Origin of the sequence: Pandoraea iniqua (assembly GCF_902459685.1) — a bacterium.
GTDB lineage: Bacteria > Pseudomonadota > Gammaproteobacteria > Burkholderiales > Burkholderiaceae > Pandoraea > Pandoraea iniqua.
This window is the reverse complement of the sequence record NZ_CABPSF010000010.1, coordinates 111,801-169,471: the sequence shown is the minus strand read 5'-3', so window position 1 is coordinate 169,471 and position 57,671 is coordinate 111,801. Positions and strand designations below refer to the sequence as shown.

Annotated in this window: 46 protein-coding genes and 2 tRNA genes (1 of these 48 only partly in view); 17 read left to right on the top strand and 31 right to left on the bottom strand. The window is 63.8% G+C overall.

All coding sequences use genetic code 11. From position 1 onward, the window contains the following. Positions 1–109 precede the first annotated feature (109 nt). From PIN31009_RS25740 to PIN31009_RS25720, 5 genes are all read right to left on the bottom strand, one after another. The gene (locus PIN31009_RS25740) at positions 110–775 is read right to left on the bottom strand and encodes an HD domain-containing protein (protein WP_150791964.1); all 666 of its coding nucleotides are present in this window, start codon (positions 773–775) and stop codon (positions 110–112) included. Between the two features lie 35 nt (positions 776–810). Next, the gene (locus PIN31009_RS25735) at positions 811–1,992 is read right to left on the bottom strand and encodes a patatin-like phospholipase family protein (protein WP_150791963.1); all 1,182 of its coding nucleotides are present in this window, start codon (positions 1,990–1,992) and stop codon (positions 811–813) included. 106 nt (positions 1,993–2,098) lie between these two features. Then, positions 2,099–2,896 (bottom strand): 3-hydroxybutyrate dehydrogenase, encoded by a 798-nt coding sequence (locus tag PIN31009_RS25730; protein WP_150791962.1) that lies wholly within the window; start codon positions 2,894–2,896, stop codon positions 2,099–2,101. Positions 2,897–3,034: 138 nt separating this feature from the next. After that, positions 3,035–4,702 carry an energy-dependent translational throttle protein EttA gene (gene ettA / locus PIN31009_RS25725; protein WP_150686601.1) on the bottom strand — a complete coding sequence of 556 codons (1,668 nt, stop codon included), beginning with the start codon at positions 4,700–4,702 and terminating at the stop codon, positions 3,035–3,037. 61 nt (positions 4,703–4,763) lie between these two features. Next, entirely contained in the window at positions 4,764–5,087 is a 324-nt protein-coding gene (locus PIN31009_RS25720) for a 2Fe-2S iron-sulfur cluster-binding protein (protein ID WP_150792001.1), read from the bottom strand. 427 nt (positions 5,088–5,514) lie between these two features. Between PIN31009_RS25720 and PIN31009_RS25715 the strand changes: the two genes are divergently transcribed. The 3 genes from PIN31009_RS25715 to PIN31009_RS25705 all read left to right on the top strand — a co-directional run bounded on the left by PIN31009_RS25715 (position 5,515) and on the right by PIN31009_RS25705 (position 7,663). Then, entirely contained in the window at positions 5,515–5,907 is a 393-nt protein-coding gene (locus PIN31009_RS25715) for a nucleotide pyrophosphohydrolase (protein WP_150791961.1), read from the top strand. A 142-nt stretch (positions 5,908–6,049) separates the two neighbouring features. Beyond that, positions 6,050–7,162 (top strand): metallophosphoesterase, encoded by a 1,113-nt coding sequence (locus PIN31009_RS25710; RefSeq protein ID WP_150792000.1) that lies wholly within the window; start codon positions 6,050–6,052, stop codon positions 7,160–7,162. A 204-nt stretch (positions 7,163–7,366) separates the two neighbouring features. Then, positions 7,367–7,663 (top strand): acylphosphatase, encoded by a 297-nt coding sequence (locus tag PIN31009_RS25705; RefSeq protein ID WP_058376258.1) that lies wholly within the window; start codon positions 7,367–7,369, stop codon positions 7,661–7,663. 286 nt (positions 7,664–7,949) lie between these two features. On the opposite strand, the gene infA is transcribed toward PIN31009_RS25705, so the two are convergent. Further along, a complete protein-coding gene (gene infA / locus PIN31009_RS25700; protein WP_058376259.1) occupies positions 7,950–8,171 on the bottom strand; it encodes a translation initiation factor IF-1 in 222 nt (73 codons plus the stop codon). Positions 8,172–8,758: 587 nt separating this feature from the next. Between infA and PIN31009_RS25695 the strand changes: the two genes are divergently transcribed. Both PIN31009_RS25695 and PIN31009_RS25690 read left to right on the top strand, forming a co-directional pair. Beyond that, on the top strand, positions 8,759–9,232 hold the full coding sequence (locus PIN31009_RS25695; RefSeq protein ID WP_150686604.1) for a CBS domain-containing protein: 474 nt from the start codon (positions 8,759–8,761) through the stop codon (positions 9,230–9,232). Positions 9,233–9,506: 274 nt separating this feature from the next. Then, positions 9,507–10,238: a hypothetical protein gene (locus tag PIN31009_RS25690; RefSeq protein WP_150791960.1), complete on the top strand. Its 732-nt coding sequence runs from the start codon at positions 9,507–9,509 to the stop codon at positions 10,236–10,238. A gap of 85 nt (positions 10,239–10,323) precedes the next feature. On the opposite strand, the gene PIN31009_RS25685 is transcribed toward PIN31009_RS25690, so the two are convergent. Then, positions 10,324–11,802, bottom strand: coding sequence for an MFS transporter (locus PIN31009_RS25685; protein WP_150686606.1), 1,479 nt, complete (start codon positions 11,800–11,802; stop codon positions 10,324–10,326). Between the two features lie 441 nt (positions 11,803–12,243). Here PIN31009_RS25685 and PIN31009_RS25680 point away from each other — a divergent pair, with 441 nt between their 5' ends. Both PIN31009_RS25680 and PIN31009_RS25675 read left to right on the top strand, forming a co-directional pair. Next, entirely contained in the window at positions 12,244–12,750 is a 507-nt protein-coding gene (locus PIN31009_RS25680) for an outer membrane lipoprotein (protein ID WP_150791959.1), read from the top strand. Positions 12,751–13,010: 260 nt separating this feature from the next. After that, positions 13,011–14,426 carry an undecaprenyl-phosphate glucose phosphotransferase gene (locus PIN31009_RS25675; RefSeq protein ID WP_246185858.1) on the top strand — a complete coding sequence of 472 codons (1,416 nt, stop codon included), beginning with the start codon at positions 13,011–13,013 and terminating at the stop codon, positions 14,424–14,426. A gap of 47 nt (positions 14,427–14,473) precedes the next feature. On the opposite strand, the gene PIN31009_RS25670 is transcribed toward PIN31009_RS25675, so the two are convergent. Continuing rightward, positions 14,474–15,283, bottom strand: a complete 810-nt coding sequence (locus PIN31009_RS25670) for a WecB/TagA/CpsF family glycosyltransferase (protein WP_150791958.1) — start codon at positions 15,281–15,283, stop codon at positions 14,474–14,476. 221 nt (positions 15,284–15,504) lie between these two features. Between PIN31009_RS25670 and PIN31009_RS25665 the strand changes: the two genes are divergently transcribed. Both PIN31009_RS25665 and PIN31009_RS25660 read left to right on the top strand, forming a co-directional pair. Further along, a complete protein-coding gene (locus PIN31009_RS25665) occupies positions 15,505–17,208 on the top strand; it encodes an FAD-dependent oxidoreductase (protein WP_150791957.1) in 1,704 nt (567 codons plus the stop codon). Between the two features lie 13 nt (positions 17,209–17,221). After that, complete coding sequence (locus PIN31009_RS25660; RefSeq protein WP_150791956.1) at positions 17,222–18,151, top strand: NAD-dependent epimerase/dehydratase family protein; 930 nt, start codon at positions 17,222–17,224, stop codon at positions 18,149–18,151. Here the strand turns inward: PIN31009_RS25660 and PIN31009_RS25655 are convergent, their stop codons facing one another. The 4 genes from PIN31009_RS25655 to PIN31009_RS25640 all read right to left on the bottom strand — a co-directional run bounded on the left by PIN31009_RS25655 (position 18,152) and on the right by PIN31009_RS25640 (position 23,326). Beyond that, a complete protein-coding gene (locus tag PIN31009_RS25655) occupies positions 18,152–19,528 on the bottom strand; it encodes a lipopolysaccharide biosynthesis protein (protein WP_246185857.1) in 1,377 nt (458 codons plus the stop codon). It lies immediately after the preceding gene. A 1-nt stretch (position 19,529) separates the two neighbouring features. Beyond that, the gene (locus tag PIN31009_RS25650) at positions 19,530–21,236 is read right to left on the bottom strand and encodes a glycoside hydrolase family 44 protein (RefSeq protein WP_150791955.1); all 1,707 of its coding nucleotides are present in this window, start codon (positions 21,234–21,236) and stop codon (positions 19,530–19,532) included. After that, positions 21,214–22,506 (bottom strand): hypothetical protein, encoded by a 1,293-nt coding sequence (locus PIN31009_RS25645; RefSeq protein WP_150686612.1) that lies wholly within the window; start codon positions 22,504–22,506, stop codon positions 21,214–21,216. Before PIN31009_RS25645 ends, PIN31009_RS25650 begins: the two co-directional genes overlap by 23 nt. Positions 22,507–22,609: 103 nt before the next feature. Then, positions 22,610–23,326 (bottom strand): polysaccharide biosynthesis/export family protein, encoded by a 717-nt coding sequence (locus PIN31009_RS25640; protein ID WP_150686613.1) that lies wholly within the window; start codon positions 23,324–23,326, stop codon positions 22,610–22,612. 205 nt (positions 23,327–23,531) lie between these two features. On the opposite strand from PIN31009_RS25640, the gene PIN31009_RS25635 reads away from it, so the two are divergent. The 3 genes from PIN31009_RS25635 to PIN31009_RS25625 are packed head-to-tail and all read left to right on the top strand — an operon-like array spanning position 23,532 to position 27,913. Then, positions 23,532–25,742, top strand: a complete 2,211-nt coding sequence (locus tag PIN31009_RS25635; protein WP_150791954.1) for an exopolysaccharide transport family protein — start codon at positions 23,532–23,534, stop codon at positions 25,740–25,742. A gap of 54 nt (positions 25,743–25,796) precedes the next feature. Further along, a complete protein-coding gene (locus tag PIN31009_RS25630; protein WP_150686615.1) occupies positions 25,797–26,768 on the top strand; it encodes a DUF6492 family protein in 972 nt (323 codons plus the stop codon). A gap of 5 nt (positions 26,769–26,773) precedes the next feature. Continuing rightward, positions 26,774–27,913 carry an acyltransferase family protein gene (locus PIN31009_RS25625; RefSeq protein WP_150791953.1) on the top strand — a complete coding sequence of 380 codons (1,140 nt, stop codon included), beginning with the start codon at positions 26,774–26,776 and terminating at the stop codon, positions 27,911–27,913. 90 nt (positions 27,914–28,003) lie between these two features. On the opposite strand, the gene PIN31009_RS25620 is transcribed toward PIN31009_RS25625, so the two are convergent. Then, positions 28,004–28,222 (bottom strand): hypothetical protein, encoded by a 219-nt coding sequence (locus tag PIN31009_RS25620; protein ID WP_058376273.1) that lies wholly within the window; start codon positions 28,220–28,222, stop codon positions 28,004–28,006. A 46-nt stretch (positions 28,223–28,268) separates the two neighbouring features. On the opposite strand from PIN31009_RS25620, the gene PIN31009_RS25615 reads away from it, so the two are divergent. Next, positions 28,269–29,288: a DUF4434 domain-containing protein gene (locus tag PIN31009_RS25615; protein WP_246185856.1), complete on the top strand. Its 1,020-nt coding sequence runs from the start codon at positions 28,269–28,271 to the stop codon at positions 29,286–29,288. A 30-nt stretch (positions 29,289–29,318) separates the two neighbouring features. Here the strand turns inward: PIN31009_RS25615 and PIN31009_RS25610 are convergent, their stop codons facing one another. From PIN31009_RS25610 to PIN31009_RS25540, 15 genes are all read right to left on the bottom strand, one after another. Beyond that, positions 29,319–29,726, bottom strand: coding sequence for a VOC family protein (locus PIN31009_RS25610; protein WP_150686617.1), 408 nt, complete (start codon positions 29,724–29,726; stop codon positions 29,319–29,321). 28 nt (positions 29,727–29,754) lie between these two features. Continuing rightward, on the bottom strand, positions 29,755–31,347 hold the full coding sequence (locus PIN31009_RS25605; RefSeq protein ID WP_150686618.1) for an MBOAT family O-acyltransferase: 1,593 nt from the start codon (positions 31,345–31,347) through the stop codon (positions 29,755–29,757). Between the two features lie 50 nt (positions 31,348–31,397). After that, a complete protein-coding gene (locus PIN31009_RS25600) occupies positions 31,398–31,649 on the bottom strand; it encodes an acyl carrier protein (protein ID WP_150686619.1) in 252 nt (83 codons plus the stop codon). Beyond that, a complete protein-coding gene (locus PIN31009_RS25595) occupies positions 31,646–33,547 on the bottom strand; it encodes an HAD-IIIC family phosphatase (RefSeq protein WP_150791952.1) in 1,902 nt (633 codons plus the stop codon). The genes PIN31009_RS25600 and PIN31009_RS25595 overlap by 4 nt, the downstream gene beginning before the upstream one ends. 86 nt (positions 33,548–33,633) lie before the next feature. Beyond that, positions 33,634–34,764: an alginate O-acetyltransferase AlgX-related protein gene (locus PIN31009_RS25590; RefSeq protein ID WP_150791951.1), complete on the bottom strand. Its 1,131-nt coding sequence runs from the start codon at positions 34,762–34,764 to the stop codon at positions 33,634–33,636. Positions 34,765–34,783: 19 nt separating this feature from the next. Further along, positions 34,784–35,770 (bottom strand): alginate O-acetyltransferase AlgX-related protein, encoded by a 987-nt coding sequence (locus PIN31009_RS25585; RefSeq protein ID WP_174997396.1) that lies wholly within the window; start codon positions 35,768–35,770, stop codon positions 34,784–34,786. A 75-nt stretch (positions 35,771–35,845) separates the two neighbouring features. After that, on the bottom strand, positions 35,846–36,589 hold the full coding sequence (locus tag PIN31009_RS25580; RefSeq protein WP_174997394.1) for an alginate O-acetyltransferase AlgF: 744 nt from the start codon (positions 36,587–36,589) through the stop codon (positions 35,846–35,848). A 16-nt stretch (positions 36,590–36,605) separates the two neighbouring features. Then, positions 36,606–38,849 (bottom strand): NfrA family protein, encoded by a 2,244-nt coding sequence (locus PIN31009_RS25575; protein ID WP_150791948.1) that lies wholly within the window; start codon positions 38,847–38,849, stop codon positions 36,606–36,608. Next, entirely contained in the window at positions 38,846–40,549 is a 1,704-nt protein-coding gene (locus PIN31009_RS25570; RefSeq protein WP_150791947.1) for a glycosyl transferase family protein, read from the bottom strand. The genes PIN31009_RS25575 and PIN31009_RS25570 overlap by 4 nt, the downstream gene beginning before the upstream one ends. A 19-nt stretch (positions 40,550–40,568) precedes the next feature. Continuing rightward, on the bottom strand, positions 40,569–42,770 hold the full coding sequence (locus tag PIN31009_RS25565; RefSeq protein ID WP_150791997.1) for a cellulose biosynthesis cyclic di-GMP-binding regulatory protein BcsB: 2,202 nt from the start codon (positions 42,768–42,770) through the stop codon (positions 40,569–40,571). 181 nt (positions 42,771–42,951) lie between these two features. Then, positions 42,952–44,112, bottom strand: a complete 1,161-nt coding sequence (wecB, locus tag PIN31009_RS25560; RefSeq protein ID WP_150686626.1) for a non-hydrolyzing UDP-N-acetylglucosamine 2-epimerase — start codon at positions 44,110–44,112, stop codon at positions 42,952–42,954. Positions 44,113–44,660: 548 nt separating this feature from the next. Then, a complete protein-coding gene (locus PIN31009_RS25555) occupies positions 44,661–45,290 on the bottom strand; it encodes a MotA/TolQ/ExbB proton channel family protein (RefSeq protein WP_150686627.1) in 630 nt (209 codons plus the stop codon). 48 nt (positions 45,291–45,338) lie between these two features. Then, positions 45,339–47,747 carry a TonB-dependent receptor gene (locus tag PIN31009_RS25550; RefSeq protein ID WP_150791946.1) on the bottom strand — a complete coding sequence of 803 codons (2,409 nt, stop codon included), beginning with the start codon at positions 47,745–47,747 and terminating at the stop codon, positions 45,339–45,341. A 132-nt stretch (positions 47,748–47,879) separates the two neighbouring features. Next, positions 47,880–48,692, bottom strand: a complete 813-nt coding sequence (locus PIN31009_RS25545; RefSeq protein WP_150791945.1) for a TonB family protein — start codon at positions 48,690–48,692, stop codon at positions 47,880–47,882. Continuing rightward, entirely contained in the window at positions 48,692–49,102 is a 411-nt protein-coding gene (locus PIN31009_RS25540) for an ExbD/TolR family protein (RefSeq protein ID WP_058376287.1), read from the bottom strand. Before PIN31009_RS25540 ends, PIN31009_RS25545 begins: the two co-directional genes overlap by 1 nt. 371 nt (positions 49,103–49,473) lie before the next feature. Here PIN31009_RS25540 and PIN31009_RS25535 point away from each other — a divergent pair, with 371 nt between their 5' ends. Further along, positions 49,474–50,697 (top strand): phospholipase D-like domain-containing protein, encoded by a 1,224-nt coding sequence (locus tag PIN31009_RS25535; protein WP_150791944.1) that lies wholly within the window; start codon positions 49,474–49,476, stop codon positions 50,695–50,697. A 10-nt stretch (positions 50,698–50,707) separates the two neighbouring features. Beyond that, the gene (locus tag PIN31009_RS25530) at positions 50,708–52,315 is read left to right on the top strand and encodes an alkaline phosphatase D family protein (protein ID WP_217426841.1); all 1,608 of its coding nucleotides are present in this window, start codon (positions 50,708–50,710) and stop codon (positions 52,313–52,315) included. Between the two features lie 145 nt (positions 52,316–52,460). Here PIN31009_RS25530 and PIN31009_RS25525 read toward each other — a convergent pair. The 3 genes from PIN31009_RS25525 to PIN31009_RS25515 form a co-directional block, all read right to left on the bottom strand. Next, positions 52,461–52,536: transfer RNA gene (locus PIN31009_RS25525), tRNA-Glu, on the bottom strand. Between the two features lie 18 nt (positions 52,537–52,554). Then, positions 52,555–52,630, bottom strand: a tRNA-Ala gene (locus PIN31009_RS25520). 16 nt (positions 52,631–52,646) lie between these two features. After that, positions 52,647–54,596 (bottom strand): sigma-54-dependent Fis family transcriptional regulator, encoded by a 1,950-nt coding sequence (locus PIN31009_RS25515; RefSeq protein ID WP_150791943.1) that lies wholly within the window; start codon positions 54,594–54,596, stop codon positions 52,647–52,649. A 273-nt stretch (positions 54,597–54,869) separates the two neighbouring features. On the opposite strand from PIN31009_RS25515, the gene exaC reads away from it, so the two are divergent. Further along, entirely contained in the window at positions 54,870–56,390 is a 1,521-nt protein-coding gene (gene exaC, locus PIN31009_RS25510) for an acetaldehyde dehydrogenase ExaC (RefSeq protein WP_150791942.1), read from the top strand. Positions 56,391–56,609: 219 nt separating this feature from the next. Then, positions 56,610–57,671 carry the 5' portion of an L-threonine dehydrogenase gene (gene yiaY, locus PIN31009_RS25505; protein WP_150791941.1) on the top strand. 87 nt of this gene lie beyond the right edge of the window, so the window shows 1,062 of its 1,149 coding nt (coding positions 1–1,062); it begins with the start codon at positions 56,610–56,612; its stop codon lies off the right edge, out of view.

Here is a 57,671-nt window from a genome sequence, read left to right as displayed (position 1 = left end):
GCAGGGCCCTGCGGCGTGTCGGGGGGCGCGCCGCAGGGGTAGTTCGCGAGACGGTAGGCGCTCGCCGGACTGACTTCGCGTTTGGCGTTCGATGCTTGTTGCTTGATGCTCAGGCGAGACCCAACTCTCGCCGCACCTGCGCCAGAAACGCGCGCATGACATCGGTCCGCTCGCGGCCGATGCGCTGCCCTGCCGCGGTGCTCAGCCCGTCCGTCAGATGCAGCAATTTCCGCTCGAAATGGTCGATGGCGTACGTCGCGTCGTCCAGTTCGCGATGCTGCGCAAACGGGTCGACCGGGTCATACAGGCGGCTGCCGAGACGCCCCGCCACATAAAACACGCGGGCGATACCGACGGCACCCAACGCGTCGAGCCGGTCGGCGTCGCGCAGAATCCGCGCTTCATCGGTCGTCGGCGTAATACCTGCCGAGAAGCTGTGGGCCGCGATGGCATGCGCCACACGTTCGACGCGCGCCGCCGGCCATTCCATCCGCACCAGCAGCTTGCGAGCGACGTCAGCCGCCAGCGTCGAGGCGCGCGCACGATCCGGTGAATTTTTCTCGACACTCACGCAATCGTGCAACAACGTCGCGACGGCCAACGCTTCCAGATCGACACCGGGGACATCAGCGGCGATTTCTTTCGCAAGGCACCAGACACGCGCGAGATGCGACACGTCGTGCGCGCCGTCGTCGGTCGCATGGCCGCCATCGTAGTGATGCAAGACCTCGGCAACGGTGGCCGAGCAGGGTGCAAACAGGTCGGGCAGAGACAAATTCGATTCCGTTGAAAATTTCGTCGCCGGCAGCGTCAGATGACTTCGTGGCGATGCACGTCGTGCGTGACGAAGCCGGAGGTGTCGCTCGGCATGGCCAGCCACTCGGGATGCGCAAGGGTGCGGCGCATGTCGTCGAGCCCGCTGGTCCAGTGATCGAGCATGGTGGAGAGGCCGAACTGATAGTCCTTGTAATGGCCCTCGTATTCCTTGTTGCGATAGATGAGCTGGACGACGTTGTACCGCTTGCTGCACGCGATCTCCTGCGCCGCGTGGCACCACGGGTCGCGCGCGCGCACGTCGGCGGGCACACGCTCCAGCACTTCGCGCAACACGCGGCGATAGTGCTGCGCGCGTTGCAGGTTATCGGTGACGAAGCGCGTACGGCTGGAAAACTGGATGTCTTTCTGCCGGTCGGCCACGTCGTTCAGATTGTCGGGCAACGGCCCGCGCGCACTCCACAAGTCCACCTGAAAGGCGAGCGTGTCGCGGCGCGGCGACGTGCCGAGCACTTCCGAGAGCGGGGTGTTCGACACCAGACCGCCATCCCAGAAATATTGGCCGTCGATCTCGACCGCAGGAAAGCCCGGCGGCAACGCGCCCGACGCCATGAAATGCTCGGGCCGCAGCACTTCGCGCGTGTTGTCGAAGTAGACGAAATTGCCCGTGTGCACATTCACCGCGCCGACCGAGACGCGCGTCTCGCGCGAGTTGATGCGATCGAAGTCGACAAAGCGCTCGAGCGTGCCGCGCAGCGCGGTCGTGTCGTAGTAACTCGCATGCGCCGGGTCGCCCATCGCCGTCGGCAAGGGCTGCGGCCAGCGCGGCGTGAAGAAGCCTTTCTGACCTTCGACCAGTGCGCGCCACGCCTGCCACGCGCTGTAGGCCACCCGCCCCGACTCCGGACCGTTGAGGATGGCCGCTTCGAAGGGGGCCGGCAGCGGCGGAAACACGGCAGGCTCGCAGATCGCGCGCCAGAACGCTTCGAGCTGCGCGACGCGCGTCTCTGGCGGGTTCCCGGCGATGACGGCAGTATTCAGGGCACCGATGGAGATACCGGCAATCCAGTTCGGGTGGATACCGGCCTCGTACAACCCGGCATACACGCCCGCCTGATAAGCGCCGAGCGCGCCGCCGCCCTGCAAGACAAGCGCCACCGTCTCGTACGGCGGCAGATCGATGGCGCGTTTGGGGACCTTCGGCGGGTTGGCCGTCATGACCGTTCTCCTGAAGCAATGGCGTGATGCCACGCGGTACTGCAAAGGTAAGACACTGGCCATCCGACATAAGCGACAGGCGGACGGCCAGCAGGCTGGCTGCCGGTTATTGCATGAACCAGCCGTGGCTTACCACGAACGACTGACCGGTGAAGGCCGCCGTCGGGAAGGTCGCGAGGAACAGCGCCGTTTGCGCGACGTCATCCACCGTGGTGAAAACGCCGTCGACGGTGCCGCCGAGCATGACCTTCTTAATGACCTCGTCTTCCGAGATACCCAACTCCTTCGCCTGCTCGGGAATCTGTTTGTCGACGAGCGGCGTGCGCACGAAGCCCGGGCAGATCACGTGCGAGCGCACGTTGTGCTTGGCGCCTTCCTTGGCGAGCACGCGCGCCAACCCCAGCAATGCGTGTTTGGCGGCGACGTAGGCCGACTTCAGCGGCGAGGCCTCGTGCGAGTGCACCGAGCCCATGTAGATCACGATGCCGCCGCGATCGTCCTTATACATGTGCTTGAGCGCCGCCTTGGTCGTGAGAAACGCGCCGTCGACGTGAATCGCCTGCATCTTCTTCCAGTCGGAGAACGCGTAGTTCTCGATCGGGTTCACGATCTGAATGCCGGCGTTGGAGATCAGGATGTCGATGGACCCGAACGTCTGCGCCACCTTGTCGATACCGCTGTTGACGGCTTCCTCATTGGTCACGTCCATCGCCACACCAAGGGCCTTTCCGCCCGCCGCCTTGATTTCCTCGGCGACCGCGTCGGCGCCCTGCTGGTTCAGATCGGCGATGGCCACCGCTGCGCCCGCTTTGGCGAGCGTCAACGCAATTTCCTTGCCGATACCGCTGGCGGCGCCCGTCACCACGGCGACTTTTCCATTCAACTGATTCACTGACTGGCTCATTTGCACACTCCTGATTCGTCAAAATGGCGCGCCGTGCGGCGCATCGCGCACACACGGCACGTCGGGGGTCTTGCGTTACGACTTCAACAATTACGGCAGATGAAACAGAAAAGGCGCCTTGCGGCGCCTTTTCCTGCGTTACCGCGCGATCGGCTTGTAGCGGATTCGCTTCGGTTTCGCGCCCTCCTCGCCGAGGCGTTTCTTCTTGTCCGCCTCATACTCCTGATAGTTGCCCGGGAAGAACTCGACGTGCGAGTCGCCTTCGAAAGCCAGAATATGGGTGGCGATACGATCGAGGAACCAGCGATCGTGCGAAATCACCATCACGCAGCCGGCGAACTCGAGCAGCGCGTCCTCGAGGGCACGCAGGGTTTCGACGTCCAGATCGTTCGACGGTTCATCGAGCAGCAACACATTGCCGCCCGAAATCAGCGTCTTGGCCATGTGCAGACGGCCACGCTCACCGCCCGAGAGCGAACCCACCTGCTTCTGCTGGTCGGAGCCCTTGAAGTTGAAGCGGCCGATATAGGCGCGCGACGGCGTTTCGTAGCGGCCCACGGTCAGCACGTCGGCACCGCCCGAAATTTCTTCGAACACGGTCTTCGAGCCATCGAGCGCATCGCGGCTCTGGTCGACATAAGCCATCTTGACCGTCTGACCGATCTTGATCTCGCCGCTGTCCGGTTGTTCACGGCCGGTGAGCATCTTGAAGAACGTCGATTTACCGGCACCGTTCGGGCCGATGATGCCGACGATCGCGCCCGGCGGCACGTTGAAGCTCAGGTCGTCGATCAGCAGGCGGTCGCCGAAGGCCTTCGACACATTCTTGAATTCGACGACTTCGTTACCCAGACGCTCACCCACGGGGATGAAGATTTCCTGAGTTTCGTTGCGCTTCTGATATTCCTGGCTGTTCAGTTCGTCGAAGCGGGCGAGACGCGCCTTCGACTTGGCCTGACGGCCCTTCGGGTTCTGGCGCACCCACTCCAGTTCCTTCTTCAGTGCCTTCTGACGGGCCGACTCGCTCGATTCTTCCTGCTCAAGGCGCTGTTCCTTCTGGTCGAGCCACGAGCTGTAGTTGCCCTTCCACGGAATGCCATGACCCCGGTCGAGTTCGAGAATCCACTCGGCCGCGTTGTCGAGGAAGTAGCGATCGTGGGTGACGGCCACCACGGTGCCCGGGAAGCGCGTGAGGAACTGTTCCAGCCAGTCGACGGATTCGGCGTCCAAGTGGTTGGTCGGTTCGTCGAGCAGCAGCATGTCCGGCTTCGAGAGCAGCAGACGCGCGAGTGCGACGCGGCGCTTTTCACCGCCCGAGAGCACGCCGATCTTGGCGTCCCACGGCGGCAGACGCAGCGCGTCGGCGGCGACTTCGAGTGCCTGTTCGATGTTGTTGCCGTCGCTCGCGGCGAGAATCCCTTCGTACTTGGCTTGCTCGGCGGCGAGCGCGTCGAAGTCGGCGTCCGGCTCGGCGTAGGCGGCGTAGATCTCTTCGAGCTTGGTACGTGCCTCGAAGATTTCGCCCATGCCGCTTTCGACGGATTCGCGCACGGTCTGCTCGGGATCGAGCTGCGGCTCTTGCGGCAGATAACCGATGTTCAGGTTCGCCATCGGGATGGCTTCACCCTCGATCTCCTTGTCCACCCCGGCCATGATTCTGAGCACGGTCGACTTGCCTGAACCGTTCAGACCCAGCACGCCGATTTTGGCGCCCGGAAAGAACGACAGGGAGATGTCCTTGAGGATGTGACGCTTGGGCGGCACGATCTTGCCCACGCGGTTCATGCTGAATACGTACTGTGCCATTCGGCTTTCCTGATCCTGAAACGGTTATGCCGCTCTCGTCGAGCGACAGACATCGGCAAGTTTAACAAAGCGCGGCGTCGGGCGCGTCGATGGTGAGGTCGGCACGCGCGTAACTACAGCACGGCAGCAGCCAGCCCTCGGCCTTTTCATCGCGCGACAGGCCCGGCCATTCGATGCGGTAGGCTACCGACGCCGGGGCCGGGTCGCCAGCGCTCTGCGCGCGGCACAGGCAGGCGCGGCAAGTGCCGTTGCGGCACAGGCTCGGCAGCTTGATGCCGGCGGCCTGCGCGGCCAACAGCAGCGGCACATCGGCCGGGGCGTCGAACTGCCAGCCCGAGGGCAGCAGTGTGACGCGGTAGCGGTGCGGTTCGGGCGCGGCAGGCACGGCGGAATCGGCGCTGGGCGGCGGGTCGGGGGTAAAGCTGTCCACGGTGTAAAGGTTGGAAATCCAAGGTAAGGATGTCGGGAGACGATTCGTGGCTCGCGGTCCGCGATTCAAGGTTCACGACACGTGGCGGCAACTGACGATGAACGCCGATGGCCCATGTGCAGGCCCTTCCCGGGGTGCAGCGCGCGTCCGGCATCAACGCGCTACCATAACCCGTTCCTGCGGCTTTTTGTCGCGAGTACGATGCCGATGGCATCCCGGACGATGACGATCGCCATCATCATGGCCCCCGTCAGTCATTCGACTCGCACCATTGCGCTTTGTGCTGCCGCCCCAATATCGAAGTTTCGCAGACCCTCTGCGATGGCGGCGATGCGATCGCCCGCCACCTTATTCAACTTTTTTCACGTTTATTCCGTCGTCCATGAGCCAAGCGCCCTCATCCCCGGATTCGCCTGCCGATGTTGCATCGTCCGATATCAACGGACATGCCCGTCTGATCGACACCCGGGGTCTGGAAAGCGCGCTGCACGCCTTTGCCGACGCGCGTGACTGGCATCGGCATCACACGCCGAAGAACCTTGCGATGGCGTTGTCCGTCGAAGTGGCAGAGCTGGTCGAAATTTTCCAGTGGCATACCGAGGCGGAAGCCGGCGCGGTCATGGCGAGCAGCGAAGCACGCCATGTGGAGCAGGAACTCGCCGACATCGCCATGTATCTCGTGCGCCTGTCGTCGGTACTGGGTGTGGATCTGAACCGCGCCGTGACCGAAAAGCTCGTCATGAATGCCCAGAAGTACCCGGCGCCGCCGGCGTAGTCTCTCCCCCAATTTCGTTACAGACACCGATATGTCGCAAACTTCACAAGCGTCTCGTGCCCCGTCAGGGGCGACCGACGGCCCGGCTCACCGCCAGGGCAAGTCGTCGCGCCGCACGCTGCCTGCGCGTCCGCGCTGGCTGATGCTCGCCATCATCGCGCTGCTGCATGCCTATATCGGCTGGCGGCTGCTCACGCCGCTACCCGTCGGCATGGGCTGGAAGGTGGTCGGCGCGTTGTGGCTCATCGCCTCCACCGTCTTGATTCCGCTCGGCTTGATGAGCCGTGCGCTCCAGCGCGAGCCGCTCGCCACCTTGCTGAATTGGTCCGGCATGATGGCGGTCGGCATTTTCTCGTCGCTGTTCGTGCTCACGCTGCTGCGCGATGTGGTGCTCGGCGTGGCGATGGCGTTCTCGGTGCTCGACGCGCAGCTCGTGACGCGCTCCGCCGTCATCGTGTTGCTGCTGACTGCTGCCTCGACGGTGCTGGGTTTCTACAACGCGCGGCGGCTCGCACGCGTGGTCGACGTGGATATCCCGATCGCCAATCTGCCGCCGGAACTCAAAGGGTTCACCATCGTGCAGTTGAGCGACATTCATGTGAGCTCGACGATTCGCCGCCGCTACATCGACGCCATCGTCGACGCGACCAACGAATTGAAGCCCGATCTCGTGGCCATCACCGGCGATCTGGTCGATGGCAGCGTGCCCGCGTTGCGCGACCACATCGCGCCGCTAGGTCGACTTGAGTCACGCCACGGCACCTACGTGTGCACAGGCAATCACGAGTACTACTCGGGGGCGCCGGCGTGGGTGGAAGAGCTCCGCCGTATCGGCCTCACCGTGCTGGAGAATCAGCATGTCGTGCTCGATCACGAAGGCGCCGCGCTGACGGTGGCGGGTGTCACCGATTTCGGTGCGCATCATTTCGATCCGGAGAAGCGCAGCGACCCGCAAGCGGCTGTCGCAGGGTCGCCGGAAGACGTGCCGCGTGTGTTGCTCGCGCATCAGCCGCGCAGCGCACCGGCAGCGGCCGAAGCGGGCATCGATCTTCAATTGTCGGGCCACACGCACGGCGGTCAGTTCTGGCCGTGGATGTACTTCGTGCCGCTCCAGCAGCCGTTCGTGCATGGGCTGCACCGGCTGGGACGTCTGGCGATCTACGTGAGCCGGGGCACCGGCTACTGGGGCCCGCCCAAGCGTTTCGGGGCGCCGTCCGAAATTACGCGTATCCGGCTGGTGCCGGGGAACGCCTGAGCGGCGTTCAGTGATGATTGGGCGCCGTTTGCGCAGCGTTTGGCAGGCACGGACACGCGATGAGGCTACAATCGCCCTCCGCCACCGCATTCCGCTACGTTCCGCGCATTCCACGTATTCCGCGCATTCCGTGCATTCCGTCTCTGCGCCTGCGTTCGCCGCGCTCGTTTGCGCGATTCAATCTCCGTACTCGTCTCTGCTGCCATGAAGTCATTGCCTCCTGCCTCCGCGCTTGAAACCGTTGCTGTGCGCCTGCGCGGCAAGATCCAAGGCGTCGGGTACCGCCATGCCGCGGTACGCGAGGGGCATCTGATCGGCGTTCGCGGCTGGGTGCAGGCGCTGCCGGAGGGCGACATCATTGCTGTGGTGCAGGGCACGCCCGAACAGGTCGACAAGATGCTGGAATGGATGCGACGCGGCCCGCCCGCTGCACGCGTGATCGACTTCGAGAGCGAAGTGGAATACACCGGCCGTCGCTTTGACCGCTTCGAACAGCTCTGAAAAAGCTGCGAGGGCTGGAAATGCTGGAAATGCTGGAAAGGCTGGAAATGCTGGAAAGGCTGGGGAAGCAAGCACCGGCAGAACGCAGATACGAGACGTGAGCGTCGGTCGCGCGAAATTGGCGGCCGCACACGTGGGATTCACGCAGGGTTCAACGAGTGGGGATTTAAGACATTCGAAGTGACGAGCAGCGACCATCGAGTCGCTGCGCATCGCTTCTATGCGCGCCGTGGCGATGCCCGGGACGGGCTGCGGTTGGCGCGCCGGTCAGACTTGAGCGCTGACCTTAATTCTTGTGACGGTAATTGATGCGGCCCTTCGTCAAATCGTAGGGCGACATTTCCAGCGTCACGCGGTCACCCGCGAGAATGCGGATGCGGTTCTTCTGCATACGGCCACTCGCGTAAGCAATCACGCCCACGCCATTTTCAAGCGTGACGCGAAAGCGATTGTCCGGCAATACCTCTTCGACTTTTCCGCCGAATTCGATCAATTCTTCCTTGGCCAATATCGTATCCTCTTGTAAGTGCCGCTCGCGATGAGCGCAGCACCGGTGTTACTGAAGGTTCGTTCGCCAATACCGTCGCCACGCCCTGTGGGTTGCAGGGCATCCATCGAAGCCAAACGAGCCTACCCGGCGGACCTGCCATGACTGTCATGGCGGCGCACCGAAACGCGGCGAGAGTTCGAAGGAGCAAGGCACATTGCGGCAGTGCCACAATGACGAGCAGTGCGTGTCGGGAGGGCGGAGACCGGTCGGTCTGCGCCATCGGCACAGCGAGTGATTCGGCTCGCAGGACAAGGCTGTCAGCGGCGCCGATAAAGCATTTCGCGATCGTCAGGCGATGATCGGCGAATTTTCGCCGATCCCGCTAGGATACGCCTATCTGTGTTGCTCGTGGGGAAAAGTTGTCCGGAATGTGCCATTTTGGAGGCTTTTGTCATCAATTTGTGGCGCAATGCATCATTCGGGACGTTCAGCGGCCCCTACTTCCCGTCCACTGCCCGCCCTCCCCCCTCCGGGACAACGCGGGCGTGACGCGCAACGTGGCCTCAACTATCCTGTAAGTACCCGTACCCCGCAGGAGGATGACCATGAAAACAGTCGCTCAGATCCTGAAGTCCAAGTCGGCCGACACGGTGTATAAAGTGCGCCCGTCCGATTCGGTACTCGATGCGTTGACCTTGATGGCAGAAGCGCGCATCGGCGCGGTGCTGGTCAGCGAGGATGATCGCTCGATCATCGGCATCTTCACCGAGCGCGATTACGCGCGAAAGGTGGCGCTCATGGGCCGGACGTCGGTCAACACCCCCGTGCGTGACGTGATGACCTCCGCCGTGCGCTACGTGAGCCCGGAACAGACCAACGAAGAGTGCATGTCGCTGATGACGGAGCACCGCATTCGCCACCTGCCGGTCATGAAAGACGGCGAACTGGTCGGCCTGCTGTCGATCGGCGACTTGGTCAAGGCGATCATTTCCGAACAGCAGTTCACCATCGATCAGCTCGAGAACTACATCATGGGTGGCGGCGCCGCGCTCGCCAGCCGCACGCCACGCCCCAACTAACGACGGGTCATGGGCCGCCTCCCCCGCCCGTTCGAGGACGGGGCTGACGCCCCCTCACATCCCGCCTAAACATCCCGGCGCTTCAGCAGAAGCGCCGTTTTCATTTCACCTCACACACCCTGCGCTGCGGCGCGGCACTGGGCTGTGCCAGAATGCAATTCCCTGACGGCCTCCGCTCGCGTCGCGACGCCTGACTTTGCCGCCCCTCTCTTCATTCGCGCCTGCCATCGCCCCCTCCCTCGCAGCATCGACATTCGCAAGCTTTGCGCCCCGTGTGGGTGACATCGATCGTGTGCGCATCCGTCGCCGTATCGGCTGGATCGCCGTCGCTGTGCTCGTCGCCCATGGGCTCGCGGGCGTGGCACTGCGTGAATGGCTACCTGAATTACCGGACCTGCGCGACGACACGCAACGCCCTGCGATGCAGGTGACTTGGATAACAACGCCGGCACCGGTGACACCGCCTGCCAGCGCAAAAGCCGTCCAGCCGGCAGAACCCACGACGACGCCCGCCACCCGCTTACCCAGAGCACAGCCGGTGCCCGCGACACCCGGCGCTCCGCCTAAACCGATCACCCCCGAACTCCCCTCGCCTCGCGCCATCACGCCGCCTGCGCAGACCGCGCCGATAGCGCCGGCCACCCCGCCGCCCGACTGGCGCGCCGATATTGCGCGTGGCGTCGGCCAGTTGCCGCCCTCGCGGGCCTCGGCACCGGCGGCGTCAGCCGAGCGTGTGATTACCGACCAGTCGCAACGCCCTGCCGCTGGCGGAGACGACACCAATGCCTCGGGATCGGCCACGCAGCGCGCGTTCGACAATGCATTGGGGAGCGGACGCTCGTCCGTCAGCGGCCCATCGGCGACGCGCGAAGGCGGCAACCCACTGGGCACCCGGGAATGCATCGAGATGAATGGCAAGAAGCGCTGTGCGCGCTATCGCAACCAGGCCGCAGACATCGACCCGTTCATGAAGCGAGAACGATTGTTCTCGCCGGATATGCGTTGAGGCATCAAAAAACGTCGCAGAAAATTCCACCGTGGGCGAGCGGCAAGACCACCGCTGCACCCACTCGACTGACGCGAAAGACCAATCAGAAATCTTCAGCGTCGACGTCGTAGTTCGACGGCTCCCAGCGAATCGCCAGCAGCGCGAGCAGCCCGATAGCCGGGGCGATCGCGATCACCCAGAACACCTTGGTCGCCAGCGCCGCCGCGAGCACCGGAAACAGGAACAGCGACACGGTGGAGCTCGAACGCATCAGCGTCTGATTGAAGCCCACGCCCACGCCGCGCAGCGACGTCGGGTAGCTCAGCGACGCAAACGTCATCGAGTGCGCACCCGGGCCAAAGCCTTGCCCCAGCAGGAACAGCGCGAGAAAGCCCAACGCCCATGCCACCTGCACCCCGCTCGCGGGCTTGCCCACCAGCGCCAGCCCGACGAGAGCGGTCAACTGGAAGGCGTAACCGATGACGGTCAACTTCCACGCACCGACCTTCGGCACGAGCCGCACACCCAGCAAGCCACCCGTGAACGCGAACAGCAGGTTGAGCGCCAGCGACATCAGAATCGTCGTGAGCATCGATTGTGCGAGGAAGCTCGCGATGATCACCGGCAAGCCGAACGCCACCGCGTTATACGCGAACGACGAGGCCACCGCGATGATGGTCGCGAGCGTCGTGCGGCGCAGATACACGCCGCGCAGCAACGCCCCATAGTTGCTCCACGCCGCAGGCCGTTTGGCCGTCACACGTTCGGCGTCGGCAGCCACCACCGCATCGATGCCATACGACCGCTTGAGAATCTTCGCTGCCCCTTCCAGATCGCCCTGATTCGCGGCCCACACCGGCGACTCGCTCATGTAGCGGCTGCGCACGGCGATGATGGCCAGCGCCGGAATCGCGCCGAAGCCGAGAATGATCCGCCACAGCAGTGCGCTATGCGACGACGGCAGCACCGAGTAGCACAGCAGCACGAGCAGATACGACGCACAAATCGCGGCGTACCACGTTGGACACCACATCGCCACGCGCGCCGCCTTATTGCCACGTCCCTTCAACTTGGAGAACTCGGCGAGGAACGCCATCGCCACCGGCAAGTCGATACCGACGCCCAGCCCCATCACGAAGCGCGCACCGGCGAGCACGTACTCGTTCGGTGCGAACGCGCAGGCAATTGCCGCGATGACGAAGCACAGCATGTCGGCCATGAACACGCGATAGCGGCCGATGCGGTCGGTGAAGTAGCCACCGAGAAACGCGCCGACGATGGCTCCGAACGTGATTGCCGACGCGACCATGCCGGTGCCGGCAGGCGTGAGGTTGAACTCGCGGGCTACGTCTTTCAGACCGAAGGCGAGTGCGCCCAGATCGTAGGCGTCGAGGAACACGCCGCCGAGGGCGATGGCCACGATCCAGCGGGCATTCGAGACACGTGCACCGCCTTCGTTGACGAGCTGCGCAACGTCGCCCGCCGAGCGGATGACGGCGGGGCCGGACGGGCGGGCAGCCGTAGATGCGGCAGTGGCTGCGGGTGCAGATGCGGCGGGAGACAGGGAAACGTCGACAGACATGATGCGGAACCGGAAAAGCAGGGACGAAAGGTCGCGATGTTACCGCTTGGTACCGTGTCAACCAAGTGCTTTCTGGTTATATGCTTAGACGATTCCCGCGCCAATCGGCACGTTTTCCGAATTTACCGGCAACATCGACCAAATTTCACGACTATATATAGTGGCTTCCCCTCACCCCGCTCGCATTGACAGGGCATGACCCCAAGTCCCACCGCATGGGAATATGATCGAGGCAGGCTTCAAAAACAGGGAGGCTCGCGCAAACCCGCGCCACATCGGGCTTGGCGCCATTACAAATGCTTACCGTTTCTTACAGCACGAATGTCTGCGGAACCCTACATTCCGCGTCGTGGTCGCAAGATATGTGGCACATAGTGCGCGAAGTTACCGACCTCCATGGTGACGGCGCATTTACCTCACGCTCACGAGGAACGACTGAAAATGAAGATCAAAGCACTTACGGGAATCAGCGCGGCACTGGCCGCAGTCCTGCTCGCCGGTTGCGTCGCACCGGGTCAGCAATACGGTGGCGGTTACCAACAGGGTTATCAGCAACCGGGTTACCAACAGCCGGGCTATCAGCAACCGCCGCAGCAGCAGGCACCGCAGGGCGCGCTGTATGGCCGGGTCGAATCGATCGAGCAGATGAACGGCGCGAATAACAGCCCGAACATTCTCGGTACGGTGCTGGGTGGTGCGGCCGGCGGTCTGCTCGGCAACACGATCGGCGGCGGGCGCGGACGCACGGCCACCACCATCGGTGGCGCCGTGGTCGGTGCTATCGCGGGTAACCGCATCGAAAACGGCATGGGTCAGCCGAATGTGCTGTACCGCATTACCGTGCGTCTGGACGATGGCCGCGTCGCCACCGTGACGCAGGCGCCGCCGCTGCGCGTGCAGCAAGGCCAACGTGCTGCCGTCGCCAACGATACGGTGTATCCGTACTAAGCTAAGCACGGAATATCAGAAGACGCCGCACGTAGCAAAGTACGATTCGCTACAGTGAAACGCCCGCCGGTTTTGCCCGGCGGGCGTTTTATTTTTGGGGCGTGTCAAACGCGACACAGTCGCGTCGATCGAGGGGTCTGGCGCCATACGCAAAGACTATTTGGCCTGATAAGATACGCGCGACCATCGGAGGGCTAGGGCTGTGCGCCGTTCCGGAACTTTGTCGAATCCGTCAGTTACCGCAACCCTTCGCATCCGTCATGTCGACCCAGACGACTTATCACCATCGGCTCTTCATGGCGATGGTCGGCGGCATTAGTGCAGCACTCAATGCCGGCGCCTTCTTTGCTGTCCTGCTATTCAACGGACAGAATCCTTATACCCCGTACGGCCTGACGCTCGTCAGCGCGTTGGGTGTGGCGGCCTTCATTGTCTTTGCCCGATTTCATCTGCTGGCCAGCGCCCGTGACGCCCGATGGATGCTCGGACGCGGTGCTATGCGCTGGTGCCGGGTGCTGCTCACGATGATCGTGCTGCTGTTCCTGACGTACGACCGCCCGGAAGACGTGCGCGTCATGCTCGCCGAATGGGCGCTGCTCGCGCTGCCCTTGCAGATGCTGGGGCTGGCCGCGTTGCGCGGTGCCGCCCACAGCATCAACAATGCGCCGGGTAACCAGCGCCGCGCCGCGTTCTTCGGCTTCGGTCCCGAGGCACGCAAGCTGAATCTGCGCCTGCGCCGCTCGCCGATTCTCGGCATTCAGGTCGCCGGTTATTACAACGACGCTCCGGTCGAGCCGGAAGCCGGTGAAGTGCTGCCGTCCTACCTTGGCCGTTATGCCGACGCTGCGGCGCATATTCAAGCCAGCCACTACGAAATTGTCTTCATCGCCATCGGGCAACAGGACAACAAGGAACTCACCGCCGACATCGTCAACCGCCTGTACGACTCGACGGCGGCCATCTATCTGCTGCCCGAATTCCGCTTCCCGGGCGACCTGCCGCTGACCGGCACCGATCTGGCCGGTGTGCCGCTGCTCGCGCTGCACGACATCACCGTGCAGGGCTTCCTGCGCATGATCAAACGCGGCATGGACATCGCCGGTGCCTCGTTACTGTTGTTCTTCCTGTGGCCGGTGATGATCGGCATCGCGGTTGCCGTGCGGCTCGATTCGCCGGGCCCGGTCCTGTTCCGGCAGCGACGCTATGGCGAACGCGGCCAGCCGATCATCGTGCGTAAATTCCGCTCGATGCGTGTCGTTCAGCCGGAGGATGCTGCGGCGGCCGCGACCGGCGGATTGCGTCAGGCGCACGCGGGCGACAGCCGTATCACGACACTTGGTCGGCATCTGCGCCGGACGTCGCTCGACGAGTTGCCGCAACTGCTGGATGTGCTGGGGGGCGCGATGAGTCTCGTCGGCCCGCGTCCGCATGCGGAGGAGCACAACGAGATGTACCGGCGTCTGATTCCGGGTTACATGCTGCGTCACAGTGTGAAGCCCGGCATTACCGGATGGGCGCAGATCAACGGCCTGCGTGGCGAGACCGAGACGCCCGACAAGATGCAGCGCCGCGTCGAGTACGACCGCTACTACATCACCCACTGGTCGCTGTGGCTCGACATCAAGATTTTGCTCAAGACCATTCCGGTCATGATCACCGGGCACAACGCGCTGTAAGGCCTGCGTGCAGGCCAGTACGCTGACGTACGCCGACTAGCGGCTGACTAGCGGCCGTTACGCCACTGCCGCCAGCAGATGCCGACAAAGCGCCGGTCGTCGACCAGATAACGCCGCCACATGCGGCCCGGGTCCTGCAAGATGCGCCAGATCCACTCGGAGCCCGTGCGCTGCATCCACTTCGGTGCACGCCGCTGCATCCCGGCAGCGAACTCGATCGCAGCGCCCACACACAGCATCAATCCGCCCGGCATATTGGCCGCGTTGGCCATCGCCCAGCGCTCCTGCTTCGGCATGCCTACGCACACGAAAATCAGATCGGGCGCTATCTCGCGAACACGCTCGGCAATCGCATCGCCTTCGGGACCTGTCGGATCGAAGCGCATCGACGGGACGATCAGCGTGAAATCCAGCCCCGGGAAGCGCGCGGCGAGCCCTTCGCGAATCCGGGTTTCGAATTCGGGATGCCCCCCCACGAAGACCGCTTTGCCGCCGGTCGCACTGGCACGGTCGCAAAGCGCGGGCAGCAAATCGGCGCCCGTCACCCGGCCCGGCAACGGCGTGCCGAACAAGCGGCTGGCCCAGATGATCGGCATGCCGTCGGCAAACAGATAATCGGCCGTGGCGTAGGCGCGCTTGAATTCGGGCTGCGTGTCGAGCCGCACGATGTGATCGACATTCGGCGTCACCACGATTCGTGCGCGTCCGTCGCGTTGCACACTGGCATGCGCGAGCACATCGACGGCGGTATCGAAAGGCACCGCAGCGAGATTCAGCCCGAACAGGGCAACGCTGGGTTCGAAGACGTCGCGCGAGCGCGTGACGGGTGCGGCGTTCAGATCCGTGTCACTGGTCATGACCTATCGTATTCCTGTCGTCCGGCGAAGCCGGATCCGTTCGGGTGGCAGGCACGATAGTATCAGCGGGCCTATGACGTCAGTGACACTTTTCACCACACGCGCGCGCACCTGTTGCGGAAAGTCGTCGTCTTGACGTCGTGGATCAGCTACCATCGCAGCGGCTATCCGTCCTGCCCCTTCCCTAACTGCTGTAAGCACGCCGCGAGTTGCCGCAGACGATGATTCTCGACGCCCACGACATTCCTTCCGGCGCCTGCCTGCAAGCCGACTTGTGCATTGCCGGCGCAGGTGCCGCCGGCATCACCCTCGCGCTGGCGCTTGAAGCCAGCGGACTCGACGTCATCCTGCTCGAAAGCGGCAGCGACACCCCCGAGCCCGCCACGCAGGCACTCTACGACGGCACCGTCGCCGACGCGCGGCTTCATCCCCCCACGGAAAGCTACCGGGTACGCCGCTTCGGCGGCTCGACCACGCTCTGGGGCGGACGCTGCATGCCGCTCGATGCGATCGATTTCGAAGCGCGCGACTACATGCCGCACAGCGGCTGGCCGATCACCCTCGACGACTTGATGCCGTGGTACGCGCAGGCCAATACGTTGTGCGAAGCCGGTGAGTTCGCCTACACCGCCGAGCGCGCATTCACGAAGCCGTCGTCGCCGATGATCGGCAACTTCGAGAGCGATCTGTTCACCACGAACACGCTGGAACGATTCAGTTGTCCGACCGATTTCGGCGGCCGCTATCGGGCCCGTCTGGCCCGGGGACGCGTGCGCGTCGTGCAGCACGCCAATCTGTGCCGCCTGCCCCAGCGCGACGACACCGCGCGCCTGGTCGGTCCGGCCGAAGTGCGCACGTTGGATGGCAAGATGTTCACCGTCGCCGCACGCGCATACGTGCTCGCCACCGGCGGTCTGGAAGTGCCGCGACTGCTGCTCGATAGCCCGGGCGCCAGCGGCCGCGGCCTTGGCAATGCGCACGACGTGGTGGGCCGCTATTACATGTGCCACATCGCGGGCACCATCGGTACGATGGACCTCGCGGCGGCCACCTCGGTGTACCACGGCTACGAAGTCTCTGACGAAGGCATTTACTGCCGCCGCCGCTTTGCACTGCGCCCGCAAGCTCAGCACGACCTTCGCGTCGGCAACTTCGTCGCGCGGCTGCATCACCCGCGCATTCCCGATGCCGGGCATGGCAGCGGCATCTTGTCGGCGCTGTATCTCGCACGCCCCATCGTCCCTTACGAATACGCCAAGCGCCTCTACGGCGATTCGCCCGACAATTCGCTCGCGAACTGGCTGGCGCACTTGCGCAACGTCATCGTCGACGCACCGAACACCGTTCGGTTCCTGACACACTGGGCGCTCAAGCGCACGTTGGCGGACCGCAAATTCCCGTCGATCATCGTGCGCCCGGCCAACCTGCGTTTCAGCCTCGACTTCCATGCCGAGCAAGCGCCGAACCCCGAGAGCCGCGTGATGCTGGGTGACGCCATCGATACGCTGGGCCAGCGGCGCATTCACATTGACTGGCGCTACTGCGATGAAGACGTGGCGACCGTGACCCGGACACTCGCCGCACTCGCGCAGGAAGTCGAGCGCGCAGGCGTCGGACGCTTCTCGTACGATCCGTCCCAAGTGGAAGCCGAAATGACGCGCTACGGCGCCTATGGCGGGCACCACATCGGTACCGCACGCATGGGTCTCGACCCGCGCACCAGCGTCGTCAACGCCGATTGCCGCTTGCACGAAACCGACAACGTCTTCGTTGCGAGCGCTGCGGTCTTCCCGACCTCGGGGCAGGCCAATCCCACACTGAGCATCGTGGCCATGGCCCTGCGCCTTGCCGATCATCTCCGGCAGCAGGGGAACGTCTCGTCCTTACCCATGCCGCCGTCAGCCAATCCATCCACCTCTTCGTGAAATCGTCCGCCCCATGAAAGCCCGCATCCTCGTTACCGGCGCGACCGGCTTTATCGGCCGCCACGTCGTTCAGGCACTTGCCGCCAGTGATTGGGCCGAACCGGTCGCCGCCTCGCGCCGCGCCGGCCCGGGTCTGCGGGTCGTCGACGCCCTCTCCTCCGCCTCGCTCGGGGCAGCCCTCGAAGACGTCGACGGTCTCGTGAATTGCGTAGCGGGCTCGCCGGAAACCATCGTGGCCAATGCGCACGCGTTGCGCGATGCGCTGAACGCGCGCACCACGCCGGTGCCGGTGGCGTATTTCAGCTCGATGGCGGTGTATGGCGGCGTCGAAGGGCATATCGACGAGACGGCGACGCTCGCGGGCGAGAGCGCCTATGGCATCGCCAAGATGGAAGCCGAAAAGGCGCTCGCGGGCCTGCCGACCGTGGCGCTGTTGCGCCCGGGTTGTGTCTACGGAGGCGGCAGCCCGCAGTGGTCTGCGCGTATCGCTGAGTTGCTGCGCGCAGGCCGCCTCGGCGACCTCGGCGCCGCGGGCGATGCGCACAGCAATCTGGTGCATGTGGACGATGTCGTGAGCGCGGCACTGAGTGCGCTGCGCACGCCCGGCGCCGGTGGGCGCGCGTATAACCTCGCCATGGCAGAGGCCCCGCGCTGGAACGAATATTTCACCGCCTATGCGATGGCGCTGGGCGCGACGCCGGTCAAGCGCATCGGGGCCAAGCAACTGAAGCTCGAAACGAAACTCTTGGGCCCCGCGCTGAAGATCGCAGAAATCGCAGGCCGCAAGGTCGGCTTGAAAAACCTGCCACCGCCGATTCCGCCGTCGCTCGCCCGCCTCTGGCAGCAAGACATCTGCCTCGATGCGCAGTTGGCCCAGCAAACCTTTGGTCTCAACTGGACACCGTGGCGCGATGCCGTCAAAGCGGAAGCCGCCCGCGCGTAATTAGCTGCGGGCCTTCCGGGCAAGAAGACCCGCCACCCAACGCCGCAGCGCAGCGAGTGGCGACACCCCGAGCAGTCGATGCGCGGCCCACGTCGCGGCCGCGCCATTCACCGCAATCGCCAGTGAGGCTGCCGCCGACGCGCCAACGCTGCCGCCGGACGGCGCCAGCAACGCCAACCCGGCCAGCAGCACCACCACCGAGACCGCGTTGATCCGCATGAGCGCCCGCGTGTGCGCTGTCATCCCGAGCAATTCCGGCATGGCGGTAAAGCACGCCGCGGCAATCTGCCCGAGTGCCAGCACACGCAACGCCGTCGCACCATCGTCATAGCCGTGCCCGAACAGGCCCAGCAAGTGCTGCGGAATGACGAGCATCGCCACGGTGACCGGCAGCGCGAGACAAAGCACCAAGCCAATCGCTTGCGCCGCACTGCGCTCCAGCCCCGGCGTGTCGTGCCGCGCATACAGGCTTGCGAAGCGCGGCGCGGCCATGCCCGTCACACCGCTGATCAGCAGATTGACGACGAGCGCCAGACGCCACGCAAGCGCAAACAACCCCGTCTCGCGTGACGACGCAACGATGCCCAGCACGATGGCGGGCGCCGACGTAATCAGCAACTTGGTGAGTTCGAGCGAGAACAGCGACAACCCCGTCTTGAGCAGCCCCTTGGCGGCAGGATGCGGTGCCGCCGGTGCCGCGTCGCTCGTCATGGTTTGCTTCGGCACGTCGCGCAGAAATCGACGGAGCAGCACGGCGCCGACAATCGCCGTGAGCGTGAAGCTCGCGGCAATCAGTATCAACGCGTTGATCACCGTCAGGTGGCCCGTGACAACCAGCGGGATGACGGCCACGCAGAAGATCGCCGGCCAGAGCCACGAATAAATCATCTGGCTGAAGCCCACGCGCTGCAACCCCGCGAGCGCGCCGGCCACAGCCGCACCGAGGTTCTGCGGAACGAACGAGAGCGCCCCCAGCATGAGTGGCAGCGCGAGCCCCGGCTTGCGCAGGATGTCGTCGGCGAACAGCGCAGCGCCGGCGGCGAGCAGCACCGACACGGCCACCGAGGTGAGCACGACCAGCGAGAGCGCACGGCGGATGGTCGGACGCACGGCGCCGAACTGCCCCGAGGCCACGTCCATGGCAAGTTGCCGCGTGAGCGCCTGATCGACGCCAAGACGCCCAAACCCGGCAAGCGCCACCATCGTGCTGAACACGATGTAGAAATTGCCGGTCTCCACCACGCCGAGCGCCGCGGCGATCAGCAGGTGAAAACCGTAGCGGCTGGGCAGATCGAGCAGGCGTACGCCGAGGCTGATCACGCTGCCGCGAATCATCGAAGCCCCGGTCTTGGCGGGCGGCGGGCGCGTGTCGGTCATCTCAGTTCGCCGGTTTCGAGGTGGGCTTGCCTGCGGGCTTCAATGCAGGCTGCGCCGTGCCTCGCAACACCAGCAGCTTGATGCTTTGCGGCGGCAAATCGACGCGCAGCGCACCGTCCGTGGCTGCCACATCGGGGGCGCGCGTCAGTTCGTTGTTCACCAACTGCCAGACTTCGCCCGCACCGCCGACGGCAAAATTGGCGAGCGAAATCGTGGTCTGCGCAGGGCGGTCCAGTTGCTTGTTGATGACCACCACGGTCATCGCGCCGTCATCACGCAAAGCCGCGAATGCCGAAACGGTATCCGGGTCGGGGACGGTAGCCGCCACACTGGTCGAGCCGAACGCGCCGCCGTGCCCGTCGTAGTTCCGGTAAAGCTTGATCGCCTTGTAGACCGGCATCGACGGATCGAGCGTGCCCCAGCGCGTGGCCATGTCGAGTTTTTCACGGCCGAAAATGCCCAGCACATCCGCTTGGGCCGTCGCGCCGTTCATACGCGTATCGGCGCCCCAGTTGTACTCGGTAATGGCGATCGGTGTGCCGGGGTAGTAATACGTGTCGACCCACTGACGCATCATCGGAATCAGCGCCACCACGCTGTTGATCCACGTCGGGTCCTTGTAATTCGGGTCCCACAGATTGCGCGTGGAGCGGTTGCGCATCAGCGCAATCGTGGACGAATTGCCGGTGGGCGCTTCCTCGTATTCACCGCTCTGCGGGTAGAAGTGCAGACTGAAGACGTCAATCGGCCGGCCCGCTTTCTTCCACTGCGCCAGCAGCCACGGCACGTAAGCCATGCCGCCGGTCTCGCGCTGACGGTCGGGCGCCTGCGCATAGCCATGCTTGATGGAATGCTGCTGGTCGAAGCCACTGTACTGATAGCCGTTCCAGCCCCACTCTTCGGGCGCGATCACCTGTGCGCCCGGGTCCGCCGCCTTCACGGCGCGCGAATAGGCGATCACTTTCGCCGCAATCTCACTCGCGTGCGCGCCTGTCGGATGCACGTCGTTGTGAATCAGTTGCCAGAGGCTCGGCTCGTTATCCATCGCGTAATAGCGCACGCCGCCCGCACGCGCGGGCCCGAACTGTTGCACCAGCGCCGCCACACGCGCCTGCTGGCTGGCGGGGTCGTCGGGCACCGTGGCATCGTTCGGGTCATTCACGACCGGCGTGCCGTCGCGCAGGATGCCGTTGCCCGCGTCGGTCATCCCATCCACGTCGTGGTTCTGTTGCAGGCCGTATTTGGCGATCGAGAAACTGGCGAGGCGCTCACGGGCACGCGACAGCGTGGCCACACGCCCCAGCATCGAAATCGTCACGATGGGGGTCGCACCGGCCGCCTTCGTCAGCGCGACAAACCGGTCGCCGAACTGATCGTTGATATCGGCGGGATTGACCGGCAGGCTTTCGTAGTACCAGTCGCGCCCGGCGTTGCGCGCGTCGAGCCGCCAGTTGTAGGCCGAGGCGCTATTGCCGCCCGAGCGGTTGAGCGGCACGCGCAGGTCCTGCAACATCGCCGTCGTGCCGAAGTTGATGCCGTAGATGTACGGATTGATCGGATGGCGGCTGGCCGCCGCATCCACCGCGATGGTCACCGGCAGCAACTCGCCGGGGGTGGCTTTGGTGCAGGCTGCGGCGGACAGCAGCAGCGCTGCCCCGGCCAATTGAATGAAACGGGAGCGGGGGCTACGGTGCCGCAAAACGCGCATGGAAACTCCGGGGATCGGCCCGCCGATCAAAGCCGCCCGCGCGCCAGATGTAGGCAAAAATCGCCAGAATGACGGCGGTTTCGCCCGGCGCGAGCGTCGGCGGGTAGAAGAACGAGGCCAGCAGAACAAACTTCAGATAGTCGAACAGTGCGCCGAGGAAGTCGTCTTCGACCTCCGCGCGCAGGTGCCGGTAGAAGAAGAGTCCGCGCAGTTGCAGGGCCAGAATGATGAGCGCACCGATCAGGCCGAACTCGAACACGATCCCCAGCCAGGTGATGTCCGCCAGAAAGAAAAAGTGGTGGAAGTAACCTATCAGGCTGTCGCCGCTCGCGGGGCTGATGGTGCCCACGCCGAACAGCCAGCGCATCGGCTCGTTACCGAGGAAGCGTGTCGCCAGTTGGGCGGAAATGCGGCGCGTATCGAAACCGGTCTCGGCGCCCGCGCTGAAAATGGTCGCCAGATACCCCATCGAGAACACCGACGCCAGCACCACGGGCACCACCAGCAAAAGCCCGATCCGTGCACGCGGGCGGGCCCAGACGAACGTATTGATGACCAGCACCGCCACGATGCCGATGGCCAGTGCGCGCGACTTCACGATCAGCAGCGCCACCGCCAGCCCGATGAGCACGCCCACGAAATACCGGAAGCTCCGCTCGAAATAGGCGCGGCGGTAGCAGAAGAACAGCAGGATGAACGGGAAATACATCGACATCCGGATGCGATGCCCCCGGCTGTCGGCGGTGAAGAACGGTGCCTGACCGAAGACGTAGGTCTCCTTGTACCAGCTGGCCGGTACCACCAGCCACATCAGGATCAGTGCCCCGACGACGACCGTGCCCAGAATCACGAAGCTGCGCCCCAACTCGCCCAGCGTCGGCTTGAGCATGAGCAGCAGCGCCAGAAACGAAAAGAAATACAGAATCGGCAGCAGTTTGACCTGCGCCGTCAGGCTGACGAAGAAACTCTCGTTGAAATAGATGACGGCGGCGAAGCTCGGGATGATCAGCAGCCACGCAAAACTCAGCAGCACCTGCCGCGTCATGGGAAAGCGCGGCTGACTCCCCAGACGCAGCACCAGCGGCAGCGTGAGCACCGGAAACGCTTTCGACAGGGCCCACAACGGATACAGCGCCGTAATGTAGTGAAAGGTCTGGCCGAACATCGGCAGCACCAGCACCAGACACCAGATCACATAGGCGCGCGAGGCGCCGTCGGCAAAGACGGGCGGCAGTTCGCCCACCGGCGCTTCGGTGCGGCTTGCTGTCATTTCGAGGGAATGCGACCCGGCTGTCACGAAGCGGTTGAATTCGGTGAGTAAGCTTGGCAAACCCGGCCGGCGCAGAGCCCCTGCGACAGCCGGTCATGAACGATCAGAAGGAACGTGCGCCGTTGATGTCGTAGTTCACGTTCTTGTTGAACGGCAGTGCCTTGTTGATGTACTGGTCGACCCAGAGATCCACTTCGGCAATCGACGACTTCGGCACGAAAATCGTGTCGTTGGACGTCAGCACGATGTCCTGCGCCGGGTCGCCCTGCTGCGTCAGTGCCTTCACGTCGATGGTGCGCAACATTGGACGGCCGTCCGGGCTGCGGCGAATCAGGACGATCTCGCCGGTGCGGGCGGTGTCGAGCAGGCCTTGTGCGGTGATGATCGCCTGCATGACGCTCATGCCCGGCGTGAGGGCCAGTTCGCCCGGCTTGCCGACTTCGCCGCCCACGAAGATGTGCGCGGCCGTCTGGGTCACGGCGATCTGGGCACGGGCATTGGCGACCATGCCACCGGTCGCCAGCGCGCGGTCGACGGTCTCGCCAAACTGCGCGAGCGTCTGGCCCGCGGCAGGCAGATTGCCGGCAAACGGCATGGCGATCGTGCCGTCGGGCGCGACGCGTCCCTTGTAGTTGAGCTCGATGTTGAACGGCAGGACGACGGAAATATCGTCCCCCGGCAGCAGGCGGTAGGGCGACGGCGCGGCGTCGACCCAAGTCGCGAAATTGGCCGGTTGCTGGTATTTCGTGTCAACCCAGGTATGAGAGCAGGCTGTCAGCGTCATCAGTGCCAGAACGCAGGCCGGGCGGAAAATGTTCATCGGTAATGATGGCGAGAGGCCGGGATTGGTCGGTTTGGACCGTACTCTAGTGCACTTGGGCGTTCTCGCCAAGCGCGAAGAATGTTTGTCGGATTTAGGGGAAAAAAGTCGATCTTGGGAGACTTTCGGGGGACGATCTTACGTAAGATATGCGCCTTGAAGCCACACTTGATGGCCCGGCAACGCTACCGCTACTCGCACCCTTATGGCAATTACGACCAGAACAAGGCCTGACCGGCACGCCGCTGTCGTCGATTTGACGATCCGGGACTATCTCAATACCTTCTTCTATTACCGAAAGATTGCGACGGCAGTATTTCTGGGGATCGTCGCTCTCGGCATTCTGATAGCCCTGCTGGTACCCATTCCGTACCGCGCACAAGCCACGCTGCTGGTGCTCAACGCCGGCTACTACGACCAGACTAACAACGCTAACGCGGGCGTCGCACTCCAGCCGCCGGTCGGTCAGTTGAACGGCGTGGAAGCACAAATTCTCGCCAGCCCGGAGCTGCACCGCGATGTCGTCCTGTCCAAGCTCGGACCGGCCGCCACCGAACGTGACATCGACCGCGAGTTGCAGAGCTTCGAGCGCAAGCTGCACATCGAGCAGAACGACCTCGCCAACACCATCACGCTGACTTATTCGGATACCGATCCGAAGGTGGCCGCCGAGGCGCTGGCCCGTTTGCTCGACAAATACTTCCGTCAACGCGCCTCGATCTTCACGTCGGGCCGTGTCAGCATGCTGGTGAGTCAGCGCGACGACGTGGGCCAGCAACTCGACAAGGCCGACGCCGATCTGCTCGCGTTCCAGAAGAAACACGGCATCGTCAAGATCGACGACCAGACCTCGCGCGCCGTGCAACTGGAAAGCCAACTGGTGCAGCGCAAGCTGGAAACCGACGCCAAGCTGTTGCAAGACCGCGGCGAACTCCAGTCGATGCAGGCCTCGACGAAGGACGTGCGCTCGACCATCCCGATCTATACCGACGACTCGGAAGCCAGCCGCGCGCTGAACGGCATGCAGATCACGTTGTCGGAACTCGAGACCAAGCGCGCCGATTTCGCCTCGCGCTATCTGCCCACCTCGCCGTTCGTGCAGAACATCGATAAGCAGATTGCCGACATGCGCGCGAATATCGCGAGCCAGAAGCAGCAGATGATGACGGCCACGCGTCTGGGTCATAACAATTACTACGATGTGGTGCAGGAGCGTCTGTCCGTCCTGAATGCCAGCATCGCCGGCGGTCTGGCGCAGCAGAAGGCACTCGACGAGCAGATCAAAGACACGCGCGCCAAGCTGCAAGGCCTGAGCGACGTGTCGAGCCAGTTGAGCCAGTTGCAGGCGCGCCGCGACATCCTCGCCGACAGCTTCAAGGAGCGCTCGCGTCAGGTCGAACTGGCCCGCGTGCAGCAAGGTCAGGCCAGCCAGATCAACGGCACCAACGTGCGCGTGATTCAGGCCCCGTTCCCGCCGTCGCAGCGTAGCGTGGCCGCCAGTCTGGTGATCGCCGCCGCCATCGCAGCCGGTCTGCTGATCTCGGCACTGACGGTGTTGATTCTCGCCAGCCTGCGCGAAACGTTCCTGAGCCCGGAGCAGGTCGAACGTGCGCTGTTGCTGCCGGTGGTCAACGCGCCGGTCATGCTCGGTGCGGAACGACGGGCAGCGGGGACGGCAAGCGCTGCGGGTGCAGCAGGCGTTGCAGCGACGGGCGCAGGAAGCCCTGCCGCCGCAGCGGCCGCCGAGCCGACGCTCAGCCGCCCGGCCTATATGGCCTATGGCCGCATGATCGCGGCGATCAATAGCAGCACCGACGCCCACGCCAAGGTCGTCATGGTGCTGGCGGCGAGCCAGAACGACGGGCAGACGGCCGTGATTCAGGGGCTTTCCGTCGAACTCGAACACCGCTCGGCCAAGCCGATCGTCGTTCTCGACATCGCTTCGAGCGCCGGTGCGCCGCTGTATGGCAAGCCCAACGCGCAAGGGTTGCTGGCGTGGCCGGATGGCGTCGGGAATAGCGGCAGCGGCACGGCGAGCGCCGACGCCATCGTCGGCACCGGCACGCTCGAGTCGCTGGCCTTCACCCGTGTCGATCGCCACAACATCGTGGTGGCGCAACCGCGCAGCGGGGCCATTCCGTCGTCGTGGCAGCAGGTCACCCAATTGTTCGACGCGCTGCGCGAGTCGCACGACTACATCGTCGTGCATGCGCCGCCGTCGAGCCAGTCTTTCACTGGCATCGAAAATGCATCGCTGGCCGATGCGACGGTCCTCGTCGTGCGCGCCGAATCGACCCGTAAGCCGGTCATCGCCGGCCTCAAGTCGCAGGTCGAAGATGCCGGCGGACACTTGATCGGCGTGGCGCTCACGCACCGTCGCGGGTACATCCCTGCGGCGATTTACCGCTTCTTCTAGCCGCCGGTCCCGCCTCGGGCTCGAACTCGGACTCAGACTCAGACACTGACGACCATGCAACAAATCAGCGCGATCCTGCCGATCAAGACCCGGGGACGACACTACGCCGATAACATCGGCCGTTGTGACATCCTCTTCTCGTCGCTGCGTCACTTCACGACGCCGGATCTGTTCCATCGGTTCGTCATCATCGTGCCGCACGACGAAGTCGACGAGGTCAAAGGCTATGCCAAGGCGTGGTCGGACTTCCCCATCGAGGTCATCGACGAATCGCTGTACATGGGCGCGTTCGCGGAATTCTCGCAACGTCACCAGATTCGCAACTGGCACCGTCAGCAGATCATCAAGATCAACGCGCCGGAGTGGATCGAGACCGAGTACTTCCTGATCTTCGATCCCGATTGCTTCGCCACGCACGCGTTCGACGTGAATTCGCTCATCACCGACGGCCGTGCGGTCACGCACCTCCAGCCGCGCAATGTCGAGCCCTACTACTGGGAAGCCTCGTCCAAGCTGCTCGACGTCGAACCGCACCTCGAGCGCGACGGCGTCTGGTGGACGCCAGCCACGCTCTCGCGCTCGCTCTGCCTGTCGTTGCAACAGCGTCTCGAAGCGGTGCACGGCACCGACTGGAAGCGCGTGCTGCTCGCCAACTATGCCGTCGACTGGACGGAATACACCCTGTACTGGCTCAATGCCGAGCACGAGGGACTGCTGGCGCAATATCACACGCAGGCCGTGCCGCCGCAGCGCACGCTGCACGCGACCGAAAGCGTGTGGTTTGCCGAGAAGATGCAGGAGTGGGACGCCGCACATTACTTTGCCCCGGACGCCGACGGCCTCTTCGCGGTCGTGCAAAGCAACACGCAAATTCCGCTCGATCAGGTGGTGGCCAAGCTCTCGCCTTATTTCCCGATTACCATTCAGCCTTACGAGCGCCACATTGACCCGGTGCTCAAGGGCGCCGAGCTTTATTCCGCTGTGGTGCGGCGCGGACTCAAGATGTTGAAAAAGCTGCGAGGCTGAGGTTGATGAGCAGTGGCAAGAACAAGCTGGTCGGTATCGAGATTCTGAGATTTATCAGTGCATTCGCGGTACTCATCTGGCATTACCAGCACTTCTTCTTTCAACCCGCGACGGCGTCGATCGATGTGGTGCGCAGCACCGAGCCGCTGTACGGGCTGCTGCACCCGTTCTATGACTTCGGCTGGCTCGGGGTCAACGTCTTCTGGACGATCTCCGGCTTCATCTTCTTCAATCGCTATCTCGGCAGAATCGCCGCGCGCAGCGTGTCCGGCGGCCTGTTCTTCCTGAACCGGTTTTCCCGGCTGTATCCCCTTCACATCGTCACGCTGATCGCCGTTGCGGCGCTTCAGGCGTACTACGTGCGCGAGAATCACGCGTACTTCGTGTATCCGTACAACACGCCGTACGACTTCTTCGTGAACGTGATCTTCGCCTCGGGCTGGCTCACCCCCTACACCGACTCGTTCAACGGACCGGTCTGGAGCGTGTCGACGGAAATCGTGATCTACGTCGCGTTCTTCCTGCTCGCGCGGTTCTGCCGCATCGGCCTGATCTCGACGCTCCTGCTCATCGGCCTGTCGGCGGCAGCGGGCGGCTGGCTGATTCACCAGCAGATCAAGGGCAGCGAATCGAACATCGTCTACTGCGCCTTCTATTTCTTCATGGGTGGCGCCGTCCACCTGGTCTACCAGCGCTTGCGCACGGTGATCGAGCAGCATCGTCTCGCGACAGTGGCGCTGTGTTGCGCCGCCTATGCGGGGCTGTTCTGGTTTTGCGCCGTCTTCGGCGGCACGAAGTATCTGGCGGCGACGGTCATCGCGCCGGTGTCGATCGTGCTGTTGCAAGTGATCGAACCGTGGATTCCCGACCGGCTGGCGGCACCCATCGTCCATCTGGGCAACACGACCTATTCGAGCTATCTGATCCACTTCCCGCTGCAACTGACGACCGTGATCCTGTTGCAGCAGTGGGGCATCGCCAGTGCCTCAGTGGCGATGAACGCGGGGTTCCTCGCGGCCTATCTGATCGTGGTGTTCGTGCTGGCGCATCTGGTCTACCGGGGCTTCGAAGCCCCGGCACAGGCGTTGATCCGGCGCCGCATGGCGTGGCTAGGCAAGCGCTCGGCGGTCAAACCGGTGAACTGAGGGGACGCATCGGGGACGCCTGACAGGCACGATGCGTGTTGTCGGGTGCGTGTTGTTGGGTGCGTGTGCCGGGTACGTGATACGCGCCGCTCAATGATGGTGGTGATGCGACCACAGCGGGTCCATCGAGTCGACGAACGACGCCACCGCGGCTTTGTCGCCGGTCGCATGGCGCATCAACTGGCCGCACTTGCACCAGCCCTGATACGGCGTAATGTGTGAGCATGCCGACGTCTTCTGCAAATACAGCGTGACGGGTTTGGCGCACTTCGTGCACTTGAACTTGAGAGTGAGGGCGAGTTTGCTCATGATGAATCCACAACGGCGCGCACGTTCTGGCACCGTGCGCAAAAGCATGATTGTACCGGCAACGCCGGAATCGCTCGCCCTGACGCCCGGCGTCGGGTCGCCGATGCGCCGCCGTTTGCTGCAAGCCGCCGCACTGGCCGCCTGTCTGCCGCTTGCCGCCTGCGACGCAGCCCCGGAGATGAGCGGCACGTTCCTGCAACTCTGGCGAGAGCATCTCGACTGGCGGCCCGAACAATGGCGCGCCCGCATCGCAGCCACCCGCGCGCTGGGTTGCCGGGAAGTCTTCGTCCAGTGGATCGCACTCGCCGGCGACCCGGCGAGTCAATGGCGGGCATCCAACGCCTTGCTCACCCAACTGCTCGACGACTGCGCGGCCCAAGGCATGGGCGTTCACTTCGGCGTGCCTTACGACGACCGCTGGTGGAAAGTGCTGGGCAGCACCGAAGCCGGCGCGCTCGACACCTACCTGAACGACGCCAGCGCGGCCGTCGCAGCCACGCTGAACCGGTCACCGTGGCCGCGTCACGCAGCGTTCCGCGGCTGGTATCTGCCGTACGAGGTGGAGCAATACAGCTGGTCGGACCCCGCACGGCGGGACACGCTCGCGAACTGGCTCGATGGGCTATCCCGGCTAGTGCACGATTCGTCCGGCCAGCCGCCGACGATCTCCACGTTCTACAGCCACATTCCCGGCCCCGGCGCGTTGCCGGACCTGTGGCGCGTGCTGCTCGAGCGCACGCGCGTTCATCCGATGATTCAGGATGGCGTCGGCGAATGGGGCATGGAGAACTACGAGGCACTGACCCCGCTGCGCGAGTTATTCATCGCACGCGACACCAAGTTCGATTTGATTCTGGAATTGTTTCAGAGCGCACCGAACGGCAAACAGGACGGCACCGATTTCAAGGCACACGCGGCGAGCTTCTCGCGCGTGTCGAAGCAGTGGGACATCGCACGCGACTATGGTGCCCAGCGCGTTGTCGCGTTCGCCGTCGACCCGTGGGTGCTGGGCGATACCCCCGAAGCCCGCGCGCTCTTGCGCCGCTGGCAGGCCGCGCAACGCTGAGCCGCCGCTGCTACCCGCGCAGGCGCAGGCTCAGGCCGCTTCGACGATCTCGATGAGATTGCCGTTCGGCAAGAACAAAAACACGATGCGCCGGCCACCGAAAGCGACCGCCGGCGCGGGCTCTGCCGTGCGGCGCGCACCGGTATCTTCCAGCGCCGCCAGCGCACGATCGAAGTTGCGCGTCTCGAACGCCTGGTGATACATCTTCGTGCGGCGCTTGAGCACGCCCTCCACCGGCGAACCCTCGGCACTCGGCGCAAGCAGTTCGAGACGCGGGCCCGGCCCGGTCAGAAAGCGGCCCCGCACGCGCTGAATCGGGTCTTCGAACTCCGGCGACTCCAACGTGTAGCCCAGCACTTCCCAGTAGGCTTGTTCGGCGTCGAGATGCTTGCAGGCAATCCCGATGTGATGAAACGTGCACCCGAGTTCGGTCAACATGATGTGGCGTCCGCCGTCGTGAAGTGGATCAAAACTGGAAGTAAAGGAAGCGCGCCGTCTTGTGCAAGTTGAGCATCGCGTAGGCCAGCACCGTCATCGACACGGCAGTCCAGACGAGCGTCGGGCGCCATTGCAGCCAACGCGGCGCCCCCGGTGCAGGGCCTTCCAGTGCCGGTGAATAAACATTCATGATCTGGTTCGAATTCGGTGCGCACCACACCACCACCAGCAACACCGCGATCAGCACGCCCTGCCCCCAACGTTCGAGCAACAAGCGCACCAGATCGCCCGTGGTCCAACCCGGGTCGGCATGGGCGAGCGCCTGAAGCGGATACAGCACCGGGGCGAGCGGCTCCAGACCGTTCATACCGAGCATGTTGGCGATCAGCGTGAAGGCGTCATGCGTGCTGTGCGCCCGGAAGAACAGCAACGCGAACACCACGCAGAGAAACGTCAGCACTACATAGCCCGCGCGCGTCACGCCGGTTGCCGGTTGCGTGCGCTTGGGGCCGAACTGCCGCCATGCGTGATTGACCGTCAGATACGCGCCGTGCAACAGGCCGAAGATCAGGAATTGCAGGCCCGCACCGTGCCAGACACCGGCCACCCCCATCGTGAATACCGTCGGGAACAGAATCATGCTGCTGAACCCGCGCGCCGTGGTCGTGGCCTTACGCCCGACCGTCAGCCCTTTGCGCGCGCGGGCGCGTGTGATCGCCATCGCCACCGGGTTGTAGAGATAGGCCGTCAGATAACGCGTGAGCGTCATGTGAAAGCGCGTCCAGAACTCGATGATGCCGGTCGACTTGTAGGGCGAGTTGAAGTTGAGCGGGAAGCGAATGCCGAACATCTTGGCCAGCCCCATCGCCATATCGGAATAGCCCGAGAAGTCGAAATACAACTGCAACGCGTAGGCGAGCGCCGTGCCCCATGCCGCCAGAAACTGCAACTCGCCGGGGTGATTGAAACCGGCTTCGGCCCACGGCGCGATGCTGTCTGCGAGCAGTACCTTCTTGGCCAGCCCGATGATGAACAGCGTCGCGCCGATCGACAGGTTTTCCGCCTTGAACCGATAGCTTTCGCGATCGGCGAACTGCGGCATCATTTCCTTGTGATGCAGAATCGGGCCGGCAATCAGGTGCGGGAAAAACGTGACGAACAACACGTAACTCACGAAGCCGCGCTCGCGCACCACACCGGCGCGGCAATCGAGCAGAAAGCCCAGTTGCGTGAACGTGAAGAACGAAATTCCCAGCGGCAGAATCATTTCGCTGACGCTATGCGACACGATCCCGAAACCAGCAAGGAAGTCGAGCGTCGCCACCAGATACTTGTAGTAAAACAGCAGCCCCAGATTCGCCACGATGCCGCCCGCCAGAATCCACGATTGCAGACGCGGGCGATCCTCCGTCGACAGAATGCACAGGCTCACAACGTAGTTGAACGCGATCGACCCCAGCAGCAGTGTCACGAATACCGGATTCCACCAACTGTAAAAGACCAGCGAGGCGACGCACAGCCATGCGGCAGCCGCCAGCGGACGCAGGCGGCCGACAAGGTAGTAGCCGCCCAGCGAGATCGGCAGGAACAGCAGGAGGAACGGCAGGGAGTTGAACAGCATACCGGGGAATCTGTATCAGAGAGTCGCGAGGCCGACGGGCAGAGTCACTGTCAGCCCTTGGCCGCCAGTTGTTTCTTGATCAGGCCGATCAGTTCGCTGACGTCGCGCAGCCCTTCGACTTCCGACGTCTTGAAGCGCACGCCGAAACGCATTTCGGTGGCGACCATGATGTTGACGTTCGAGAGCGAATCCCAGGCGTCGAAGTCCTTGGCCGACGATTGGGGCGTGATCGTCACGGTGTCGTCGTCGAACACATCGCGAAAAATCTCGGTCAAGGCGTTAAGGATGTCTGCGTCGGTCATTTCATGCTCCTGATTTCCATGGGTGCGCTTTGTGAGGAGAAGTCGCCAAGGTCCAGCACCCATTCGGTGGCGTTCTCGTGTTCTGCAAGCCGCGTAAAGCCCAGCTTGGCATAGTGATCTTTCACCATGCCGTTCTTCGCGCTCGGGATGTATTCGCCGATGAGGCGCCGCGCGCCCACGGCACGTGCCTGTTCGACGAGCACACCCAGTGTGGCGGGCTCGACTTCGCGGCCCAGCACACGGCAGCTCATCAGCCACGTGTCGATGCGCCAGTCGCCGGGCGCCGCCGGATCGGTCGCGGGCAGCGCGGCAATGACCGCGATGATGCCGTTATCGCCGAAGCTGTCCTTGAGGCGAAAATGCAGCAGCACGGCGCGCGGATCGCCCATCCATTCGAGCACTTCGCTCTCGGTATGGCGTCGCGTCGTGAGATTGAACTGATTCGTTTTTCCCATCAACTGCACGACGCGCGGCAGATCGGTGGTGTTGAACGTATTCCATTCGAGCACCATGTTCAGGCTCGCGAGATACGACCCGAGATCCTTCTGGCTCGTTCGCAAGGCTTCGCGCTGAAGGTTGGCCTGATATTGGCTCGCGCGCTCGCGGTCTTCGGCGGTGAGCGTCACCCCTTCGAAGTAGCCCGAGCGCGACACCGTCGACGCGTACAACGCCGGGTCTTCGGGCATCTCGGGCACTTTCACCATCGGCAACTCGCGGCGCACGAGATTGCGCTCGAACGGGTTGTCGTCGGCGAATACCAGCGCATCGAGACCGATGTTGAGCTGATGCGCAATCGAGCGCAGGTTGCTCGCCTTGTCCTGCCAGTTCGCCACGAAGCACGCAATGTCGTCGCGCTTGAGCACCATCTCCGGATGCGACGTGAACGGTTGCAGCGCGTTGGCCTCGTCGTTCTTCGAACACACCGCGAGAATCACGCCCCGGCGCGTCAGGTCGCGGGCATAGCGCTGGAAGGCGGCAAACGCCTCTCCCTCGCCGTTACCCTGCCCCAACACGATGCCGGCCAGCCCGTCGTCGCCGATCACCCCGCCCCAGAGCGTGTTGTCCAGATCGAGCACCAGACACTTGGCACCGCCGCCGCGACGCGCCGTGATGAGGCGCGCGACCAGATCGCCATAGGCCGGCGATGCCGACGGCGTGACGTACTGCTTGGCGCGCAGCCACAGGCGAGCGTCATGCCATGCGTTCAGACCGTCCTGCTCGCACGCGTCGTCGAGCGCGAGAATATCGACACCCTCTTCGTCGGCCGCCTGTCGCATCGCGTCGTTCAGCCGATGCGTGAGCCAGCGCGCCGAGCCGGGCATGCGTTGTTCGTTGTTGCCCATCATCGCGACCTGTGTGGCCATCAGCGTCTGCTGGATGACATGCGCACCGAAATTCTCACGCAGACGCCGCCACAGCGCGCGCAGATTGTCGATCGCGCCGGCAATCTTCGCATTGGCGTCTTCGACCGTCATCGCGGCGGTCTCGTCGCCGATCAGGTGCTGTGAATCGAAAGCGCACAACGCGACGTTCGGCGCGAAGGTGTGCAATCCCGACGACGGATCGAGCGTCTCGCGCAGATACTGGCCGTAGTCCGGCACGTACAACTGCGCCCAGAGATTGCGCCGCAGTGCGCCCACACGCAGACCCGGCAGCAACTGATCCATCGTCGACGAGCCGAGCACGGCCAAACGTACCGGCGGCGTGGCAAGGTCAGCCGGAGGCTGCGCCCCGAACGCCTTCACGAGCCGCTTGTCGAGCTTGGCGGTCTGCAAGAAATCGAGATTCTCGTTGGCGAGGCCGACCAGTGCCGACCATGCGGGGGCGGCATCCTTGGGCAGCGCATCCACGCGCTGGGCCCAGTCGGGCGAGCGAGGCAACCAATTCAGTTCCGGCATGAGCGTGTCCAGAAAAAAGGGGGGAGGAAGAGCGCAGCGCGCAACCGGTCAACACTCGGCCGCAGGTGCAATTTTCACAACCGATGTCACGACCCCGCTCCCGTCGACGCGTTGCGGGAATCCCCATGCAACAGCGCCGTCTCTTGCGCCGTCAACGGCTGGAGCAGCGACATCTCCGACATCTCCCATATCACCAGCTTCAGGCTCTTCGGCCATTTCTCGCGATCCTGCATGGCTTGCATCAGCGCATCGGCGAACTTGCCGCCATCGCGGCTCACGTTCCACACCGGCTGGCCGAGCGACTGCCCCAACTGTTCTGCAAAATTGCTGCGACGCGAATTCGAACTGCCGGCCAGCAGCACCTCCACCGGCGGCCCGTCGTCGAGCAGCCCGCCGCTCGCGGGCAGCGCGAACGTCTGCGGCACGTAGGTGTCAGGGGCCGGACGCCAGCCATCGGGCGCCTTGCTCAATCCAGCTAGCACCAGCAGATCGCCCACGCGCGGTTCGCGACGGGGTGCGAGCGACACGTCGTAGCGAAGATCGCCACGGCGGCCCACCAGCGGCAGCGCCGCCTTGGCGACGGCCTGTGCCGCCATCGCCGCACCGTCCTGATTCATGTGCACGTCGGTGCGGTAGAACGCGTCGGGCATCGGCTGCAAGACTTGCGTCAGATCGACGTGAGGCACGCCGGCGGCGTCGAGCGCCTGCTGCCATTGCGGCAGTTGCGCCACCGTGGTGGCCGGGCGCGTGAGGCCGCACAGCGCGTTGGCCGCGACGCGCGACTTGTCCGGCACGGTCACGGCCAGCACCTTCACGTTGTCCGCACGCAGTTGTTCGGTCAAACGCTTCATCAGCGCAATGCGCTCGTTCACCACGGACTGCACGTCGGGCACCGGCGCGCGCACGCCATCGGTATAGAACAGCCAGCCGGGGCAGCCCTGCTGCACTTGCGTGCCCAACTGACCCAGCACGCGGTAGCGCCAGGCGGCGTCGGCGGTCTCCATCGTCTCGCGATACGGCAAGGCGAGTGCCGTGTCGAGCCGCTTACCGGCGGTGCCGTCAAGCCACGCGCGGGCGCCCAGATCGCCATGCCCCGCTTTGACCGACTGGGTCACGCCATAGACAAGACCGATGGCCATCAACAGCCCGAAGCAGAACGCCGCAGCACGATGCGACGATGGCGGCGTCGGCACGTCGGGGGTTTGTGGCGCAGGCATCGACAAGCTCATGTTCGACTTACTTCGCAATGGCCGCCGAGACGCGATCGCGCCACGCGGCATCGGTCATGAGCGACGCGGCATCCCACTGACCGCTGGTGTTCGGGCCGTACAGCATCTGCACTTCATTGAGCTGCCACACCACCACCTGCGGGCGCGCCTGCTGGAACGCGGGCGATTCGAGATACTGCGCGAACACGGCCCACGGCCCGAAGTTGCCGTACTTCCACGTCAACCCGACCGGGCGATCGATATCGGCCGAGAGGGCTTGCGGGTACCCGAGATACGGCTGCACGAAGCTGTTGCCGACCACATGCACCGGGGCAGCGGCATCGTCGAGCAGGCCACCCTCGTCGGCCTTGTTGGCGCGCACGGTATAAATTTCCTGACCGACCGCCTTACGTTGTGCAGCCGTCATGAGTTCGGCGAAATCGGCGAAGCGGCGCTCCTTGATCCAGTTGCCCAGCTTCTTGCCGGTACCGGCCTGACCGCTCAGTGTCCAATTCTTCTTGATGACGTCGGCCGTGGCGGCAGCGGCCGCTTCGGCGCTCCATGCCGTCCAGTGCGAGTCTTTCTGGAAGAAGGCCGTCTGGTTGTCGTGCTGCACGCTCTTGAGCACGGGCATCAGATCCACGGTCTGAATATCGGCCCGGCGCAGGGCGTCGATCATTTGCGCGTAACGCTCGCGCACGGCCGGTGCGATGCTCGATCCGGCCGGCAGCTTGTCTTCGTAAAAGCGCGCCTTGAGCGGCGCCACCACGACCACCAGACCGATCCCCTTGGCGGCCAGTGCGTCTTTGGCCGCGCGCATCAGGTTCACCGAGTTATCGATGCCGGCGCGCCCCGCGTCCGTCATGTTGTCCTGCGCGTAGAACAGCCAGTCGTCCTTGCCGATCAGCACGGCCTGCGCATGCGCCGCCGAGGCGCTCAGACAGGCACCGGCCACCAACAGGCCGGACGCCACCGTGCGGGCAACGCGTGTGAAGTGAGAAAGGTTCAGATTCATGAGGCTAACGATGAGGGTTTGTCGTGATCGGGCCATGACACGCAGGCTTCACGCGTGCGGCACGGCGCGATGCATTCAATTCGCCTTATAGGGTTCGGTGCGATTGGTCGCGCCAACGAGCACCGGCGCTTGCGCCGTCCCCACGAGGAACAGGCTGTAGCGATCGCCGCCCTTGAGCGGCGGCAGCGCGAGCGGCGCGGAAGTGTGTCCGGCGCATTCGCCCACGAGCGACGCCGATACCGGGTTGATCGCCCGCGCAGCGCGCGCGCCGTCGGCCACCGCCGGAAACACTGTCGGTCCGCCCGCCACACCCACTTTGGCCGTACAGCCGGGCACCAGATTGTATACCGCCAGTTCGGCTTTCAGACCGTCTGCGGCCGGGCTCTCGTCGACGATGACCTTGGCCGGCGCACTGGCCTTCGCACCATCTACGACGAGCGTCACGAAGCCGCCTTTCGGGGTCTTGCCGGACACGTCGATGGCACGCCCGTTCACCTTGAGCGGATAAGCCTGAGCACCGGGCAGCACACGATAGTCGGTGACGATCTTGCCGTTGGCGGCGAGCGACTCCGCCTTAGCGCCGTTGCCGAGCTGCACGCTCACCGGTGCCACTGCCTGATTGACCACGCGAACGTACACCGAGCCGTCGGGCGGCAGCGCATAGAGCCGCGCGATGTCGTCGGCGGGCGCCGCATGCGCCAGCGGGGCGAGCGAAGTCAGGAAGGCGAGGACGACCGAACCGAATGCCGGACCGAATGCCGAAGCGGAACGTGAAGCCGATCGCGGCGAACGTACAAAGGATGCGAGCGTCTTGGTCATCTTTGACATGTCGTGATCAATAGGAGAAATAGAGCCCGGCGAAGATGCCTTGCGAGCGATCGTCGCCGCCCAGACGCACACGGTATTGCACGTTCAGGTCGACGAACGACTGCGGCGCGTGGTACTTGTCTTCGCGGAACCACCAGCGCGCCGTCACACCGGGACCGATGCCGGCAGTGAAGCGCGTGGCGAGCAGGCTGTCGTATCCGGCCGTCACGCCCAGATACGGCGTGACCACCAGATTGTGGCTGATGCTGTCCATGCGGAATGCACGGCCATAGCGCGCTTCGAACGTGCCCAGCGTCTGCGGATGGTCGATGAAATAGTCGCCTTCGCCGTACACCAGCCAGTACTCCCAGTTCGGCTTGTCCACCCGCAGGCTGCCCCCTTCCCCATCCGACCATGCGGCACGCAGCAGCCAGTCGGTGCGGCTGTTGCTGCCCAGCGGGATGAACTTCTCGACCGCGAACACGAAGTTCTGGCGGCTGAAGGGCTTCCACCGTGCACCGATCACGCCCTGATTGGTCGACAGACCGGTCGTACCGCCCGTGCCGTCATAGAGGGCCTGATTCATGCGCGCATACACCTCGAAGATGCTGCCGTCGCGATTGCCGATCACGGGCGGGCGCCAATAGAGTTCTTCTGACGACTGCAAGGTCTTGCGCGCACTCAACGACGGTGCAAACGCCGCATTCATCACACCGACGGTGCCGTAGCCCAGTGCCGCATTGAAGCCCCACGTGCGGTCGAGATCGGAGACGGCCTGACGTACGTTCTGACGCGGCTGCGGTTCGAGTTCGATCTGACCGGCATCGGCCGCATCGATAGCGCGCGAGAACAAATAGCTCGCCCGCTTGTTGTCATACAGACGCTGCGCGGCATAGGCGGCGTCGAGCAGACTCTCGGGAGGAATGTCGGTCGACTGCGCAAGCGGCGCGTAGGCCGCGCGCGCCTCGTCCTTGCGGCCCGCGAGGCTCAGCGCATTGACCAGCAACAGCCGGTAAGCGACGTTGTCCGGTGCGGCGTCGAGCGCCGCCTGCGCCGATTTTGCCGCTGCGTCGTAATCCTGCTTCGCGAACGCCGCATACGCCTGCGAAGCGGCCTCGTAACCCGGGCCGCTGCCTGCAAGGCTGGAGCCCGCAGGCAGCAGGTTGCACAGCACGTCCTGCGAGTCCGACGTGCAGAACACGACCGGCGCCTGTTCGGCCGCGCTGCGAGCACGGCGCTTGTCGTCGGGGCGTTGCGTATCGGCGGCAATGCGTTTGACGGTAGCGAGTTGCCCCTCGGAGAGCCAGTCTTGTGCGACGGCCTTGTCGAGATCCTTACGCGCTTCGTCGGTACGGCCAAGCTTTTGGCGCGCAAAGCCGCGCATGGCGAGCGACAGCGCATCTTCGCCGTCTTGCGAGAGCGCATCGGACGCCGCCGCATCCGCCTCGGCGTACTGGCCTTCGCTCAGCAACGCACCGGTGAGCAGGTAGTGATAGCTCTGCACGTCCAGGGCCTGACGCACCGCCTGCCGCGCAAGCCCCACCGCACGCGCGTAGTCACGCTCGCGGTAAGCGTCCCAGGCGGCCATCGCAGGCGCCGGGGCCAGACGCCGGTGCATGCGGTCTCGCAGCGCCTGCAAGGCCTCGTCGTCCGGCGTGAGCTTGAGCGCTGCGTCGGCCTCGTCGGCAGCGGCCTGAACCTTGTCCTGACGTTCCAGCGAATAGATCAACAGGCTTCGCATGCCCGCATTGCCGGGTTGCAACCGCAGCGACTCCCGCGCGTTGCGCTCGGCTTCGTCGTAGTGGCCGGCGGCGTAAGCCTTGTAGGCCGCGTCGGCCGACCGATACGCCGGCGATTGCATGGTGCCGGCGGACGCACCGGCCTTGCCGCCGGCGGGACGCGGCGCCAGTTCGGCGCGCAGATTCTCGCGCGCGGCACTCAACGCCGGATCGCGGTGGCCCTTCGCCAGCGCTTCTTCCGTCACGTCGAGCGCCTGCCGCGTGCGCTTCATGTTCTGAAGTGCATAGATGCGCAGCAGCCACAGCCGCGTGACGTCCGGGCGCAGCGCAAGCGCTTTGGCGGCCTGATCCTGCGCCGTCGCGTAGTCCTTGCGGTTATAGGCCTTGAAGGCCGCATCCCCGAATCGCCACGCATCGCCCTCCAAGGGCGCCTCGGCCACGGCGGGTGCCGCATACACGGCACCGGTGGCACCGGCAGCCGCGAGGCAGGCCAACACTGCGGTGTAACAAACGGAACGGGAGAAGAACGTCATGTTTCGGCGTTTCGCTGTGGTGAGTCAGGCGGCGGCGCCGCATCACCCGGCACACTTTGTTGGAATGAGATCGCTTCGTGCAGCGTGGACTCGTCCAGCCAGCCCTGTTCGACCAGAATCTCGCCCAGCGGCCGGCCTTCGCGCTTTTGCACGTCCAGCGCATAAGCCAGTTTCGTCTCGTCGATGGCCTGCCACGACATGAGCAACTCGCCCAGTCGCTGACGCTGCGACGCGATCTGATCGGTCGACGGGAAGTCGTGCATGGTCTTGTCCCAGACAAGACGCTTGCCGGTCACCAAATGGATGATGAACAGCCGCCATGCACGCCCCGCCGCCATCGCATTGATGAAGTTGCCGATGACCATGCGCGGCACGGCGAGAATCGCGTGTTCCCATCCGTACATGTGAAAGACGAAGTAACTGCGCTGAATCACGCGCAGTGCCAACGCGAACGAGTTGATCCCCATGAGCGTGACGAGCCAGCCCCCGGGCGGAAACACCGACGGGTAATAAACCGTCCACCAGCCCATGCGGTCGGCAAACAGGAACAGCAGGAAGTTGAGCAACAACACGTAGGCGATGATGGCGACGAACGACGTGGCCAGCCCCTTGCGGTCGCGGAACAGCAGATACTTCGTCGCGAGCGACCCAGCCCAGCCGACCTGCACCCAGCCCTGAAGTCCGATGCCCAGCGTCCAGCGCGCCTTCTGCCGGTACGCCGTCCTGAACGTGTTGGGGAAGTACTCGCGAATGCCGAGCGGCAGGCGGATCGTCGACACCTTCTCCTTGCCGAAGCCGAACGACCGCTTACGTTTGACCACGTACTCGACCGTGAATTTGCCGAAGATCTGCTTCATGCCGCGTCGCGCCAGACGGGCACCGATGTCGTAGTCCTCGGTGAGCGTGTCGGTGTTGAACGGCTGATTGTCGGTCTCGGCGGCCAGCTCTTCGAGCGCTTTGCGCGAAAAGCAGGTCCCCACGCCCGCCGACGGCACCATCTTCGACATGCTCTCGCGCACCACCAGATCCTTGGTGTGCCATTCGGCGAACTCGTCCATGTAGGTGCCTGCGACGAGTTCATACCATTCGCGCTCGAGCGACGTCACGGGCAACTGGATGAAATCGATACGCGGCAGCAGATAGTTGTAGTACTTCAGCTCCAACGGGTGAAGCACGTCCTCGCTATCGTGAAGAATCACCCCGGCGAACGGCTCCGGCTGCTGCTGGTTCTGCTTGAAAATCGCCTGCACGATCCAGTTCAGACAGTCCGCCTTACAGGTCGGTCCGTCGTGTGGCACCTCCACACGCACCAATTGCCGGTAACGCCGGCGCATGCGCTCGACTTCCGCTTTGGTCTTCTCGTCGTTCTGATAGGTGCCGACGAAAATCATGTAGTTCTTATATTCGAGCGTGCCCACCATGCTCTCGAGCATGGCGGCAATCACGTCGAATTCCAGCCACGCCGGCACCATGATCGCGAGCGGCTGCTCTCGCGCGGCGCGCAACTGCGACGCCTGCAACGGTGTGTAACGTGGCTTGATGAACAGTGAGCGATAGACCTGGCGCCCCCAGTACCAGGCATCGACGAACAAATCGTCGATGCTCGATAACAGGATGATGATGCCGACCACCGCGCTGGCAATTTCCAGCGCGTGGTAGTAGTCGGCCACCAGATACGGCCAATAGAGCGAGGAGATCACGACGGCGTGTCTCTATCGATCAATGGCTGTCTTGTTTCTTGCGTCCGGCGCGCAGCGCCAGCACGAGAACCAGCAGCAGTACCAACAGCGCGATGGCAATCGCCGGCACGCCCCACGAGACATAGCGGCGCCATTCGTAGAATGCGCTCTCGCCGGCGCCCGGCGGCAGGCTGGCATCGGGGTTGCCGCTGTCGATCCACGCCACCGGCCCCGCCGGCCCGATGATCGCGAGATTGCCGCGATTGAGCAGGAACGGCGTGCCGACATCGGCCTGCGGCTCGCCGACGGCGTACCACAGCAGGCCGTCTTCACCGCCACCACGCACCACTTCTACCGTCGACAGACGTTGCAGGCCGGTGATATCGAGCCACTTGGCATCCTTGCCGCCAATTTCCACGCGTTTGCGATCGGTCACGACCACCGACGGCTTGGCCCCGTCGACCTGCACTTCCATCGCCACGAACGGCTTGCTCGGCTTCACACTCTTGTCGCCCGCGGCAACCGTGAGTTCCGCGCGCGACGGCGACAGACCGCTGGCCGACGCAATGCCGATGACACGCTTGATGTTCTCCGGCGAGGCGGCCAGATAACGCTCGGGCACGATCAGTTGCGGATTGCCGGCCATGAGCGGCAGCAGCCCCACAAAAGTACCGTCCGGCTCCGCCTTGCCCGGGCGGATGTAGCTCGCCGCAGGCAGCACGTTGACCGGATAGGCTTGCGGAATTTCGTTACAGTCGGCCGAGTACGGCTGACGCTGCACCGACACGCGTAGATTGTTGGTCACACCGAGCACGTAGCCCGGCACGCGCGCCTTCAACTGCTCGGGACGTCCGTTCGCATCGAGTTGTTTCGCGGCGAGCAAGATCCCGTTCCAGAACACCGTTGCCACCGGCTTGGACGACGCCGGTCCGGGCGCCGCCGAGAGATACAGCGAAATCTCTCCCGGCATGCGGCCGTCGGAGGCCACCGCGCTCAGCGGGAAGCTCACCGTCCAGTCGCCACGCGCAAGCACGTCGAAGCTGTCGGACGAACCGCCGACGCTGGACAGACGCACGACCTGCTTGTCGGCGATGTCGGGCGTGCGCGCGATCGGTGCCGTCACGTTGTTAGTCAGCAGAATGCGGCGCAGCGCATCGTCGAACAGCGCGGCGGCCTGCGAACCGGCATCGCCGGCCACGGCGATCACCGATTGGCTGCCCATCGACAGCAGACGAATCTGCTTGGCGCCGAGTGCGTCCGCTGCGAGCGGTGCGCGTTGGGTTCGCCACGTCTTGAAAGCATCGGCAGCGTCACTGTCGCTCGCGAATTGACCTTGCAACGCGTCGAACGCAGCCGCCAGACGGGCACGCATGGCGGCATCGGCCACCACCACTTCACCATTCACCGCCGGGGCATTGATCGCCAGCAGTGCGCCGAGTTCGGCATCGTTGGCGAGCTTGTGGGTAGCCGTGTTGTCGCGCAACGCGGCAAACGCGGGCAGACCGGCGAGTGCGGCGGGCACGTTCAGGCCGCGTGTATCGACCGTCTCGCCCACCGCCGGCAGTGCGCGCACGACAACGCGCTTCCCGCTGCGCTCCAGCGCCACACCGATACGCCATGCGCTGTCGAAGGCGTCCTTATCGAGCTTGTTTGCCGCGACGAGCAGCGTCGGCGAACCGGGCAGCGTGCTCCACGCATCGTCGAGGTTCGTCACCGACTTCTGGTCGATGCGGTAGGTCAGGCGCGTTTGCGGCGAAATCGTGACGGAATTGGCCTGCGAACGATCGGGTTCGCAACGATAGGTCCCCGTACGCGAATGCCAGTTCACGCCCAGACGCACGAAGCCGGTCTCGCGCGGACGCGCCGACACCGCCAGATTGCGCTGGAGCGGCCCGTCGCCGTCCGGCACCGATTGCGAAGTCACCGGTTGGCCGTCGAGCGACAACACCACCGACGCCGCACCGGGCTCCCCCTTGAGGTAACGCCCGTCGAACGCCACCGAGGCGTCGGCGAGCGGCAAGCCCTTGGGCACCGGCAGATAGAAGTCTTGGCTTGCATCGCCCGTGAGCACGACCGGCGCGGTGATGCCCAGATCGGACAACGCGATGCTGCGGGTCAGGTTCGCACCCGAGCCGAGCGCGCGAACACCGTCGCCCAGTGCGCTGGCCTGCGAGGTCGCGGGCAACAGCATGCCGACGGCCAAGAAGGCGCCGAAGGCCGCCGCCGAGATACGGGTGGCCATCGCATGGGATGGGGCGCGGGACACGCCGCGAGCGGCCGCACTTCGGGAAGTCATCTGGTTGAGCAACGGCATGGTCAATCCATGAGTTAGCGTGTCGCGATGTTCCGGTGACGACACGAGGTTAGGCTGAAGCGGCGAAATTCCGGCAAAACTGGTAATGCTTGAGCGCGCGGGCACGGCGTCAGGGGGCTCGCGCGCCGACCGGCGCGTTGGGGGCGAATTCGGTGACAGGACGCCCGCACAGCGCGTCGACGATACGCGCGGCGGCATGGCCATCGCCGTAAGGGTTGAGGCGTCGTGAAAACGATGCGTGATACGCCACGTCGTCGAGCAGACGCGTTACGCCGGCCACGATGCGCTCGCGATGGGCACCGACCAGCGCCACGGTCCCGGCGGCCACGGCCTCCGGGCGCTCCGTCACATCGCGCATGACCAGCACCGGCTTGCCGAGATACGGGGCCTCTTCCTGCACGCCACCCGAGTCGGTAAGGATGACGTAGGCGCGTTGCATGAACCAGACAAAGTCGACGTAATCGAGTGGATCGATCAGATGTACGTTGTCGAAGCCCGAGAGTTCGGTCATCACCACATCGCGCACGGCCGGGTTCAAATGCACCGGGTAGACGATTTGCAGATCCTCGCGGCGCGCGAGGTCCGCCAGCGCCGCGCAGATATTACGAAAGCCGTCGCCGAAACTCTCGCGGCGGTGCCCCGTGACGAGCAACAGACGGCGGCTCGCATCGAGCCAAGGATATCGCCCGGCTACCTCGGCCGCCAGTGGCGAATCGTCGCGCAGGCGGGCGGTGAGCGTGGCCAGCGCGTCGATCACCGTGTTGCCGGTGACGACGATCTTGCCGTGCAGGTTCTCGCGCAGCAGATTGGCTTTGGAGGTATCGGTCGGTGCAAAGAGCCAGTCGCCGACGGCATCGACGACGCGGCGATTCATTTCTTCAGGGAAAGGCTTGGACAAATCGCCGGTGCGTAATCCGGCCTCGACGTGGCCGATCGGAATACGGCGATGAAATGCCGCCAGCGCACAGGCCGATGCCGTGCTGGTGTCGCCATGCACCAGAACATAGTCTGGCTTTTCGGATTCGAGTACGGCGTCCACCCGCTCGATGGCGCGGGAGAACAAACCGTTGAGCGTCTGATTCGGCACCATGACGCCCAGATCGTAGTTCGCCGTCAGGCCGAACAGCGACATGACCTGATCGAGCATCTGGCGATGCTGCCCCGTCACGCAGACCACGCTGTCAATACTTGCCTCGCGCGCCAGCGCGGTGACGAGTGGTGCCATCTTGATCGCTTCGGGGCGTGTTCCGAAGATAGACAGAACTTTCATAGGCTCGCATCTGTATCGGAGCCTGGTTCCGCCGCAAGGCATGCAGACTCATTGACCCGGTATCACCGGGTAGACAATTTCTGACATGAGATCGGACTACGACAGCAGTGCCGTGGCGAATGCATCGGCGTGCGACGTATATCGAACGGATCCAGAGCAATGACGAATATTAGTCAACTTTAGTCACTGTCTGTCAAGAATGGTGTCCCTCTCCTGCCACGCTCTTCGCGCTTGACAAACGCCCCCCGGCTTATCGAACGCCGCGTGTTCAGTTTGCGCGCCAGATGGTACAAAGTCTCCGTCCCCTTACAGTCCCCCCCGAAAACAACAGGCCCAGTTTGGCTAATCGGGGCAATGAGCCTGCGCCGGGAACCCGCCTGCCGATGGGCGGCCGTACCGCACAAAGCAAAAACGCCCCGCGTGAGCGCCGGAAACGGCGCCACGACGGGGCGAAACACATCACTGGCTTGGTTTTTCCAGTGTTTGTCGTCAAACGATGTAAGCCAACGGATGATGCCTAGCTATCGATCTGCTGACCCTAAACACACTTACGCCTGCCGCTGCAACCGCACCACGTTCTCTTGCGAACCCGGTTGAATACCGGCACGCAGGAGCAGAATCTTCAGGTGATCGCCGATACGCTCGATACGATCGTTGAAGTGATTGAGGAACACCAGCACGAACAACGCCGTCGAGATACCGAGCGCAGTCGCATACAGCGCCGTCCCGATACCGGCCGACACGCCCTTGGCATCCGAGATCCCCGACGCGGCGAGCGACGAGAACGTATCGATAATGCCGAGAATCGTACCGAGCAGGCCGATCAGCGGTGCCGCCGTCACGATCGTATCGAGCATCCACAGACGCTGCTTGAGCTTGGACTTCATCGCGAGATACAGCGCAGCGGAGAGCTGCTCCATGTCTTCACGCGAATGAGCGTCGGCGCGCGCCTTGGCCAGTGCACGCAGCGCATCGGCCGGCACACTGTCATTGCTCTCGAGATGTTGCGTGAGATCGTCGAGCGTACGGCCTTCGCCGAGCAGCATCGCGTCAAGCTCACGAGCGTGTTTGTTCGTGTAGCGATAGAAAATCAGACGTTCGATGCTGATGAACAACGCCACGACCAGGCACGCGTACATCAGGAAAAACGACAGATCGTGTAGCACCTGAGTGTTCATACGAAGGTTCCTCTTTCAAATTCGTGAGTGCGAAAGCAGCGGCTCGCCTCACTGGAAGTCGGCAGACAGCGACACAGACAGCAGCCGCGGTGCGCCCAGGTAGTAATAAACCGTGCCGCTGCCGCCGCCGACTTGCACGCTCGACGGGTTGCGATACTGGCGGTTGAACAGGTTGCTCACGTTCACGCGCACGGTCGGATTCTTAAAGAAAAACGTGTTGTTGAACCGATAGCCCGCATCCAGATCCACGGTGGTGTACGACGGTGCGACTTCGTCGTTCATGAGCGTGGCGTACTGACGCGCCGTGAACTTCGTTTGTGCACGCACGTACCACTTCGGCTGGGCGTACTGAATCGACAGACCCAGCAGCCACGACGGATCCAGCGGGTAATCCTTGCCCGACGTCTGCATCGTGGTCGTCGCCGACGTTTGCAGGTTATCGAGCTGGCGGCTGTGGTTGTTCGTGATCGAGGCGTACGCCGACCAGCCGTGGAACGGCACCGTGCCGAATTCGAGCTGGAAGCCGTAATTACGCACGCGACCGGCGTTCGTGTAGACCGAGTTGTTCAGGTTCGGGTCGTACGCGGTGGCCTGACGATTCTTGTAGTCCACGTAGAACAGCGAGCCCGAGAACACACCCAGACCGCTTTCGTTGCGATAGCCGATGTCATACACGTTCGACGTTTCGGCTTTCACGTTGCCCGTCACGGTCGCCTGACCGTTCACGAACGTCACGTTGCCGTTGGTCGGCGAGAACGCGAAGTTGGGCGGTGCACGGAAGTTCATCGCGTAGCTGGCGTAGACCTGATTCGCGTCGTCGATCGAATAACGCACGCCGGCCTGCGGCAGGAACGCGTTGTAATCCTTGACCACGTTGTACGACGTGCCCGAGTTGCTGCCCTCGTTGGCGAAGTTCGTGAAGTCGCGGCGCACGTGCGGCGTACGGAAACCGGCCGTCACGTTGAGCTTGTCGGCGAGCATTGAGATCGAGTCGGCGGCGAAGAACTGCCACGACGTCGACACCGTCTTCCAGTTACGCGACTCATACGGTTGTCCCGTCGGGCCGGTGATCTGGTTGTCTTGCAGCCAGATGTCGCTGGCGGTGCCGTCGGCGTTCACGAGCACGGCCGGGCCGGTCTGACGGTGCACCGCACGCTCGAACCACACACCGGCCTGAATCTGGTGGTTGCCGAGTTGTTGCGTGACGGTCGTGGTGATACCCGGGCGGTCGGTACGCGTCACGCTGCTGTTCGCCACGATGATCTTGTCGAGCGTGTCGCCGTCGCCGTTCAGATCCTTGCCCAGACCGACCTTGCCGGTGGCCGGGTTCAGGAAGCCGGTTTCCGAGAGCACGTATTGCTGCGTGCCGCCGGTGCCGAAGCCATACCAGTAGTACGGCTGAATCTTCACCTGCGTGGTCGGCGTCAGTCGGAACACACCGGTGACCGACGCGATTACGTTTTCAAACGGGTTCTGCGACAGCCTGTAGTAAGCCGGGCTTTGCGAGGCTTCGTTCTGCGCCGTGCCCTTAACCGGCGGCAGGTGACCGACGAACTGCGACGCGTAATCGCCGTAGTAGCCGTTCTGGTTGAGCTGCGCGAGCGACGGGTTGTAGATGTTGTTGTTGATCGCACGGTTGTAATTCAACGTACCCGTGACGTAGTTTTCCTTGTTGAGATCGAGGCGGAAGCCGAAGTCGACGTGATCGCGCTTGGCCTTGCCTTCACCCTTCCACTTGTCGATTTCGGCGTGCGAGTACGACACGAAGATCTTCGCCATGTCGTTCGCGAAGCGGCCCGAGTCCAGACGCACGAACGAGTTCGTGAGGTTCAGGCCACCGACCGTTTGCGACACGCGCACGCGCTTCTCGTTTTCCGGTTCGCACGTGACGATGCTGACGTTGCCGCCGGTCGAGCCGACGTGCGGAGCGTCGAGATCGGTCGCACCCTGCGTCACCGACATACCGCAGGTGTTCGAGTTGTCGAGGAATTCCTGCGGATACACGGCGAAACTGCCCGAGTCGTTGACCGGCACGCCGTTGATCGTGAAGCCGATCTGGTCGGAGTTGAAGCCGCGAATCGACAGACCGCCACCGAACAGACCCGAAGCGTCGTAGCTGTACGTCGACACGCCCGGCAGCAGACCGATCGACTGGAACACGTTGCCGGTGGCACGTTCCTTTTCGATTTCGGCGCGCGTGACCGTGCTGCGGGTTTTCGGTTCGTCTTCGCGAACCATGAGGCCGGTACCGAGGTTGTCGCCGTCGCCGGTGATGGTCACCGTGCCGATGTTCGACGTGCCCGAGGCACTGGAGGAAGCCGCGGGGGCGGCATTGGTATCGGCGCTCTGCGCGTGTGCAACGCCAGCCTGAAGCAGCAGCACGTGAACGGCGATCATGGACAGACGCAATGCGGGATGCTTAAACGGCTTGCCGGCCGTTGTATGTAGATCGTTCATCTCGGTCTATTCGTTTTGGTTACGGGTGCCTGGATTGCTGCGGCAAAGCGCCGCCGCGTTTTTTTTCACGTGGCACAAGGCCGCGTGGTCAGCGTGAGTGCAACGGGACTTCTGTGTTGCCTGGGTCGCTCCTCAGCTATTGCTCGGGAGCTGGTAATCGAGCTTCATGCAGAACTTGTGCTGCGCCTGCCCTGCGAAATGGGTGTCTTGAAATGCCGGGTACGTGGTGCCTTCGACGAGTCGCGTGGCCGTGTTGTCGAGCAGCAGCGAGCCCGAACCGTTGGTCAGGTTCACGTCTTTCACCTTGCCGCTGCGATCGAGCATCACGCACAACTCGACCGTCCCCGTGGGCTTCTCGGTCATGGCCTGACGGCTCGTCGGATACTTCTTTCGCGACTCCACCAACGCGCGCAGCGAACGCTCGTACTCGCGGTCGGGATCGCCCTTGCTCGGGGCGGCGGCCTTCTGCACAGGCTTCGATTCGGCGGCCGGTGTCGACGGCGCGCTGTTGGTCGCGGTGTTCGCTGTCGGCGTCGCGTTCGACGTCGCCGGTGCGCTGTCGGCGACCGGTTGTGGTGTCGGCGTTGGCGTCGGTGTGGGCTGCGGCGTGGGCTGAGGACGCGGTTGCGGCTGGGGTTGTGGCTTCGGTTCCGGCTTGGGCTCGGGCTTCGGCTGAGGTTTCGGTTCCGGCTTAGGTTCCGGCTTCGGTTGCGGCAGCGGCTCTGCCTTCGGCTGTGGTTGCGGCTCGGGCGGCGGCGGCGCGAGATCGATCTCGGTGAGCACTTCCGCCTGCTTCTCGCCCGGTGGCGGCGTCAAGGCGCGCAGGCCCGGGCCGACCGTAGCCGCGAGGGCGAGCACCAGCGTCAACCCGCCCGCCACCCAGTCGCGGCGGCGATAGATCGGCGTGGGCATCCAGAAAGCGGGGGTGGCGTTCATCGCAGTCATTACGATTTGGCCCGCGTGGCGATCGAGATTTTGCTCACCGACGCGGCCTTCAACGCATCCATGACGTCGATCACACGCTGCATCAACGTGCCTTCATCGGTCTTGAGCGTGACCTGCGCCTTCTCGACGTCGCCGGCCTTCTCCTTCACGCGTGCGCCGAGCGCTTCGAGCGTGGTGTCGGCACCGTCGACCTGCAATGCGCCGTCACGCGTGATGGTCACGACAACGGGCTTCTCAGGGTTGACCTGCGCTGCGCTCGACGACTGCGGCAACGTGGTCGACAGGCCGCGCGACGGGATCACGTTGATGCTGAGCAACACGAAGAACACGAGCAGGAACATCATCACGTCGATCATCGGAATGATCTCGATGCGCGCGTGCCGTTTGGGGGGATCTTCGAAGTGAATCATGGCGACGTCCGTAAAAAAGAACCCGGATTATTTTGGACGTCGATGAAATTTCCATGACGAATCGGCACAAATGCGATGCGAATTCCGTCAGACGTTGCGTTTACCCCGTAACCGCAAAATATATTTCCTATGTGTAATAAAGTTTAACAATCGGCGAATATCCTGCCGTGTAAACCACAGGAGTTCAATGCGCTTCGTTAGCGAAAAACCCCTTGAAACAAGGCGTTTTTGCGATGCGACGCAGACAGTCGACGCGGCCACATATATCACTGCATATGTTAGGTATACGAAGCCATCTCGAAACTGTCACAAAGATTTCCGTGCGAAAGTTTTGCGCCACACACGAACACGACACGTCATTCGAGGAAGTCATGCGTCACACGTTTGCCGCGCTCACGCTAGCGCTGATCAGCATCGCTCCGCTATGCGCTGCGCCCGCCCCCTTCAAGATTCCCGGCTTTGAACTCGTGCACACCGCGCCTGTCGGCGCCGGTGCCGACAGCGACGATCTGCGCGATTCCGTCACCGTCTGGACCGACATGTTCGATCACGCCAAGACGTCGATCGACTTCGGTCAGTTCTATGTCTCAGGCGAGCGCGGCAGCCGCATGGACACGGTGCTCGATCATCTCGAAGCTGCGGGTCGGCGCGGCGTGAAGATTCGTTTTCTGATGGAAGCCAAGGGCGAGCGCATGTCGGACGCGGCGACGCTCGCGCGCGTCAAACAGATTCCCAATCTCGAGTTCCGCATGCTGGATTTCTCGAAGGTGGGCGGCGGCATCATTCACGCGAAGTACTTCATCGTCGATCGTCGCGAGGGCTTCGTCGGCAGCCAGAACTTCGACTGGCGCGCGCTTGAACACATCGACGAGACCGGCGTGCGCGTAAGCGATGCGAAGATCGTCGCGCAGATGCAGGGCATCTTCGAGCAGGACTGGGAAGCGCAAGCTGCACTGGCGAGCGGCGGACAGCCAACCGTGCGCAATCGCAATGTCGTGCCCGCCGATCTCGCGCAGTCGTCGTTCCTCGTCGCCAGCCCGAATGCGTATAACCCGCCGGGTGTCGGCGATTCGCAGACGGCCCTGCCCGCCCTCATCGGGCAAGCGAAGCAGACCGTGCAGATTCAGTTGATGGACTACGCACCGCTCTCGTTCGGTGAAAAGGGCAAGCGCCCGTACTACGGCGTGATCGACACGGCGTTGCGCACCGCCGCCGCACGCGGCGTGAAGGTGCAGATGCTGATCTCGAACTGGAATCTGAAGCGCCCCGACGTTGCGTATCTGAAGAGTCTCGCACTGGTGCCCAACGTCGAGCTGCGTGTCGTGACGGTGCCGCCGGCCGCCAGCGGTTTCATTCCGTATGCGCGCGTGGTGCATAGCAAGACGATGGTCATCGACGGCGAGCTGGCTTGGGTCGGCACGAGCAACTGGACCGGCGGGTACTTCGACAACTCGCGCAATCTCGAAGTGGTCATGCGCGACGCGAAGATGGCGCAGCGTATCGCTCGATTGCAGCGCACGTGGTGGGATTCGCCGCATACGGCCCCCATCGACGTGTCGCGCGATTATCCTGTGCCGCATCCGGGCACGCCGTGAGCGACGTTTCATGATGCCGACAGATATCACTTCACCCGATCGCACCCGCCGCACGCTGCTCAAGGGCGTCGGCGCACTCGCCGCTGTTCCGCTGCTCGGTCCGTTCTCGAGGGCGCTGGCAGCGAATGCCGGTGATCCGTTCACGCTGGGCGTCGCCTCGGGCGACCCAGTGTCCGACGGCTTCGTGCTGTGGACACGTCTCGCCCCCTCGCCGATTTCACCCGATGGTCAGGGCGGCATGGCCGGCATGCCGGCGCAGGTGCCCGTGCAGTGGGAGATCGCCGGCGACGAGGCCATGCGCGACGTGGTGCGTCGCGGTGTCGCCTACGCCCCGGCGGTGTTCGCCTACAGTGTGCACGTCGAGGTGAGCGGCCTCGCGCCGCATCGACCGTACTGGTATCGCTTTACGGCACTCGGTGCGCAAAGCCCGGTGGGACGCGCCGTCACGGCACCGCTCGCCAACGCGCCGGTGGATCGTCTTCGCTTTTCGTTCGCGTCGTGCTCGCACTGGGAGATGGGGTATTTCAGCGCCTATCGTCACATGGCGCAGGAGAACCCCGATCTCGTCATCTTCCTCGGCGATTACATCTACGACTATTCGAACGATCAGACGAAGAAGGATGCCAAGCCGATCGTGCGCGCACACGACGGCCCGGATGCGAAGGATCTGACCGGTTACCGCAATCGCTATGCGTTGTACCGTACCGATCCCGATCTGCAAATGCTGCATGCCGCGGCGCCGAGTCTGATGACGTGGGACGACCACGAAGTCGAGAACGACTACGCCAACGCGTGGTCGCAGAAGGTCGACGTCTCGGCCACGGACTTTCTGAAGCGCCGTGCAGCCGCCTATCAGGCGTATTACGAGCACATGCCGCTGCGTGCGATGTCGATGCCGCGCGGGCCGGACATGCGCGTGTACGACCGCATCGGGTACGGCGCGCTCGTCGACTTCCACGTGCTCGATGGACGGCAGTACCGTACGCCGCAACCCTGCGCACTGCCCGACAATCGCGGTGGCCATGTCGCGCCCGATAGTTGTACCGAGCGCACCGAAGCGCGTCGCACGATGCTCGGCTTCGAACAGGAGGCATGGCTGGCCGACGGATTCCGGCAGTCGCGTGCGCAGTGGAATGTGATCGCACAGGACCTGCTGTTCGTCCCCCTCACGCAGAAGGATCGCAAGACCGGTGTCGTCGGTCACTGGACGGACGGCTGGGACGGTTATCCGACGACACGCGAGCGCATGTTGCAGGCGATGACGCAGTCGCGCCCGAACAACCCGGTGCTCATCGGCGGCGATATTCATTCGTACTGGACGAACGACGTGCATGCGAACGAGCGCCCCGATTCGCCGGTGATCGCGACGGAGTTCGTCGGCACATCGATCACGGCGAATCCGCCGCCGTACGAGGCATTTGCGGCGGTGCTGCCGGAGAATCCGCACGTGAAGTACTTCGAGAGCCGGCATCGCGGCTATGTGTCCGTCGATCTGACGCCGCAGCAGATGCAGACGCGCTTTCAGGTGATCTCGGACCGGGCCGACAAGCAGGCGACGGTCTCGACGTTGAAGCAGTTTGTGGTGGAGTCGGGCGTACCCGGCGCGAAGGTGGTTTGACGTGACAGCTGCCCTTGTCGGCGCATTGGCGTGTTAACGCAAAAGGCCGGATGTCGTTGAAGACATCCGGCCTTTGTTCATGCGATTCGTCGCATCTGACGCCGACGCGGTATCGATGTGTTGCTGCCACATCGACGCCGTTAGATGGCGTCCCCTAGGGGATTCGAACCCCTGTACTCACCGTGAAAGGGTGATGTCCTAGGCCTCTAGACGAAGGGGACAAAAAACAGTCATTCGTTTGGTGGAGGTAAGCGGGATCGAACCGCTGACCTCTTGCATGCCATGCAAGCGCTCTCCCAGCTGAGCTATACCCCCGCGCGAAGAGGCGTGACTATAGCGTGTTTGACGGCGTCGGGCAACTGGTTTTGGCCGGTTCGCGCAATAAGCCGAAGCGCTTCAATTTCCGGTACAGCGTGTTGCGGCTCACGCCGAGCTTGCGCGCCGCCGCGCTCACCTGCCCCTGACAGGCATCAAGGGTCTCGCGCAACGCTTGCCGCTCAGCCGCTTCGAGCGGTGCTTCGCGGGGCGCGTCGCTAGCGACGGCCCGCGCCTGACGTACTTCGTCAGGCAGGTCCTCCGGCGTGATGACACCGTCGTCGCTCAGTGCCACCAGCGTGCGGATCACGCTGCGCATCTGCCGCACGTTGCCGGGCCAATCGAAGGCACAGAGCGCTTCGCGTGCGGCGTCGGTCACGACCACGCGGCTGTCTGTCTGTGCCTGTCTCAGCAGCCGCTGGATCAGGTCGAGTTTGTCGTCGCGCTCCCGCAACGGCGGCACCACGACGGCCAGCCCACTGAGCCGATAGAACAGGTCTTCGCGGAATTGCCGCTCGGTGATGCGCGCCTCCAGATCCTGATGCGTCGCACTGAGCACGCGAATATCGAGCGCCACCGGTTCTCCGCCACCTAACGGCAACACCTCGCGCTCTTCCAGCACGCGCAACAGCCGCGTCTGCATGGCGAACGGCATGTCGCCGATTTCGTCGAGGAACAGCGTGCCGCCATTCGCCTGCCAGAGCTTGCCGCTCATGCCTTCTTTGCGCGCGCCCGTGAAGCTGCCGCCCACGTAGCCGAACAATTCGCTCTCGATCAGCGCTTCGGGAATGGCCGCACAGTTCAGCGCGACAAATGGGCCGTTCGCGCGCGCGCTGGCGGCATGCACGGCGCGGGCGAAGACTTCTTTGCCGCTGCCGGTTTCGCCGCGAATCAGCACCGGCACGTCGTGGGCGAAAACACGGCAGGCGCGCGAGAATTCTCGTGCCAGATGGGCATCGGTGAAGGGGGCAACGGGGGTGTCCTGACGAGGTACGGATTGCGCGGGAATGCGTGGCGTTGGCCGCGCGGCCCGTTCGGGCGCCCGCAGCATCGCCAGCAGTGCCTCACCGGCCTGCGTGCGAACCGGCCAGCAAGTCTGCGGTTGCGGGTGAGCACGCGCCATCAGCGCATCGAGCGATTGCGCAAACCACTGATCGATTCGCGTGCCGACGATGTCGCCGCGCGTGACGCCCAGACGATTCAAGGCACTCTGATTCGCGGCGAGCACCCGGCCGCTGTCGTCAAAGGCCAGCAACGCCTGCGCGAAACCGCCCAGATGGTCGGCTTGCTCCTGCAATTGCAGCAGCCATTCGTCGCGGTAATGCAAAAAGAAGTATTCGCTCTCGACCACCTTCGCGCTGAGATTGACGAGCGCGAGCGTGTGGAACTGGCTTTGACGCGTGAGATCGGCACTGGTCGACGACACATCGATCACGGCGAGCAATTCGCCGTGCGGTGCGAACACCGGACTGGCCGTACAGGTGAGCGGCGTATGCAGCGCGCGAAAGTGATCCTGCTGGCAGATGATCACGGGGGCCCGTTCGACCACGCACGTGCCGATACCGTTAGTGCCCTCGCACGATTCGCTCCAGTCGGCACCGGGACGCAGGCCGGCACGCAGGAAGTCGTCGCGCGTACCGTCGTGCAACTGGCAGTCGACGATGACACCGTCGGGGTCGGTGAGCAACACCGCCTGACGCGGATTCATCAACTGGCGCTGCAACCGGTCCAGCACGTGCGCCGATACATGGCGCAGTTGTTCCATCGCGTTGCGCCGCTCGGTCAGTTGTGACGATCCGATGACATGCGGCGCCATGCGCGCGCCCGGGTCGAGATCGTGCATGTCGAGACAGCGGCGCCAGGAGCTGGCGATGCTCGGGTCCGTCGCAGCCGCGACGGCAGGCAAGTGACCTTGTACGACATTCAGCACACGGCGCGCGTGTGCTGATTCTGTATTCGCTGGCATTGGTTGTCTCCCCGTGCCGGATGACCTTGAAGCCGTCCCCGAAGCATGTCGCAAGCCGCAGGTGATTGCAATGAGGTATGTCAGCCATGCGCGCACCCGGTGTCCCGCCCGCGAGACAGGGGGTGACACCCGTGTCACGGATTCGGCGCACCGGCGAGTGCGGCTCACTCGCACCATGCCCGTCAGACAACGATCTGCCGGGCTGGCCCGCGACTTGCTTACGGACGTGCGTGGCCTCGACGCCACCGGCACGACAATATCCGGAGACACAACATGCGTTATGCCCCGCCCGGCACCCCCGGTGCCCTGCTGACCTTGCAGCCGCGTTACGAAAACTACATCGGCGGCAAGTTCGTCCCGCCCGTCGAAGGACAGTACTTCACCAACACGTCGCCGGTGACAGGCGGTGTCATCGGTGAGTTTCCGCGCTCCAGTGGCGCCGACATCGAACTGGCGCTCGACGCGGCCCACGCCGCCGCGGCGAAATGGGGCAAAACATCGGTGCAGGCGCGCTCGCGCATTCTGCTGCAAATTGCCGACCGGCTCGAAGCCAATCTGGAGAAATTCGCCGTCGCCGAGACGTGGGACAACGGCAAACCCGTGCGCGAAACGCTCGCCGCCGACATGCCGCTGGCCGTCGATCATTTCCGGTATTTCGCCGGTTGCATTCGGGCGCAGGAAGGCACGAGCGCCGAGATCGACGAACACACGGCCGCTTATCACTTTCATGAGCCGTTGGGCGTCGTCGGTCAGATCATTCCGTGGAATTTCCCGCTGCTCATGGCCGCGTGGAAGCTCGCCCCCGCCCTCGCGGCGGGCAATTGCGTGGTGCTCAAACCCGCCGAACAAACGCCGCTCACGATCACGCTGTTCGCCGAGTTGATCGGCGACCTGCTGCCGCCGGGCGTGCTCAACATCGTGCAGGGTTTCGGGCGCGAAGCGGGTGAAGCGCTGGCGTCGAGCCGCCGCATTGCCAAGATTGCGTTTACCGGATCGACGCCGGTCGGCGGGCACATTCTGTCGCGCGCGGCGGCCAATTTGATTCCGAGCACGGTCGAGCTGGGCGGCAAGTCGCCGAACATCTTCTTCGACGACATCATGCGCGGCGAGCCGGAGTTCATCGAGAAGGCCGCCGAAGGGCTGGTGCTGGGCTTCCTGAATCAGGGCGAGGTGTGCACCTGCCCGTCGCGCGCGCTGGTGCAGGAATCGATCTATGAGCCGTTCATGGAAGTGGTGATGGCCAAGGTTGCCCGCATCAAACGCGGCGATCCGCTCGATACCGACACGGCCGTCGGTGCGCAGGCGTCGGAGCAGCAGTTCGACAAGATCCTGACGTATCTGGATCTGGCCCGCAAGGAAGGTGCGCAAGTGCTGACCGGCGGCGGTATCGAGATGCTCGACGGGCCGCTCGCGTCCGGGTTCTACATCCAGCCGACGCTGCTCAAGGGCGAGAACCGCATGCGCGTGTTTCAGGAAGAAATCTTCGGGCCCGTGGTCGGCATCACCACGTTCAAGGACGAAGCCGAAGCGCTGGCGATTGCCAACGACACCGAGTTCGGTTTGGGGGCCGGCGTGTGGACGCGCGACATCAACCGCGCCTATCGCATGGGCCGCGCGATTCAGGCCGGGCGCGTGTGGACGAACTGCTATCACCTGTATCCCGCGCACGCCGCGTTCGGTGGCTACAAGAAGTCGGGGATCGGGCGAGAAACCCACAAGATGATGCTCGATCACTACCAACAGACCAAGAATCTGCTGGTGAGCTACGACATCCATCCGCTCGGCTTCTTCTAAGTATTTTTGAGCCCGATTTGTAGAGTCCTTCGACGCTTTCTGCAATTGCGTCCCTGTTTGCCGCAGATCAAAGACGCGGCCCGCCGATAGGCGGAAGCTGTCTTTAATGCCTGCGAGAAGATCCCGCATCCCCCTGCGACGACGCGACCGGCAGTGTTGAATCTGCCGGCCGCGTGGTCGTGGTGCGCCCCTCACAGAACAGATATAAGGAGCAAAACCATGAGCACGACTTTCTTCATTCCCGCCGTCAACATGATGGGCATCGGCAGCCTCGACGAAGCGATTGCCGCCCTGCCCCAATACCATTTCCGCCGTGCGTTGATCGTGACCGATGCCGGTCTCGCCAAGGCCGGTGTCGCCGAGAAAGTGGCAAAGCTGCTCACGCAACAGGACATTCAGGCGGTCGTCTTCGACGGCGCCAAGCCCAACCCCACGGTGGCCAATGTGGAAGCAGGTCTCGCGCTGCTCAAACAGAATCACTGCGACTTCGTGATCTCGCTGGGCGGCGGCTCGCCGCACGACTGCGCGAAGGGGATTGCGCTGTGCGCGTCCAACGGCGGCAAGATTGCGGATTATGAAGGCGTGGACCGGTCGGCAAAGCCGCAGTTGCCGCTGATCGCGATCAACACCACGGCGGGCACCGCGAGCGAGATGACGCGGTTCTGCATCATCACGGACGAGACACGTCACGTGAAGATGGCGATTGTCGATCGCAACGTCACGCCGTTGTTGTCGGTCAACGATCCGGCACTGATGGCGGCGATGCCCAAGGGACTCACAGCTGCGACGGGCATGGATGCGCTGACGCACGCGACCGAGGCCTATGTCTCGACGGCAGCAACACCGATTACCGACGCGTGCGCACTCAAGGCCGTGACGCTGATCTCGGAAAATCTACGTCGTGCCGTGTCGCACGGCGACGACATGACGGCACGCGAAAACATGGCGTATGCGCAGTTCCTCGCGGGGATGGCGTTCAACAATGCGTCGCTCGGCTACGTGCATGCGATGGCGCATCAGTTGGGTGGGTTCTACGACTTGCCGCACGGCGTGTGTAATGCGATTCTGCTGCCGCACGTGGAAGAGTTCAACGCGAGCGTCAGCGCCGCGCGCCTGAAAGATATCGCGCAAGCCATGGGCGAGAAGGTCGAAGGGCTGAGCGATGCGGAAGGGGCGAAGGTCGCGATTGCTGCGATTCGCCGGCTCTCGAAAGATATCGGCATCCCGGCCGGTCTGACGGAGTTGGGTGCGAAGCAGGAAGATATCCCGACGCTGGCCGCG

What these genes read in the sequence shown, in the direction of transcription:
- PIN31009_RS25735 (WP_150791963.1), bottom strand. Translation starts at nt 1,992, where the DNA reads ATGACGGCCAACCCGCCGAAGGTCCCCAAACGCGCCATCGATCTGCCG.
- PIN31009_RS25730 (WP_150791962.1), bottom strand. Translation starts at nt 2,896, where the DNA reads ATGAGCCAGTCAGTGAATCAGTTGAATGGAAAAGTCGCCGTGGTGACG.
- ettA (WP_150686601.1), bottom strand. Translation starts at nt 4,702, where the DNA reads ATGGCACAGTACGTATTCAGCATGAACCGCGTGGGCAAGATCGTGCCG.
- PIN31009_RS25715 (WP_150791961.1), top strand. Translation starts at nt 5,515, where the DNA reads ATGAGCCAAGCGCCCTCATCCCCGGATTCGCCTGCCGATGTTGCATCG.
- PIN31009_RS25710 (WP_150792000.1), top strand. Translation starts at nt 6,050, where the DNA reads ATGCTCGCCATCATCGCGCTGCTGCATGCCTATATCGGCTGGCGGCTG.
- PIN31009_RS25705 (WP_058376258.1), top strand. Translation starts at nt 7,367, where the DNA reads ATGAAGTCATTGCCTCCTGCCTCCGCGCTTGAAACCGTTGCTGTGCGC.
- PIN31009_RS25695 (WP_150686604.1), top strand. Translation starts at nt 8,759, where the DNA reads ATGAAAACAGTCGCTCAGATCCTGAAGTCCAAGTCGGCCGACACGGTG.
- PIN31009_RS25685 (WP_150686606.1), bottom strand. Translation starts at nt 11,802, where the DNA reads ATGTCTGTCGACGTTTCCCTGTCTCCCGCCGCATCTGCACCCGCAGCC.
- PIN31009_RS25680 (WP_150791959.1), top strand. Translation starts at nt 12,244, where the DNA reads ATGAAGATCAAAGCACTTACGGGAATCAGCGCGGCACTGGCCGCAGTC.
- PIN31009_RS25675 (WP_246185858.1), top strand. Translation starts at nt 13,011, where the DNA reads ATGTCGACCCAGACGACTTATCACCATCGGCTCTTCATGGCGATGGTC.
- PIN31009_RS25670 (WP_150791958.1), bottom strand. Translation starts at nt 15,283, where the DNA reads ATGACCAGTGACACGGATCTGAACGCCGCACCCGTCACGCGCTCGCGC.
- PIN31009_RS25665 (WP_150791957.1), top strand. Translation starts at nt 15,505, where the DNA reads ATGATTCTCGACGCCCACGACATTCCTTCCGGCGCCTGCCTGCAAGCC.
- PIN31009_RS25660 (WP_150791956.1), top strand. Translation starts at nt 17,222, where the DNA reads ATGAAAGCCCGCATCCTCGTTACCGGCGCGACCGGCTTTATCGGCCGC.
- PIN31009_RS25655 (WP_246185857.1), bottom strand. Translation starts at nt 19,528, where the DNA reads ATGACCGACACGCGCCCGCCGCCCGCCAAGACCGGGGCTTCGATGATT.
- PIN31009_RS25650 (WP_150791955.1), bottom strand. Translation starts at nt 21,236, where the DNA reads ATGCGCGTTTTGCGGCACCGTAGCCCCCGCTCCCGTTTCATTCAATTG.
- PIN31009_RS25645 (WP_150686612.1), bottom strand. Translation starts at nt 22,506, where the DNA reads ATGACAGCAAGCCGCACCGAAGCGCCGGTGGGCGAACTGCCGCCCGTC.
- PIN31009_RS25640 (WP_150686613.1), bottom strand. Translation starts at nt 23,326, where the DNA reads ATGAACATTTTCCGCCCGGCCTGCGTTCTGGCACTGATGACGCTGACA.
- PIN31009_RS25635 (WP_150791954.1), top strand. Translation starts at nt 23,532, where the DNA reads ATGGCAATTACGACCAGAACAAGGCCTGACCGGCACGCCGCTGTCGTC.
- PIN31009_RS25630 (WP_150686615.1), top strand. Translation starts at nt 25,797, where the DNA reads ATGCAACAAATCAGCGCGATCCTGCCGATCAAGACCCGGGGACGACAC.
- PIN31009_RS25625 (WP_150791953.1), top strand. Translation starts at nt 26,774, where the DNA reads ATGAGCAGTGGCAAGAACAAGCTGGTCGGTATCGAGATTCTGAGATTT.
- PIN31009_RS25620 (WP_058376273.1), bottom strand. Translation starts at nt 28,222, where the DNA reads ATGAGCAAACTCGCCCTCACTCTCAAGTTCAAGTGCACGAAGTGCGCC.
- PIN31009_RS25615 (WP_246185856.1), top strand. Translation starts at nt 28,269, where the DNA reads ATGATTGTACCGGCAACGCCGGAATCGCTCGCCCTGACGCCCGGCGTC.
- PIN31009_RS25610 (WP_150686617.1), bottom strand. Translation starts at nt 29,726, where the DNA reads ATGTTGACCGAACTCGGGTGCACGTTTCATCACATCGGGATTGCCTGC.
- PIN31009_RS25605 (WP_150686618.1), bottom strand. Translation starts at nt 31,347, where the DNA reads ATGCTGTTCAACTCCCTGCCGTTCCTCCTGCTGTTCCTGCCGATCTCG.
- PIN31009_RS25600 (WP_150686619.1), bottom strand. Translation starts at nt 31,649, where the DNA reads ATGACCGACGCAGACATCCTTAACGCCTTGACCGAGATTTTTCGCGAT.
- PIN31009_RS25595 (WP_150791952.1), bottom strand. Translation starts at nt 33,547, where the DNA reads ATGCCGGAACTGAATTGGTTGCCTCGCTCGCCCGACTGGGCCCAGCGC.
- PIN31009_RS25590 (WP_150791951.1), bottom strand. Translation starts at nt 34,764, where the DNA reads ATGCCTGCGCCACAAACCCCCGACGTGCCGACGCCGCCATCGTCGCAT.
- PIN31009_RS25585 (WP_174997396.1), bottom strand. Translation starts at nt 35,770, where the DNA reads ATGAATCTGAACCTTTCTCACTTCACACGCGTTGCCCGCACGGTGGCG.
- PIN31009_RS25580 (WP_174997394.1), bottom strand. Translation starts at nt 36,589, where the DNA reads ATGACCAAGACGCTCGCATCCTTTGTACGTTCGCCGCGATCGGCTTCA.
- PIN31009_RS25575 (WP_150791948.1), bottom strand. Translation starts at nt 38,849, where the DNA reads ATGACGTTCTTCTCCCGTTCCGTTTGTTACACCGCAGTGTTGGCCTGC.
- PIN31009_RS25565 (WP_150791997.1), bottom strand. Translation starts at nt 42,770, where the DNA reads ATGGCCACCCGTATCTCGGCGGCGGCCTTCGGCGCCTTCTTGGCCGTC.
- wecB (WP_150686626.1), bottom strand. Translation starts at nt 44,112, where the DNA reads ATGAAAGTTCTGTCTATCTTCGGAACACGCCCCGAAGCGATCAAGATG.
- PIN31009_RS25555 (WP_150686627.1), bottom strand. Translation starts at nt 45,290, where the DNA reads ATGAACACTCAGGTGCTACACGATCTGTCGTTTTTCCTGATGTACGCG.
- PIN31009_RS25550 (WP_150791946.1), bottom strand. Translation starts at nt 47,747, where the DNA reads ATGAACGATCTACATACAACGGCCGGCAAGCCGTTTAAGCATCCCGCA.
- PIN31009_RS25545 (WP_150791945.1), bottom strand. Translation starts at nt 48,692, where the DNA reads ATGACTGCGATGAACGCCACCCCCGCTTTCTGGATGCCCACGCCGATC.
- PIN31009_RS25540 (WP_058376287.1), bottom strand. Translation starts at nt 49,102, where the DNA reads ATGATTCACTTCGAAGATCCCCCCAAACGGCACGCGCGCATCGAGATC.
- PIN31009_RS25535 (WP_150791944.1), top strand. Translation starts at nt 49,474, where the DNA reads ATGCGTCACACGTTTGCCGCGCTCACGCTAGCGCTGATCAGCATCGCT.
- PIN31009_RS25530 (WP_217426841.1), top strand. Translation starts at nt 50,708, where the DNA reads ATGATGCCGACAGATATCACTTCACCCGATCGCACCCGCCGCACGCTG.
- PIN31009_RS25515 (WP_150791943.1), bottom strand. Translation starts at nt 54,596, where the DNA reads ATGCCAGCGAATACAGAATCAGCACACGCGCGCCGTGTGCTGAATGTC.
- exaC (WP_150791942.1), top strand. Translation starts at nt 54,870, where the DNA reads ATGCGTTATGCCCCGCCCGGCACCCCCGGTGCCCTGCTGACCTTGCAG.